We start from the raw sequence: 55574 nt of genomic DNA, 5'->3' as shown, positions 1-55574 counted from the left end.
CGCGCCACGCCGGCACGGTTCTCCGCGATCACCGCGTAACGCCAGGTCAGTCCGTCCGGCGGCGCCCCCGCGTACAGGACGACGCCTTCGCCGCGCGCGGGGTCGAAGGCGATCCGGCCGGTACGCAGCCGCTCCACGGCCTCGCCGAAGCCGAAGGAATACGGCGCGGGGGCCCGCAGCCTGCCCGTCGCCCAGCTCGGCGAACCCGGTCCGGCCCCGACTCCGGCCCCGGCTCTGGTCCCGGCCCCGGCTCTGGTCCCGGCCCCGGCTCCGCTCCCGGCGGTGAGGCGGGCCGCCATGGCGTGCGGGGTGGTCGTGGCCGTACGCCGCACGTTGCTCTCGCCCGCGAAGACCTCGCCGTCGGCCGACACCATCGCGTCGATGGCGAAAGGCCCCGCGTACCCGTGCTCCGCGAGGAAGCGGCCCAGCGCGCACCCCCACGACTCCAGCGTCGCCCCGATCTCCGCCCCGGAGGTCAGGGGCGACAGATAGCCCGTGAAGCAGCCGTCCACGGTCCTCATCTCGCCGCTGAACAGCGGCCTGGTCCCGGCCGGCCCCGTCTCCATCTGGATGCTCACCGACCGCGTCACCTCGATCCGCTCCTCGACCACCCACAGCCCCTCCGTCCCGCCCACCGGGGGAAGGTCGCCGGGGACCCAGGGGGCCGCCGTCGGGAGGAAGAGCAGACCGTGGCCGCCCGCCGACCGGTCGGGTTTGACCACGACCCGTCCGTGCGAGCCGAGCAGTTCCCCGACGGCGGACGCCACCCCGGCACGACGGCTGACGCGGCCGTCCGGCAGCCGCATGCCCAGCGCCCCCGCCACCCGCCGGAACCCGGCCTTCGTGTTGAGCAGCCGGGTCACCTCGAGGGCGGCCGCGGCCGCCTCCGCCGAGGCGTACGGGGCGACGGGGACGCCGAGCCCGCGCGCCAGGCCGACCGCCGCGGTGTCCAGGGCCGTGGGGAGGACCGCGGCCACGGAGCGGCCCGCGGACGCCCCGCGCACCGCCTCGACGGCCGCTCGGTGCGGGCCGCGCGCGCCCGCCGACACGAAGGCCTCCGGCAGGTGGAGCACCGTCACCGACTCCCGGGGGACGCCGGTCAGGGCGCAGGCGTACGCCAGGAACGCCTCACCGACCGGCACCGGTGTCACGAGGACGTCGCCCGGGCGCAGCAGCCACACCTCGCGGGGCGCCTGTTCCGCCCAGGCGCCGAGCACCTCCCGCTCGTCCAGGTCGACGGCGAGGTCGGAGACGAGGTTCGCGTAGAGGACCTGGAGGCCGGAGCGGCCGGTCGCGTCACCCCGCACGCCGGAGTCCACGCACCCGTCCGTCGCCCACGCGGCCCGCCTTGCACCAGGCCACCAGCCACGCCGTCTCCTTGGCCGCGTCCATCAGGTACGTCGCGGGGATCCGCCGGCGCGGTACGTACACCAGGTCGATGGCGAGGAACGTCACCGCCGTGCCGACACCGACACGGCGTGCGTGACGCACGCCCTCGGGGCCCGGTCCGGCCGGCAGCATGCTGATGCCCGCCGAGGCCAGCAGGGCGCCGCTCGTCCTCTGCAGCCAGTCGTCGGTCTTGGGTCCGTAGACCCGTTCGAACGTGCGCAGCGAGACCAGCGGCCACACGCCGCCCACCAGGTTGAACAGTCCCTGCGCTCGCGCCACTGTCGATGGACGGGGCATCGCCGCCTCCTCGGTCCGGTCACGTCCTGCCGTGCGGATGCCCTGGCCACGCCCGTTCATACGGAGGACCGGGTGCGGGAGACCGGCCGGCGGGGACCAGGCGCGCCGGGGGCGAGTCAACCGGCGTCGCCGGGGTAGGCGGCGGGACATGAGTACGGGCCGCATGCGTATGGGCCGCGGGACGTCCCGCGCGCACCTGGATCACCCCCACCCGGGCCACCTCGACCTCCTCGCCTTCCGTACGGCACGGACCGTCGCCCGGCGGCGGGGCGCCCGGCCCGCCCTGCATCCCCACGGGGTGGTGCTGGCCGGCCGCCTCGTCGTGCCCGACCACCGGATCCGCTGGGACGTGCCGTGGCTCGACCGGCCGGGGGCGTACCGGGTGACGGCGCGGTGGTCCCGGGCCGCCGGGCTGCCCCGGCCGCTGCCCGACGGTCTCGGCCTCGCGCTGCGGGTGGAGGACGCCGACGGGCCGGGCCGTGCTCTGGAGCTGCTCCTCACCAGCAGCGGACACGGCCGGTGGACCCGGCACCTGCCGCTGCCGCGCCGGTCCGCCACCGCCGGCCCCTACAGCACGCTCCTGGACTACGTCGTCGGCGACCACCGGGGCGTGGTGGCCGCGTTCCCGGTGCCGGGGACCGCGCGGGTGCCCGCCGACCCCGGCGCGATGGGGGCCGCGCCGGCCGGCCGGTCCGTGGCGTTCGAACTCGGGGTCGGGGCGGCGACCGGCTGGTGGCCCCTGGCCCGGCTCACCCTCCTCCGGGAGGAGGCCTCCCGGAGCGGGCGCGCGTTCGACCCGTACGAGAACTGCCTGCCCGGATTCCGTCCCGTCGACCGCCTCCGTACGCTGCGGGCGGCCGCGTACGCGGGGTCCCGGGCCGGGCGGTCCGGCGGACGTCCTGGCTGAGGACGCCCGAGGACGCCGCCACCCGCCCGGCCGGAGCCGTTCGGACGCTTCGGATTCTTCAGACGCTGATGTGCATCACGCAGATGTCGTCGCGCCGGGTGTCCGGGTCGACGAGTGCGTCGAGGACGTCGTCCAGGAGGCGTTCGTCGCCGCTGTGTCCGGCCGCCGTACGGGCGAGCCGGGCGAGACCCTCGTCGAGGAGCTGCCCCGGCGCCTCGACCAGACCGTCCGTGAAGAACAGCAGCTGGTCCCCGGGCAGCAGACGGATCGTCGACGAGTCGTACCGCGCCGCGGTCGTGGCGCCGAGCAGGACGCCGGTGGGCGAGGTCAGATAGCGGGCCTCGCCCCCGCGCAGCAGCAGGGGCGGCAGATGGCCGGCCTGCACCCAGGTGAGGAGTTCCGTGGCGGGCTCGTAACACGCCATGATCACCGTGGCGGTGTTGAAGGCCCGCTCCGCGCTGTGCCACAGGAGCGTGTTCAGCCGGGCGAGGATCGTGGCGAGCGGCGTTCCGGTGATCGCCATGCCCTTGGCGGTGAAGCGCAGCTGGGCCATCGTGGCCACGGCGTCGAGCCCGTGACCCGCCACGTCGCCGACGACGAGCAGCGCGCTGCCGTCGGGGAGTTCGATGGCGCTGTACCAGTCCCCTCCGACGTTGAGGCCCTCCTGGTGGGGCAGGTAGGCGACGTCGACGGTGAGGCCCGCCAGACACAGCGACTGCTGGGGAAGCGGCAGCAGGGCGTGCTGGAGCCGGGCCGCGAGGGCGCGTTCGGCCGCCAGCCTGCCCTGCTGCGCCAGGACGGTCCGCTCGTGTCCGAGCAGTCGCTCCTCGGCGAGCGCCCAGGCGGTGACGTCCTGGAAGAAGCCGTGGACCTCGATCGGGATGCCGTGGACGTCCGTCTCCGCCTCCGCGACGAGCCGGACGTGCCGGACGTCGCCGCCGTCCGTGGTGACGCGGAAGGTGTGGTCGACGGGCCGTCCGTCCCCGAGGAGGCGCCGGACGCCCGCACCCAGCGCGGCGAGGTCCTCGGCCACGGCGTGGCCGGGCAGCTCGTCCAGTGTCAGCGGGCCGAGGGACGGATCCCGGCCGACGACGCCGTAGGCCTGTTCCGACCAGGAGACGGTGTTCTGCACGAGGTCCCAGTTCGCCCAGCCCATGTCCCCCAGGCGCTGCACGACCTCCAGCCGTCGCTGCTCGCGTTCCTCGCCGCCGAGGCGTACCCAGGAGACGACGAGACCTCCCGGGCAGGCCGCCGCACGGACGGCGAAACGGGAACGGCGAAGGGTTCCGGCGAGCGTCTCCTCGTACTCGAACGGCTCGCCGTCGTAGCGGACTCCGCTCTCCAGGGTTCCGAGGTATCCGCGCCACAGGTCGGTGTCCCGCACGCCCGGATACGTCTCCAGGACGCTGAGTCCCACCAGTTCCGTGCCCCTGCGGCCCTCGACGTCGAGCGCGTCGGGCGAGGCCGCGGCGACCTGGAAGTCCTCGACGGCGCCGTCCGCCCCGACGAGCGGCACGAGGAAGACCGCCGAGCCGGGGAGGCCGTCGAGGATCTCCTGGACCATGGACTGGACCGTGGGCGCCGTGAGGGCGGGGGCTCGCGCTCCTTCGGCCGTCATGGGACGAGCATGCCACGGCTGGACGACGGCCCCGCGGACGGTTCCCCGCGCGTTCACCCGGTCGCCTCCGCGCGGGCCACGACGCGGAGCGTGCGGACGGAGGCGTCGGCCGCGTCCGGGATGGGCATCCCGTGGTCGACGCCGCTGCGCAGGTAGTCCACGACCTCGTCCGTGATGACCTCGCCCGGTGCGATCACGGGCACGCCGGGCGGGTACGGGGTGATCAGCTCGGCCGCGACGCGGCCCCCCGCGCGCTCCGCCGGCACGTGTTCCGCCTCGGCGAAGAACGCGTCGCGCGGCAGCATCGCCTGCTCCAGCACCGGGGCACGTGACCGGTCCATCGTTCCTCCTTGGCCGTACGGCGCGCGTCGGCGGCCGCCCCCCCGGTGGGGAGCGGCCGTTCGGGTCCTCCCCACGTCTTGCCCGTCCCCGCCGCCGGAAACATACGGGCCTCCGCGGGCGGGAACGGGGGCGGCCTCGGCCGGAGCCGGGCGGGAGCGGGCGAGCGCGCGCGGCCTCAGCCGGGCGTGCGCGTCGCAGCGGCCGCCTCCGGCACGGGTTCCGTACGCCCGGGGCCCGTCGCGGCCGGGGCGAGCGGCAGGTGGTAGAGGGCGAACGCCCTGCGGATGACGGGCTGGGCGACGTTCCGGACGCGTACCCCCGCGGCCGTCATGCCGTGTTCCGTGCCCAGGTGGGCGTGGCCGTGCACCGCGAGGTCGGCGCCGGACTCGTCGATGGCCTCCGCGAGGAGGTAGCTGCCGAGGAAGGGGTAGATCTCCACCGGTTCGCCGGCGAGCGTGTCGGGCACGGGCGAGAAGTGGGTGAGGGCGATCCGTGCCCCGCAGCCGTCGGCGGCCAGCTCGGCGAGGGCCCTGCGCAGGCCGTCGGCGCCCCGGCGGGTCGCGAGGACGAAGTCCTTCATCTCGCGTTCGCCGAACTCACCGGCGCTGCGGCCCGCGAACCCGCCGCAGAACCCCTTCGCCCCCGCGATGCCCACGTGTCCCCCGGCCACCGGCAGGACGACGCTCTCGCCCTCCAGGACGGTGACGCCCGCGTCGGTGAGGACGCGGGCGACGTCCGTCTCCTGCTCGGAGTGGTAGTCGTGGTTACCGAGCACGGCGACCACGGGGACGCCCAGGTCGCGTACCTCCTCGGCCACGACCTCCGCCTCGGCGACCGTGCCGTGGCGGGTGAGGTCGCCGGCGAGGAGGAGGACGTCCGCGCACCCGGGCAGGGTCTCGAAGGAGGGACGCAGCAGGCCGTGACAGTCGGGGCCCAGGTGGATGTCACCCACCGCGGCCACCCGGACCACGGCGCCGTTCTGCTTGCCGGGGGAGGTCGGGAAGGTCACAGCAGCTCCTCGGGTCGGTCGGGGGGATCCGCGCAGACGGTCTGGAGGTCCGCGCGGACCGGGATGTCGGCGAGTTCCTCCTCGGCGATCCGCAGGATCTCGTCACGGCGGTCGGCCGTGGGGACGGTGCCCGTCAGGAGGACGACCGCCCCGCGCACCTCGATCCGCACACCGAGCTCGGCCACCTCCTCGCGCGCGAGCCGGTCTCTCAGCCGGGCGATCCGGTACTCGCTCTCTCCGGTGCTCATCGTGTCCCTCCGTCCTTGTCCCGTCGGCGTCCTTGCCCCCGCCGGGGTCTCTCGTCCCCGTGGCGTCCTCGTCCCGTCGGTGTCCTCGCCTCCGCCGGCGGTCATTTCTTGAGGGGGCGGGTGGCCGGGCCCTGGAGCACCGTGCCGTCGTGGGCGAAGCGGGAGCCGTGGCAGGGGCACTCCCACGTCTGCTCCGCGTCGTTGAACCCCAGCTCGCACCCCATGTGCGTACAGCGCCGGCCGGCCCGCAGGCCCGCCACGAAGTGGCGGGCCACGGTGGACTGGTGCCGTGCCACGCCGGGGAGCTCCCGGGCGGGCAGCCTCCGCCGCGGGTCGACGAGCTCCGTCCAGGCCGGACGTGGCGCGCCGGTCAGGTGCGCGGTGAGCAGCCGGCCCGCGGCGACCCCGTTGCTGAGGCCCCATCCGCCGAAGCCTGTGGCGACGTAGACGTGCTCGGTGTCGGGGTGTTCGTGTCCGATGCAGGGCAGCCCGTCGGGGGTGTGGACGTCCTGGGCCGCCCACCGGTGGACCGTCGGCGCCTCGGCGAAGCCGGGCAGGTGCCCGCGCGCCCAGTCCTCGAGACGTGCGTACCGCGCGCGTACGCCCCCGCTGCCCGGTTCGAACCCCTCGCCGGCGACGATCAGCAATCGCCTGCCCTCGCCCAGGGGCGCGGTGCGGACCGACCGGGTGCCGTGCTCCGCTGTCAGGTACATCCCGTACGGGGCGTGGCGTTCCTCGACGGCGGCGGCGACGACGAGTTCGCGTTGCAGGGAGAGCCGCGCCAGCAGGGTGAGGTGGCAGCGGAGCGGGAAGTGGGTGGCGAGGACGACGTCACGGGCGTGGACCGTGATGCCGCCCTTCACGGTGAGACGGCAGTCGGTGCCTTCGTGGAGGCCGGTGACGCGGGTGTTCTCGTGGACGCGCCCGCCGTGGGCGACGAGGTCGTCGGCGAGGCCGAGGAGGAACCTGCGCGGATGGAACTGCAGTTGGTCCTCCACCCGGACGGCGGCCGCCACGGAGTAGGGAAGCCCCGTGTCGGTCACCGTGGTGGCCCGCAGGCCCGCCGCCGAGGCGGCGGCCGCCTCGGCCCTGATCCTGTCCACGTTGTCCTGGTCGAGGGTGTACGTGTACGCGGGGCGGCGTTCGAGCTCCGCGTCGATGCCCAGTTCGTCGCAGAGCCGCACCACGTCGCGCAGGGCGTTCTCCTGGGCGTCGGCGTACAGGGCCGCCGCCTCCGCGCCCTGGCGACCGCGCAGGCTTTCGTAACGCATCCCCTGCAGGGACGTCAGCTTGCCCGTGGTGTGCCCGGTCACCCCGGCGGCGATCCGGCCGGCTTCGAGGACGACCACGTCCCGTCCGGCGCGCGCCAGTTCGCGGGCGGTGCAAAGCCCGGCGATGCCGCCGCCCACCACGACCACGTCGGCGCGGAGGTCACGGTCCAGCGGTGGACGGATGCCCCCGGGTGGTGCCGACTCCATCCAGTACGAGTTCCGGGCTCCGCGCATGATCGCTCCTTTCGGCGGGCTCTCGGGAGTGTCGGCCGGTCGGGCGGTCCGGCGTCTACCCGGAGCCCTCCCGCCCGGTCGTGAACGGGCCGGTGCCGAGGTGGGCGAGGAGGTCGGCCGGGTCGTCGTACACGGCGGCGGCGCCCGCCTCCGTCAGCTCGCCGCGCGGGACTCCGCCGCACAGCAGGCCGACGCCGAGCACCCCGGCGCGGTGTGCGGCCTTCATGTCCCACACGCTGTCGCCGACGAACACGGCACCGTCGGCGTCCCCTTCCACCAGGGAGAGCGCGTGCTCGATCGGGTCCGGGGCCGGCTTTCCCTCGTCGACGTCGTCGGACGTGGCGGTGGCCGTGATGGCGTCGTCCGCGTCCAGGGCCCCGCGCAGCGCGGCGAGTTCCCGGTCCTTGGCGGAGGTCACGAGGACGACCTTCCAGCCGTTCCCGGCCAGTTTCCGCAGCAGGTCCGCCGCGCCGTCGAAGGCGAGGAGCCGTTCGAACCAGGTCCCGTACAGGGCGTCGTGGGCGGCGCTGAGCAGGTCGTCCCGCGAGCGGTCACGGTCGGGGCCGAGCAGGTGCGCGAGGAGGTCCTTCCCCGGCAGGCCGATCGCACGGTGGACGGCGTGCGTGGGGACGCGGTGTCCCTCTTGGCGCAGGGCCTCCCACCAGGCGACGACGTGCAGGGGGTTGGAGTCGACGAGGGTCCCGTCGACGTCGAAGAGGGCGACGCGGTCCATGTCCGGGACATCCCTTCGGGGCCGGGGCCGCCGGCCGGCCGGTCCACCAGCTGGCCGGCCGGTCGGTCAGAGGCGGTCGATGGAGCCGGGCTCGTCCGGCCCTGACGGGAGAGGCCAGGACTCCCGAACGCCTCCCGCGGTCCCGGTCGTTCCGGGGGTTCCTGTCGTACCGGTCGTTCCCGTCGTACCGGGGCCGGCCGTCCCTCCGGGTTCCTGCCGTACCGGTCCGGGGCCCTCGCCCATCGGGCTCCGCCCGGCGTCGGTGGCGGTATCGGCGTCGGCCGGGCGGACACGCCCGCGCCAGCCGCCGGTCTCGTGGCCCCGCTCCTCGATGAAACCCTTGAACCGCTTCAGATCACCCCTGACCCGCCGGTCCAGCAGACCCATCGCGTCGGCGGCCTTCTCCATCACGCCCTCGGTCTCCACGTCCATCGCCAGCCGCACCCGCGTGTGCTCGGCGTCCAGCTGCTGGAAACTCACCGTCCCCACCTGCCGGACGTCGCCCCCGACCGTGCGCCACGTGACCCGCTGGTCGGGCAGCTGGTCGACGATCTCGGTGTCGAACTCGCGCGTCGCCCCCGCCACCTTCGTCCGCCAGTGCAGATGCCGGTCGTCGATCTGACGGACGTCCTCGACACCCTCCATGAAACGCGGGAACTCCTCGAACTGCGTCCACTGGTCGTACACCGTCCGCAGCGGAACGTCCACGTCGATCGTCTCCTCGACCTTGCTCATGGCCCTGCCTCCCGGAAGTCGTCACGGACACTCACGACCGCAACCTCGCGGTCGCCCCGCGCGTACCCGACGACACGCACCTCATGCGCACCCGTCCGGCGGACGGCGGTCGCGGACATGGGCGGACCGCCCGCGTCGCCGGGGACCCGCATGGCGGAGCGGGTCAGGGGTACTCGCGGACCGACCTGAGGAGTGAGGAGACCGAGGATGAGGACAGTGACGACGGACGGCCGGGAAGGGTTCGCGCCGGTGGAAGGGTCTACGCCGGTGGACGACGCGACGCGGATGACGCACGTCCCGAGGATGTGCCGTCTCCCCGGCGTGTACGCGCCCCAGACGGACACCGGCCTGCTCGCGGCACACGTACGACGCGAGCGGCTCCGGCCGGGAGCACGCTCGCTCGACCTGTGTACGGGCACCGGCGCCGTCGCCGTCGTCGCCGCCCGGCACGGCGCCCGGGCCACCGCCGTGGACATCTCGCGGTCCGCGATCACCGTCGCGCGGCTCAACGCCCTGCTGCACCGCTGCTCGATCCGGGTGCTGCGCGGCGACCTGGACGCGCCGGTGCCCCACGAGCGCTTCGACCTGGTCACCGTGAACCCGCCGTACGTGCCGTGCGAGGACGCGGAGGCACCCGCCCGCGGCGCGCGGCGGAGCTGGGACGCCGGGACCGACGGCCGGCTGCTGCTCGACCGGGTCTGCGCCCGCGCCCCGCGGCTCCTGACGCCCTCGGGCGTGCTGCTGCTCGTCCAGTCGTCGCTCTCGGGCGTCGACGCCACTCTGGAGGCGCTCGGGCGGCGCGGGCTCGCGGCCCGTGTCGTGGAGCGTCGTACGGAGACCTTCGGGCCGGTGATGTCGGCCCGTTCCGACTGGTTCGCGGCCCAGGGGCTGATCGCCCCCGGCGCGCGTACCGAGGAGCTGGTGGTGATCCGCGCGTGCCGGCCGTGATTGGGAAGCGGTGCTCCGGGCACTCGCGCGATGTCAGCGAAGTCCATCCGATCGGTGGTGTGTGATGTCTGCTTCCCCGGACGGGAAGGCCCCGAGGGCGGGGACACAGGGCGCGGTGCCCCCCGAGCCGCGACAGGACGGGCGGAACGTCGGCACGGGCCCCGAAAGTGCCGGGGCCCGCACGTCGGCCCCTCGCGTCCAGCTCCTTCCCGAAGGGCCCCTGCTCCTGGAGGGGCCGGCGGACATCGTCATGCCGGACGGGTCGGTGGTCCACTGCGACCGTCCCGTCCTCGCGCTGTGCACCTGTCGGCGGAGCCTGCGGGCGCCGTTCTGCGACACGAGTCACCGCCCGCGCCTCAAGCGCGGTCCCCGCAGGTCCGCGGCACGCGCGCCCCGCCCCCCGGCCGCCGAGGCGGACGGGCGGGCGCCGGGCGACGCGGGCGACCCGGAGCCCGACGGCCCGGCCGAGGAGGCCCGGACGCCATGACCGTCGCCCACCCGCCCACGAAGACCACGTCCGGCGCGCCCGCCTTGCCCGAGGCGCGCGGCGACGTGTCGCACGCCGTACGGAGACGGCTGCTCGGAGGCGGCACCGGGGAGCTGCCGGACGAAGCGGCGATCGCGCGCTCCTCCCCGTACGGGGAGGATCTGCAGCTGGCCCTCCACCTCTGTTACGAGCAGCACTACCAGGGCTACGAGGGGGTGCCGGACACCCTCGAATGGGACGCGGGCCTGCTCGGCGTGCGCGCCCTCCTCGAGCACCGCTTCGAGAGCGCGCTGCGGCACGACTGCCGTGATCACCCCGACGTGGACGAGGCGCTCGCCGTCCTGCTCATGGAACCCGCCGAGGCCACCGGCGTCTCGCACTTCCTGCTCTCCGAGGGGGAGCCGTGGCAGCTGCGCGAGCACGCGGTGCTGCGCTCCGTCACCCAGCTCCGGGAGGCGGACCCGCACCTCTGGGTCGTACCCCGGCTGCGCGGGCGCGCCAAGGCGGCCATGGTGGCGGTCGCCTACGACGAGTACGGCCGCGGGCGGGCGGAACGGATGCACGCCGGGCTCTACGCGGACCTCATGGCCGATCTGGGGCTCGACCCCTCGTACGGGCGCTACGTGGACGCGGCCGGGGCCGAGACGCTCGCGGCCTCGAACCTGATGTCGCTGTTCGGTCTGCACAGGAGGCTGCGCGGGGCGCTCGTGGGGCACTTCGCCGTCCTGGAGATCACCTCGCCGCCGACGGCCTCGCGGCTCGCCACCGCCATGCGCCGGTCCGGGGCGGGGCCGGCCGCGGAGCGGTACTACGACGAACACGTGGAGGCGGACGCCGTCCACGAGCAGGTCGTACGCCGGGACGTCGTGAGCGGTCTCCTCGACGACGAACCGGAACTCGCGCCCGAGGTCTCCTTCGGCATCGCCGCGACCTGTCTCCTCGACGACCGGTTCGACCGGCGCCTGGTCGACGCCTGGTCGCGGGGCGAGAGCGCGCTGCGCGCTCCCTCCCACGGCGAGGGGGACTCCCACGGCGACGGGGAGCGGGTTCTGTACGAGAATTGACCGTTCCGGCCCCCGGCCCCGAGGCCGGACCCGGGTCCGGGGCCGAGGAGGACGGCGGAGCATGGCGGTGGACGAGCTCGACACCCGGATCCTGCGGCTGCTCATCGAGCAGCCGCGGACGAGCGTCCGGGAGTACGCGCGGATCCTGGCGGTGGCGCGGGGCACCGTGCAGGCCAGGATCGACCGGCTGGAACGGGACGGGGTGATCACCTCGACCGGCCCCGTCCTCTCCCCCGCCGCGCTGGGGCATCCGGTGCTCGCCTTCGTGCACGTCGAGGTGACGCAGGGGCACCTGGACGAGGTCGGTGACGCGCTCGCGACCGTGCCGGAGATCGTGGAGGCCTTCTCCATCACCGGCGGCGGCGATCTGCTGACCCGGGTGGTGGCCCGGGACGCCGGGCACCTGGAGGACGTCATCCAGCGGCTGATCCAGGTGCCCGGGGTGGTCCGCACCCGTACCGAGATCGCGCTGCGGGAACGGGTGGCGCACCGGCTGCTGCCGCTGGTCGAGGCGGTGGGGCGGGGGGCGGGCTCGACCTGAGCGCCGTCGCCGCCCCGACGTTCCGCAGCCCCGACGCCCCAGGGGCGCGGGCAGCGGGCAGCGGGCAGCGGGCAGCGGGCGATATTCAGGGGCGGCCGGGGCGGGCCTGTGGCAGGGTGCCGACGCCCTGTCGTCCCCCGCAGAGTTCCGGAGCAGTCCCATGACGGTACCCGCACGGCTCGTCCCCCTCCTCGACCAGTTCGACTTCGCCCGGCGGCGGCTGACCGACCGCATGGCGGGCCCCGTGATGGACAGCGGGAACGGCACGGACGTCGAGGTCGGTCCGATGACCGACGCGGAGCACCTCTGGGAGCCGGGGCCCGGCTGCTGGTCCGTCCGGCGCCGCGCCGACGGTCCGGGGCCCCGCGCCACGCTGCTGACGGGCGTCGGCGACTGGGGCCGGGACACGGCGCCGCCGCCGCACCCCACGCCGCCCCCGTTCACGACGATCGCCTGGCGGCTCAGCCACCTCAGCGAGATGCTCGCGCTGCGCGCCGACCACACGAACGGCGGTCACCGCCTGACCCGCGACGACCACCCGGCCGGCGGAGACGTCGCGAGCGCCCTCACCGCGTTCGACACCGCGGCCGACGCCTGGCGGGCGGCCCTGCTGTCCGCCGACGACACGGCGCTCGACACCGTCGGGTACAGCACGTACCCGCACGGCAGCGACCCGGAGGACCCCTTCGTGGAGATCGTCTGGTGGGTGAACCAGGAGCTCCTGCACCACGGGGCGGAGATCGCCCTGCTCCGGGACCTCTACCGGCTCCAACACCCGGCGGGCTGACTCAGCGGGTGGTACGGGCGAGCAGCATCGCCACGTCGTCCTGCGCGGGTCCCGAGAGGAGCCGCCCCAGGATCTCGTCGCACAGCGTGTCCAGGGGACGGTCGAGGTGCCGGAGCGCCCGGCCGAGCTGGCGCATCCCCTCGTCGAGGTCGCGGTCGCGGGCCTCGATGAGACCGTCCGTGTAGAGCACGAGCAGACCGCCGGGGGGCAGGGACACCTCCTCCGTGCCGAAGTCGTGGGCGCCGGTGCCCAGTGGTGTACCCGGTGGTCCGTCGAGGAAGCTGACGGTGCCGTCCGGGGTCGCGACCGCCGGCGGCAGATGGCCGGCGCGGGCGATGACCCAGCCGCCGGTGGCCGGGTCGTGGACGGCGTACACACAGGTCGCCATCGTGTCCTCGCCGAGGTCGGCCACGACGGCGTCGAGGGAGCTCAGCATCCGCGCCGGCGGGATGTCGTGGCGGGCCAGGGTCCGTACCGCCGTGCGCAACTGCCCCATCACGGCGGCCGCGTGGATGCCGTGTCCCATGACGTCGCCGATGACGAGACCCGTCCTGCCACCCGGCAGGGCGATGGCGTCGAACCAGTCGCCGCCGACGTCATGGGCGCTCGCGGGCAGATAGCGGCCGGTGAGTTCGAGGCCGGTGACGACGGGCAGCGCGCTGTTGGTGAGGCTCCGCTGGAGGGTGAGGGCGGCCTCCCGCTGGGTGGTGTAGAGCCGGGCGTTGTCGATGTTGAGCGCGGCGCGGGCCACGATCTCGTCGATGACGACGCAGTCCTGGGCGTCGAAGGGCTCGCGGGTCCGCAGCCGGGTCACCGTCACCGCGCCGAGCACCTTGCCGCGGGCCACCAGGGGGACGAGCCGTGCCGATCCGATGCGGGTGGCGAAGTACGTGCGGAGCGCCTCGGTGCGCGGATCGGTGAAGAGCTCCGGGATGTCCGACGTGTAGAGGTCGGTGGGACGGCCGCGGGCCACGGCCTGCTCGTACACGGAGTTCAGCGGGATCTGGAAGGTCTGCCCCGGGACGAGCACCGACGTGGGGGCCGTGGGGTCGGGGAAGCGGGCCGCGAGGCGCCGCAGCACCCCTCGCGTGGAGGCCGCCGGGTCGTCCGGCTCGAGGACGGACTCCAGCATCTGCACGTCCGCCGAGTCCGCGAGCTGCGGCACGAGGAAACGTACCGCCTCCTCCGCCGTCTGCTTCAGGTCCAGGGTGGTGCCGATCCGGGCACCGGCCTCCGCGAGCAGCGCGAAGCGGTGCCGGGCCAGCTCGACCTCGCTGTGCGCCTCCTGGCTCTCGGTGATGTCGACGAGGGAGGCGATCAGTCCCAGGGACCGCCGGTCCGTGCGGTCGATCAGCGGGGCGTACGAGCAGGACCAGATGTGGTCGCGTTCGGGGTCGGCGGGGGTACGGCCGACCCGCCGGGCGTCGACGACGGCGTGGCCGCTCTCCAGGACCTGCCGCATCAGGGCTTCGAGCGAGTCGGCGTTGACGCCCGGCACGACCTGGGTGAGACGGCGGCCCACGTGCTCGGCCGCCGCCACCCCGTTCATCCGGGCCAGGGCGTCGTTGACGCGCAGGAACCGCAGGTCGGGGCCGAGGAGGGCGAGGCCGATCGGCGACTGGGTGAAGAGGCTCTCCATCGCCGCCAGGTTCTCCCGCATGCGCAGGACCTCGGAGGTCTCCACCGCGATGAGCATCGCCCCCGGCCGCCCGTCCGGGTCGGCGGCCGGCACGATCCACATCTCCATGGCGACCGTGTGGCCGTCCTTGTGCCGGACGGGAAGCGTGCCGACCATGGTCTCGCCCGCCTGCACCCGGTGGGTGAGCCGCTCGGCGAGTTCGCGGTTGGCGTCCGGGACGAGGAGCGGGGCGGCGAGCCGTCCGAGGACGTGCTCGGGGCGGTGGCCGAGAAGGTCCTGGGCGGCGAGCGACCACTCGACGATGTGACCCCCGGCGTCCTCCCGCCACAGGGCGATCGGCAGCAGCTCACGGAGCACGCCCGCGTCCCCGACGGCCGCCCGGGGCGGCTGCGGAACCCTGCTCGACGACTGGTGAGTCTCCAACGCATCGACCTACGCATCGGCCCGGCCCCGGGGGGCGCATTCCCTATCGAATCACCCTAGCCGAGGACCTGACGGCGGGCGCTGCGCAGTGCGGCCGATCGATATCGAACTGGCCCGCCAGGGCACGTCGACCGACCCGCGCGAGGCCGCCCTGATCGGCCTGGCGCTCCGGATCCTCGCCGAACCCGGCGCACTGTCCGACGAGGACGTCGCCGAGGTACGGGGGCACGGCTGGAGCGACCGGGTGATCGCGGAGGTGGTGGGCGTGGTCGCCCTCAACCTGCTGACGGGCGCCTTCAACCCGCTCGCGGGCATCCAGCCGGTGCGCGAGGACTGAGGGGACGGGGGACACCGCCGCCCCCTCGCCCACCGGCATCGGGCGTCAGTGGCGGGTGTCCCGTCCGCGAAGGATCCGGCTCGCCTCCGCGGCGACCGCCGCATCGGCGTCCGTCACCAGCGCGGAGGCCAGCGCTTCGAGCCGTGCGGCGTCCTCGTCGGACTGGTGACACACGTCGTTGATCGCGCCGGCGAGCCAGTCACCGGTGTTGTCGTCCGCGTCGGCGAACGCCGCGAGGACCGGGCGCAGACCGTGGACGTCCCACCGTTCGAGGAGGGCTTCCGCCGTCTCCCGGGTGACGGCGGTGTCCCGGCCGTCCAGCAGCAGCCGGCGCAGCACCCCGGCCACTCCGGGATCCTCGGCCGCACGTGCCAGCCGGCGCCCCGCCGCCGCCCGCACGACCCAGGAATCCGAGCGGACGTCCTGAAGGGCCGAGCGCAGCTCGCCGGACTCGCCGTCGCCGCCCGAGACCCGGTCGCCGACGACGCCCGGATCACGCCCTCCGTCGAGGGCGGCGCTCGGGTCATGACCCGTGACGGCGCGGGCGTACGACGAGAGGGCCGCGATCACCTCGGCGCGGGTGCGGCGGCCCGCCAGGACCTCCATCTGGTAACCGTCCTCCATCGCCACGAAGTTGGCGGCGATCAGCCGGGGCGGGTCCTGGAGGACGAAGTGCCCCTGGGCCCTGCCCAGGACGAGGATCTCCGCGTAGACGGAGATCTGCCGCTCCGTCAGGGCACTGTCGAGGGCCGCCGCCTTGGCGTCGCGCAGGCACCGGGGCCAGTACTCGAAGAGCAGCCGGGTGAGCGCGTCGTCCGGTCCCGCCGCGACGCCCTTGTCGATGCAGGCCCTGAGCTTGAGGCGGGCGTCGGCGAAGCCGTCCGCGGCGGCTTCGCGGTCCTGGCTGTAGCGGGTGATGGCCTGCTGGTAGGTCTCGTGGACGAGGGCGTCGAGGTCCCCGTAGTAGAGCACCGCGGCCGGGGTGACCCCGGCCTCGTCGGCGACGTCGCGCAGCCGCAGCCCTTCCAGGCCGCGCGTGAGAAGGGCGCGCTGCACCGCCTCCGCGAGCTCGGCCCTGCGGGCCTCCTTCCCGCCGCCGCCCTTCCTCTTCCCCTGTGTGGACTTCGCCGCCACCGTGCCCCTCGCCTCCCTCGTTCCCCTACATAAGAATTCAGAGAATATCCCCCAGGCCTTGACTCACATAGCCCCCGTCTCTTAAATCTGCGTTTAACAAAACTCCCCCTCCCCAGGAGTACGTCATGACGACGCCCCCCGGTGAGACGGACAAGGGACTCCGCAGCGGCTCCCTCGGCCTGCTCTCCTCCGTCGCACTCGGCCTGTCCTCCGTCGCTCCGGCCTACAGCATCACCGTCACCCTCGGCTTCGTCGCCCTGGTCGTCGGCGAGCTCGCCCCGGCCGCGCTCCTCCTCGGCTTCGTGCCGGTCCTGCTCACCGCCTTCGCCTTCCGCGAGCTCAACCGCGAGATGCCCGACTGCGGCACGACCTTCGTCTGGAACACCCGTGCCTTCGGCCCCGGCCCGGGCTGGCTCGCCGGCGGCTGGGTGCCGCAGACCGCCACGCTCATCGCCATGGCCGCCCTCGCGCAGGTGAGCGCCGGCTATCTGCTCGGCTTCCTCGGCCTCGACGGCGCGGCCGACGACACCGCCGCCGTGACCGGCGTCGCCGTCCTGCTCATCGCCACCCTCACCACGGTCGCCCGCCGGGGGCTGCGCGTCGCGGCAGGCGTCCAGTACGTCCTGCTCGGACTCCAGCTGCTCGCCCTCGCCGGCTTCGGGGCCGCCGCCCTCGCCCGCGACGGCGCCGCGCGCCCCTCCCTGAGCTGGCTCGACCCGTTCGCGGTGGACGGGTTCGGCCCCTTCGCGCAGGCCGTCCTGCTCTGCCTCTTCATCTACTGGGGCTGGGACGCCCTGATCACCACCAACGAGGAGACCCGCGACAGCGACCGCGTCCCCGGCCAGGCCGCCGTCATCTCCACCCTGGTCCTGCTGGGCACCTACCTCTTCACCGCGTTCGCCGCCCTCTCCTTCGCCGGGACCGGCACCGGGGGCACCGGGCTCGGCAACCCCGACAACGCCACCGACGTCCTCGCCGCCCTCGCCCCTCCCGTCCTCGGCCCCGCCCTCGCCAAGGTGATGGAACTCGCCGTCTGCGTCTCCGCCGCCTCCGCCCTGCTCACCTGTCTCGTCAGCAGCCCCCGCGGCACCCTCTCCATGGCCACGCACGGCGCACTGCCCGCCGCCTTCGCCCGCGTGCACCCCCGGTACCGCACCCCCGCCTTCGGCACGGTCTTCTTCGGCTCCGCCACGGCGGCCCTGCTCGTGGTGCTCTCCCTCGTCTCCCGCCACTTCCTCGGCGACGCCATCCTCTGCATCGGGCTGCTCATCGCCTGCTACTACGGCACCACCGCCCTCGCCTGCGTCTGGTACTTCCGCAAGCGCCTGCGCGACTCACCGCGCTCCCTGCTGCTCCGCGGCGTCCTGCCGCTCACCGGAGGCCTGCTCATGCTCGCGGCCTTCGCCCGCAGCGCGTACGACATGGTCGACCCCGCGTACGGCAGCACCTCGTTCCACGGTGTCGGTGGTGTCTTCCTGCTCGGCGCCGGCTCGCTCGCCGCCGGATGCCTCGCCGCCCTCACCGCCCGCGCCCGCTTCCCGCACTTCTTCCGCACGGGACGCACGACCGTCACCGCCCGCCTCGTCACCGCCGAGGACTGAGCCCGCCCCGGAGCGAAGCCGCTCGACCGCCCGCCCCACCAAGGACTGGACCCCATGCGTACGCTCGCCATCGCCGCCCTGCAGACCACCCCCGTCCCGTACGACCTCGAAGCGACCTGGCAGCGGTACGCCGACCAGGTCCGCGCCACCCGGTCCCTCTTCCCGCACGTCCGGCTCGTCGTCGTGCCCGAGCTGCTGCTCGCCGCCGAGGGTCCGCTGCTCGGGCCCTCCCCCGAGGGGTGGATGGAGCGGACCGCCGAGCCGATACCGGGCCCCACCACCGACCGGGTGTGCGCGCTCGCCCGGGAGACGGGCCTCTGGCTGATCCCGGGAAGCGTCTTCGAGCGCGCCGGGGACGGCCGGATCTTCAACACCGCGGTGGCCGTCTCCCCCGAGGACGGGATCGTCGCCCGCTACCGCAAGATCTTCCCCTGGCAGCCGTACGAACGGACCGCTCCGGGGCACGAGTTCACCGTCTTCGACATCCCCGGCACCGGCCGGATCGGCCTCGCGATCTGCTACGACGGGTCGTTCCCCGAGACCGTCCGCCAACTCGCCTGGCTCGGTGCCGAGGTCGTGGTGCAGCCGACCCTCACCACGACCCGCGACCGCGAGATGGAGCTGGTGTGCGCCCGCGCCAACGCGTGGACGAACCAGGTGTACGTGGTCAACGTCAACGCGGCCGACCCGGCGGGCGTCGGCGGCAGCGCGCTCGTCGACCCCGAGGGGATCGTCCGCCAGCAGGCCGGCACCGGCGAGGAGATCCTCGTCGACGTCCTCGACCTCGACACGGTGACCCGGGTCCGTGAACACGGCTCCGCCGGACTCAACCGTCCCTGGGCGCAACTCGCCCGGTACGGCGGGGAGATCCACCTCCCCATGTACGGCGGGACCTTCCGCACCCCGGACTGGGCCGGGGAGCGGACCGGGAACCAGGACGGGGAGCGGACCAGTGGTCAGGACGGGGAGCGGACCGGCCAGGACGGCTGAACCCCGCTCCGGAGCGATCCGGCCGCTCGGCCGCTCGCCTGCACGGCCGTCCCCCGAAGGGAAAACCGGTTGCCCGTGGGCGGGACGGGTGGATCCAATGACCGGCATGACCGCCCGGGCGCGCGAGCCGGGCCGGGCGGCCGCGACCGCATCGCCCCAGGGAGACGCCACCCGATGAACATGTCACCATCGCCGTCCGGAGCGCGGCACACGGACGGCTCGCCCGTCCGCGTGGGCGCTCTCGTCCCGCTGACGCGGCCCGGCTGGGTCGGGGCGGGGCGGCACCTGCGCGCAGGACTCGAACTGGCCGTCGACGAGGTCAACGACAGCGGTGGGATCGACGGCAGGCCACTGGAGCTCGTGGTCCGGGACACCGCGGCCGATCCCGAGCGCGCCGCGGCGGCCGTGGACGAACTGGCCGGCCTGGGCGTGACCGCGGTGGCCGGCGAGTACCACAGCGTCGTCGCCCGCGCCGCCGCCGCCCGCGCCGACGCCCTCGGCGTACCGTTCCTCTGCTCGTCCGCGGTGCTCGACGCGCTCACCGAGGAGCCGACGGAGTGGGTCGCGCGCCTGGCGCCGGCGCAGTCGCACGGCTGGCGGGTCTACGGGGACTTCCTCCTCGGCGCGGGCCGGCGCCGGATCGCCGTGGTGACCCAGCCGAGCGTCTACTGGGCGTCCGGGACCCGTGTCCTGCGGGACCACCTCGCTCCCCACGGCGGCACGGTCGTCGAGCTCGACGCGAACGCGCTCACCCCCGGGGCGCTGTGCGACGCGCTCGTCGGTCACGGCGCGACGGCGCTCCTCCTCCTCGTCGGCCATCCGGAGCCGGCGGTACCGATCGTCAGGGCCGTCCGGGGCGACCGACGGCTCACGGAGGTCCTGATCGGCGCTCCGGCCGGACAGCCGGAGTTCGCCGAATGGGCGGCGGCGCTGGGCGAGGAGGGCGCCGGGATCCCGTTCCTGCGCTATCTTCCCGAGCGCCTCGGTCCGCTCGGCGAGCGCGTCGGGCAGGAGCTCCGCGAGCGGCTGGGCGAAGCGCCCTCCTTCGTCGCCTTCGAGGGCTGGGACACGGTCGCCGTCCTCGCGGAGGCGCTGCGTTCGCACGGTACGGACCGGGCGGCCGTCGCCGGGTCGTGGCCGCGCGTGGCGGTCGAGGGCACCCGTGGACCGATCCGGTTCTCCCGCCCGCCGGGCATCGGCGTGTGGCAATGGGCGTGGCCCCCGGTCCGGGTCGTCGACCGGGACCCGGCGGAACCCGGTCGCTTCCGGGTCCTCTCCCACCCGTGACCGTCGCCGTCCGTCTCTCTATCCCCGGGGCGCGGTCACCAGCCTCAGCTCGTACGCCGTGATGACCAGCCGCACCCTGTCCCGTGCGTCCAGTTTCGTCAGCAGCCTGCTCACATGGGCCTTCGCCGTGGCCACGCTGATGTGCAGGTGCGAGGCGATCTCCGCGTTGGACAGGCCGCGGCCGACCAGGGTGAGCACCTCCCGCTCGCGGGCGGTGATCCCCTCCGTCGGTCGCGGCGGCGGGTCGGCGGCGGGGCGGGCCGCGAACTCCGCGATCAGGCGGCGTGTCACGCTCGGCGCGATCAGGGCGTCGCCGGCCGCGACGGTCTCGATCGCAGAGAGGATCCGGTCCATGTCCATGTCCTTGACGAGGAAGCCGCTCGCGCCGGCCCGGAGCGCGCCGTAGACGTACTCGTCGTCGTCGAACGTGGTGAGGACGAGGACCTTCGGCGGTGTGCCGGAGCTCGCGGTGATCCGCCGGGTGGCCTCGACGCCGTCCATGCCGGGCATCCGGATGTCCATCATCACCACGTCCGGCGCCAGCCGCTCCGCGAGCCGTACCGCCTCCTCGCCGTTCGCCGCCTCGCCGACCACCTCGAGGCGGGGGTGGTCGGCGATCAGCACCCGCAGCCCGTGCCGTACCAGCGGCTGGTCGTCGGTGAGCAGCACCCGGGTCATCCGGTCGCCGCCGGCACCGGGAGCCGCGCCGCCACGCGGAAGCCGCCTTCGGCGCGCGGCCCGGCCGTGAACTCGCCGTGCAGCAGGGCCGCTCGCTCCCGCATGCCCGTCAGCCCGTAGCCGGCGGCGCCGGGCAGTCCCGACAGGCCGCGGCCCTCGTCGGTGATCTCGATGGACAGGTCGTCGGCACGGCAGTCGACGGTCACCCGGCAGGCGTCGGCGCCCGAGTGGCGGACCACGTTGGTGAGCGCCTCCTGGATGATGCGGTACGCGGACAGCTCGATCTCCGCGGGCAGGGGCCGCCGTTCGCGCCGCCAGTCGATGTCCACCCGTACGCCCGCGTCCCTGGTCCGTTCCGCCAGACCGTCGAGATCGGCGAGTGCCGGTGCCGGGCCGAGCGGGGCACCGTCGTCCCCCGGGTCCGCCGCCCGCAGCGCGCCGAGCATCCGGCGCAGGCCCGCGAGGGTGTCGCGGCTGGTGTCCTCGATGGCGGCGAGGGAGTTGCGGGCCTCCGACGGCTGGGTGTCGATGACGCGCCGGCCCACCCCGGCCTGGATGGCGATGACGCCGATGCTGTGCGCCACCATGTCGTGCAGTTCCCTGGCGATCCGCAACCGCTCCGCGGTGACGGCCTGTTCGGCGGCCCGGTCCCGCAGCGTGGCCGCGTGCCGGCGGCGCTCGCGGACCGAGTGGCCGAGCGTCCAGGCGGTGACCATCATCAGGGTCAGTGAGGCGGAGGCGGTGAGGAACGGCTCGGCGTAGTAGCCGGCGGCCGCGACCTGCGCTCCGAGCGCCACCAGGGCGGCACCGGCCGCCGTCGGACGCGACCGGGTGGCGGCGATCCGTCCGACGGCGAGGTCGGTGAACACGGCCTGGAGGTAGGCGATCTGCCACGCCTGCGTCCGTGCCGGCGGGATGCCGCCGGCGACCCCCTGCCCCGCGGCCATCATCGAGTCGGTCAGCACGGCCGCCGCGAAGGAGACGGTAAGCAGGAGCACCAGGGCGGCCTGCGGCCGGCGCCGGAACAGGGGCAGCAGCAGGACGACGGACAGCGCGACCGGCAGCAGGCGCGTACCGGTCAGTTCGCGGCCGGTGTTCAGCACGACGACGTACAGCAGGGCGACGTAGGCGATGCCCGCGCACCAGGCCAGGATCTCGGCGAGGAACGGCCGCGCGGCATCCTGCGGGGCTTTCATGCGCCGATCATAGGCAGCCGCCCCGCCCCCGGCATCGGCCCGCGGGCGTACGCCCGCGGGCTACCCCGGGCGCCCCGGTCGTGGCCGGCGGCCCGATGCCGGAGCGGGCGCCGTCCGGGCAGCGTGGTCCCCGTGATCGAAGCAACCGAACTCACCAGACGTTACGGCCGGACCACCGCCGTCGACCGCCTGTCCTTCCGCGTCCGCCCGGGTGTGGTCACCGGGTTCCTCGGCCCGAACGGCGCGGGCAAGTCCACCACGCTGCGGATGGTCCTCGGCCTCAACCGGCCCACGGCCGGCACCGTGACCGTCGACGGGCAGCCGTTCGGCGACCGTCCCCGGGGCCTGCGGCACGTCGGCGCCCTCCTCGACGCCCATGACATGCACGGCGGTTGCACCGCCCGCGCCCATCTGACGGCGCTGGCGGTCGGCAACGGGCTGCCGCGCCGACGGGTCGCGGAGGTGCTGGCGGAGGTCGGCATGGCCGACGCGGCCGGCCGCCGGATCGGCGGGTTCTCCCTGGGGATGAGGCAGCGGCTCGGTATCGCCGCCGCCCTGCTCGGCGATCCGCCGGTGCTGCTCTTCGACGAACCGCTCAACGGCCTCGACCCGGAGGGCGTGCGCTGGGTGCGGAACCTGTTCGGGCGGCTGGCGGGCGAGGGCCGCACCGTGCTCGTCTCCAGCCATCTGATGCGGGAGATGGAGCAGACCGCCGAGGAGTTGATCGTCGTCGGCCGCGGCAGGCTGCTCGCGGCGGAGAGCCTGCGGGACTTCGCGGCCCGTGGCGCACAGCCGCGGGTGAGCGTCCGTACGCCCGACGCGGACGTCCTGTCCGGGGCGCTGGTGAAGGAGGGGGCGGTGGTACGGGCGGAGCCCGACGGGGCGTACACGGTGACCGGTCTGCCCGCCGACCGCGTCGGCGAGCTCGCCTTCGCGCACGGCGTGCGGCTGCACGCGCTCGGCCCCCACACGGCCTCCCTGGAGGAGGCGTTCATGGAACTCACCTCGGAGAGCGTCGAGTACTCCGCGGGAGCCGTCCGATGACCGCCGTGCCCGACGGGACCCCCGCGCGCCTCCCGGTCCTGGTGCCCCACCGGTTCCGGCATCTCCTCGCCGCCGAATGGATCAAATTCTGGTCGCCGCGCTCCACTCCCTGGGTGCTCGGCGTCGGAGCGCCGGCCGTGATCGGCGTCAACGTCAACTCCGCCGCGTCCAACGCGGACCGGCTGGCGCGTCGGACGCCCCGGCCGCCGGACCCGACGGGGGCTCCGCACGACCTTCCGTTCCTGTTCGATCCGCTGCAGACGGCGTTCGTCGATCCCGCCTGGCAGCTGTTCATGATCATCACCGCCACGATGGGGGCACTCGTGGTCTTCGGCGAGTACTCCAGCGGGCTGATCCGCACGACCTTCGCCGCCGTCCCCGACCGGAAGGCGGTGATCGCCGCCAAGGTGACCGTGGTGTCGGCGGTCATGCCGGTGCTCGGCGCGCTCGTCTCCGGCACCTCCTTCGGCGTCACCCAGATGCTGCTGCGCGATCACGGGGGCCTGTCGCTGGGGGACCCGGGCGCGCTGCGCGCCGTGGTCGCGGGCGCGCTGCTCGCACCGCTGTGCGCGCTGGTCGGCATGGCGGTGGGGGCGACCGTCCGGCACGCCGCCGGTTCCGTCGTCGCGGTGATCCTCCTGCTGTTGCTGCTGCCGGCGCTCTTCCAGGGCGAGCGGTACCGCTGGGTCAAGGAGATCGGCAACGCCATGCCGTTCAGCGCCTGGGAACGGCTGGTGACGAACCCGGAGCGGGCGCACGACCCGGGCAAGTACCCGCTGACGGTCACCGAGGCGTGGATCGTGTACGGGGCGTGGGCCGCCGCCGCGGTGGCGATCACGGTGCTCGTGGTACGACGCCGGGACGTGTGAGCGGGACCCGGGATGACGGGAGGTCCTTTTCGTCGGGGGCCTCAGCGGGCGGCGGGCGGGACCGGGGCCGTGAACGTGACGCGGGCGGCGGGCACTGTGGTCTCCGCGTCACCGCCGAGGGCGTACGCCGCGACGCGGGAGACCGTCGCGGCGGGTATCGCCCCGCCGATCCCGGGCGCGGCCGGGACGTCCTGCGTCGCGTGGGCGTCGTACGGCACGACGACGCGGTAGCCGCGCTCCAGGGCCGTACGGGCCGTCGCCTGGACGCACATCTCGGACATGACACCGCAGACGGCGACCGCCCGCACTCCCGCGTCGGCGAGCACGCCGCCGAGCGGGGTGTCCCGGAAGCCGTCGTCGTGGGGCTTGCGGACGACCACTTCCGCGGGTCCTGGCTCGACGGGGTGGTGGAGCTCCCAGCCGGGGGTGTGGGGTTCGTCCTCCGCGCCGGGCGGTCCGTCGTTCTGGAGGTGGACGACGAGCGCCCCGACCCGCCGGGCGCGCGCGATCAGGTCGGTCGTACGGTCGACGAGCCGGGCGGCCCCGGGCACGGCGCCGGCGCCGGTGACGAAGGCCGACTGCACGTCCACCACGATCAGGGCGTCCACGGGCGGTGGGTGCGGGGCGGTCCCGGCGCGCTGGTCCATCCCGCCATCATCACGCCCACGCGCCCCTGCCGCTACGGGATTTCGCCAGGGCCACGGGCATGGGAGCCGGGTCTACGGCGGTACGCTGCGGGCGGGCGCCCGGACGGCGGGTACCGGGTCCGGGCGGAGATTCCGTGGGAGGCCCCGTGACCGACGCGAACGACCTGATGAGTACGGCCGGTGTGTCCGGCGCTCCGCGGGTGGTGATCGTCGACGACCAGGCCCTGGTGCGTACCGGTTTCCGGATGATCCTCGCCGCCGACGGCATCGAGGTGGTCGCGGAGGCCGCCGACGGCGAGGCCGCGGTGGCCGCGGTGCGGCGGACCCGGCCGGACGTCGTCCTGATGGACATCCGGAGCCGGGCACCGACGGCCTGGAGGCCACGCGCCGCATCCTCGCGGACGGTCCGGCGCCGCCCAGGATCGTCGTCCTCACCACCTACGACCTCGACCGGTACGTGTACGCGGCGCCCGACGCGGGCGCGAGCGGCTTCCTGCTCAAGGACGTGACCCCGGAGCACCTGACGGCGGCGGTCCGGCTGGTCCGCTCCGGCGACGCGCTGCTCGCCCCCGCGATCACCCGCCGGCTGGTGGAGCGCTTCGCCGCGGCCGAGGGGCGGCCGGCGGCCTCGCACCGGGAACTGGCCACCCTGACGCCGCGCGAGCTGGAGGTCCTCGAAGCCCTGGCGCGCGGTCACAGCAACGCCGAGCTGGCCGCGCGGTTCCGGTTGATCGAGGCGACGGTGAAGACGCATGTCGCCCGCATCCTGTCGAAGCTCCGGCTGCGCGACCGGCCCAGGCCGTGATCGCCGCCTACGAGCCGGGTCTGATCACGCCGGGATCGGAACGGCGGGGGTCCGTGGGGCCGGGCTGAGGAACGAACCCGTCTCCCGGACCGGGCTGAGGCACGAACCCGCCCCCCGGGCCGGGCCATGGGGTGTGCGCGTCCGTCAGGGCCGGCGGTGGCAGGAGCCCGTCCGGCGGGACGGCCTCGGGGCACAGGAGGTCGCCGAGCTCGGCCAGCCGGATGAGCCGGAGGATCCGGGGCTGGTCGCAGAGGAGTCTCCAGCGCGCCCCGCGCTGCCGGGTGCGCCCGGCGCAGTGGGCGAGGAGGCCGAGTCCGGTGGCGTCGCAGAAGGTGAGGCGCCGGATGTCGAGGGTCAGGTCCTCGGACTCCCGGACGAGGGCGTCGAGCTCGGGCCGCAGATGCCGTACGAGGACGAGGTCGAGCTCGCCCCGAAGGGCGGCGACGGTGGCGCCGCCGGTCGATCGGACGACGAGGTACGGGTCGTGACGGGGGATCAGCTGCATCGGACGCTCCACAGGGCGACTCCATGTGTCGCTTCGAGCGTGGCCGCCCCGCCGCGGGGAGGGACGTTTCGCCTCGGCCGCTGTCACCTGAATCGGTGAATGTGCGGGCCACTCGCTCTCGCCCGTACGCCCGAGACCCCGCCGGACGTACGAGTACGACGGCCTCCCCCTCAGCCCTCGCCCGCCGCGAAGGCCTCGGCCTTGATGCGGTCGAACTGGGCGCCCATGGCGGCGGAGAGGGCCTGCGCGGCGGAGAGCGGCCGGACCATGACGGTGAAGTCGTCGATCTTCCCGTCCTCGTCGAAGTGGAGGAAGTCGCAGCCGTTGATCTCCTTGTCGCCGACCTTCGCGACGAAGACGAGGGCATGGTCCCGGCCGTCCGCGCCGGCGATCTCGCGCACGTAGCGGAAGTCGGTGAAGACGCGGGTGACGCCGCGCAGGATCGCGGCGGTGATGGCCTTGCCGGGGTACGGCCGGAAGGCGACCGGGCTGGTGAAGACGACGTCCTCGGCGAGCATGGCCTCGATGGCGGCGTGGTCGTGGTTCTCCACGGCGGTGCGGAACGGGTGCATCACTCGACTCCATAGGCAATTTGTTGATTAGGTGCAAGCGCAGCTAACCGCATCGCCCGCGCCACGTCCAGGGGCCCGGGCACGCCAGGGGCCCGGACTCGACCGCGAGCCCGGGCCCCACCGCGTGCCGGGCTCAGCCCGCGAAGCGCGCCATCCAGGCCTCGACCTCGGACGAGGAGCGCGGCAGACCCGCCGACAGGTTCTCGTGGCCGTCGTCGGTGACGACGAGGTCGTCCTCGATCCGGACACCGATGCCGCGCCACTCCTCGGGCACGGTCAGGTCGTCGGGCTGGAAGTAGAGCCCCGGCTCGACGGTGAGCACCATGCCCGCTTCGAGGACGCCGTCGACGTGCTCCTCGGTGCGCGAGTGGGCGCAGTCGTGGACGTCGAGGCCGAGCATGTGCCCGGTGCCGGCCATGGTGAAGCGGCGCTGCAGACCGAGGGCGTACGCGCGGTCGACGGGGCCCTCGATGAAGCCCCACTCGACGAGCCGCGCCGCCAGGTGGCGCTGGGACGCCTCGTGGAAGTCGCGGAACGGGGCGCCCGGCTTGACCGCGGCCATGCCGGCCTCCTGGGCCTCGTACACCGCGTCGTACACCTGGCGCTGGACCGGGGTGAAGGTGCCGCCGACGGGGAGGGTGCGGGTGACGTCGGCGGTGTAGAGGGAGCGGGCCTCCACTCCGGCGTCGAGCAGGAGCAGCTCGCCGGGCCTGACCGGGCCGTCGTTGTCCGTCCAGTGCATGATCGTGGCGTGGTCTCCGGCGGCGCAGATGGTGCCGTAGCCGACGGAGTTGCCCTCCAGGCGCGCCCGGCGGAAGAAGGTGCCCTCGATCCACCGCTCGGACGAGGCGATCGCCCGGGAGAGTTCGCCGACGCAGTCGGTGAAGCCGCGCACGGTGGCGTCGACCGCCTTGCGCATCTCCCCGAGTTCCCACTCGTCCTTGACCAGCCGGAGACCGCTCAGCACCTCCTCCAGCTCGTCGTCGCGCTCCTCGTCGGTGGTGACGGCGGCTTCGAGGGCCGGGTCGTGGCCGCGGACGATGCGGGTCGGGACGCCGGAGCCGGCGGCCAGGTCCTCGGCGGCGGTGCGGACGTCCCGGCAGGCCAGTCCGAGGACGACCTCGGCCTCCGCGAGGGAGCGGCGGCGTCCCATCCACAGTTCGGCCGTGTAGCCGATCCAGAACTCGTCGTCGTCCCGGCTGTCGCGGGGCAGCTGGTAGCAGTACGCGTCGTGACCGCCGTCGGCGCGGGGTTCGAGGACGAGCGCGCCGTCGCGTGCCTGGTCGCCGGTCATGTGGACGTAGCCCGAGTACGGGCGGAACGGGTAGGTGTCGTCGTTGGAGCGGGTCTTGAGGTTGCCGGAGGGGATCACGAGGCGCTCGCCGGGGAAGCGGGCGGAGAGCGCGGCGCGGCGGCGGGCCGCGTACGGGGCCTGCTCGTCGGGTTCGAGTCCGTGCCGCTCGGTGTCCGCCCACCCCGTCCTCATCAGCGCGGAGAGTTCCTCGGAGACGCCTCCGTAGAGGCCGTTCTTGCGACCCTTCGCCACGTCCTGCACCTTCTTCCGGGTGGGTTGCTCGTCCGCCGGTGGCCCGGCGGCTCCCGGAACCTACTCCCCCGGAGGCGTCCCGGGTGCCCGGATCGGCCACTGGCACGGATCGGCCACTCCGGAGGGGGCGCGGGACGATAATGCGGTGCATGGCGAACGACAAGCTCAGTGAGGCCCTGCGGGTTCTGGGGATCGACGAGGAGGCCGTACGGGTCTACCTGGCGCTCCTGGAGCAGGCTCCCGCGCCGCTGAGCGCGATCGGTTCGGCGGCCGGTCTCGAGGGAGCGGCGTTCTCGGCGGCGTACGGCCGGCTGATCGACTCGGGTCTGGCGAGCGCCGCCGGGGAGGGCGCGGACCTGGTGGCGCCGGTTCCGCCGGCCGCGGGCCTGGAGATCCTCGGCCGGCACCGGGCCGCCGAGATCGACGAGTCCCGCATCACCGTCGGGGGCGCGTTCGAGTCGTTCCGGCGGCAGCGGCTCGCCGCGTACGACGACCGTCTCGTGGAGGTGGTCACCGGGGAGGCGATCGGTCCCCGGATGCGGCAGGCCTGGGCCAGCGCCCGCGAGCAGATCCGGCAGTTCGACTCGCCGCCGTACTTCCCCCTCGAAGGCGCGACCGACGACGCCCTTGCCACCCTGGCCCGCGGGGTGACCCAGCGGGTCGTGTACTCGCGGGAGTCCCTGGAGCATCCGGGGCAGCTGGAGCACTCCATCGAACCCTGCGTCGAGGCGGGCGAGCAGGCGAGGGTCCTGCCGTCGGTGCCGGTCAAGCTCGTGATCATCGACGACGCGTACGCGCTGGTCTCCCTGTCGATCCGGGAGACGGACGTGTACAACACGATGCTGGTCGTGCAGCCGTGCGGGCTGCTCTCCGCGCTCGTGGCGCTGTTCGAGCAGGCGTGGCAGAACGCGCTGCCGTTCCACGGCCGTTCGCCGCGGCCGGTCGGGCTGCCGCCGGCGGACCGGCGGCTGCTCCGGCTCATGGCGGCCGGCGCCGCCGACGAGGTCATCGCCAGGGAGCTCGGCGTCAGCCGCCGTACGTTCTTCCGCCGGGTGCAGGTCCTGATGGCCCGGCTCGGCGCTACGAGCCGGTTCCAGATGGCGTTGCAGGCCCAGCGTTCGGGCTGGCTGTGACGGTCCCGTCGACGGGACCGGCCGGGGCCGGGACCTCCGCGGCGTCCGCGGCGGGGGCCGCCCCGGCCGGCTGTGCGGTGCGGGAGAGCAGCTGCCACAGGTAGGTGTGCACGAGCGCGCTGTTGTGGGCGGCCTGTTCGTTGTCGCCGGCGCCCGCGTGTCCGCCGCCGGTGTTCTCGTGGAACAGCACCCGGTGGCCGAGTTCCCGCAGCCGCGCCGCGGTCTTCCGGGCGTGGCCGGGATGGACGCGGTCGTCACGGGTCGAGGTCATCAGGAGGACCGGCGGATAGTCCCGGTCCTCCGCGAGCCGGTGGTACGGGGAGATCGCCTCCAGGTGGGGGCGGTCGGCCGGGTCGTCCGGGTCGCCGTACTCGGCGATCCAGGACGCGCCCGCGAGGAGCTTGTGGAAGCGGGTCATGTCGAGGAGCGGCACCTGGGCGACGATCGCGCCGAACAGCTCGGGGTGGCGGGTGAGCATCGCGCCCATGAGGAGTCCGCCGTTGCTGCCGCCCTTCGCGCCCAGCATGGCCGGGGTGGTGACGCCGCGGGCGACGAGGTCCTCGGCGACGGCGGCGAAGTCCTCGAAGGCCCGGGGCCGCTCCGCGCCGAGTGCGGCCTGGTGCCAGTCGGGACCGTACTCGCCGCCGCCCCGGATGTTCGCGATGACGTGGGTGCCGCCGCGCTCCAGCCACGCGCGGCCCGTCACCGCCGCGTAGGACGGGGTGAGGGAGACCTCGAAGCCGCCGTAGCCGTAGAGCAGGGCGGGGCCGGGGCCGGTGGCCGTGCGGTCGGGGCCGATGACGAAGTACGGCACGCGGGTGCCGTCCCGGGAGGTCGCGAAGTGCTGGGCGACCGTGAGCCCGGTGGCGTCGAAGCGGTGCGGGGCCTGCTTGAGCACCTCCGAGCCTCCGCCGATGCGCCCCAGGTGGAGGGTGGAGGGCTGGAGGAAGCCGGACACGTCGAGGACGTACTCGTCGGAGACGTCCGGGTCGGTGTCGACGACGCTGACGGCGGACAGCTCCGGGACCCCGGCGAGCGGCTCGCGGGTCCATCCGCCGTCGCCGGGGGTGAGGACCTCGATCCGGGTGCTGACGTCCCGCATCGTCTCCAGGATCAGGTGGTTGCGGGTCCAGCTGTGCCCGGCGAGGGCGGTCCGCCGGTCCGGTGTGAAGAGCACCTCGGGGGTGCGGTCGCCCGCCATGAAGGCGTCGAAGTCGAAGGCGAGGAGCGAGCCCGACGGCCGGCCGAGCCACGCGGACTTCAGGGTGACGATCAGGTACCGCCGGTGGGCGTAGGCGCGGGCGTCGTCGGGGACGTCGATCCGCGCGCGCGTGCCGTCGGGCCGCAGGAGGTACGTCTCGCTCCGGAAGAAGTCCGGCGAACGCCCGACGAACTCCCGCTCGAAGCCCGGCGTGTGGTCCCGGTACCCCCAGGCCGCCACGTCTCCCCGCTCGGCCTCGAAGACGAGCTCGGCGTCCTCCACCGGTGTCCCGCGCCGCCACCGGCGGACGGTGCGCGGATACCCGGAGTCGGTCAGCGAGCCGGGGCCGAGATCCGTACCGACGAGGACGGTGTCGGCGTCGGCCCAGCCGATCCGCGTCTTCGCCTCAGGCAGCCGGAAGCCGTCCTCGACGAACTCCCGCGTCTCCAGGTCGAACTCACGGACCACGACGGCGTCGCCGCCGTCCCGCGAGAGCCGTACGAGAGCGCGGTCGCACTCCGGCCGCCGGACCCGCGCCCCGTCCCACACCCACTTCTCGCCCTCGGCGTCGCGCCAGAAGTTGTAGAGGTACTCCCCGCGCCGCACGGTGTACGGGATCCGGTCGGAGGCGTCGAGCACCTCCCGCAGGCGCGCCTTCAGCGCCCCGAACCCGGCGTCCCCCGCCACCGCTCGCGCCGTCTCGGCGTTGCGCTCGGCCACCCACGTGAGCGCGGCCTCGCCCGAGATGTCTTCCAGCCACAGGTACGGATCGTCGTCGTTCACCCGCCTATTCTCTCGTAGCCGTCGCCGGAGCTGTTCCCCGTGCTGTCGTCGGAGCTGCTCTCCGTGCTGTCGTCGGAGTCGGTGTCGGAGATGTAGCCGTGGCTCTCGAACCAGTGGGTGTCGAAGTAGCGGGCCGTCGAGAACGGATGCCGCTTGTCGGCGAGGAGGCGGTAGACGAATTCGGCGGTGGTCCCGTCGAAGCGTCTCCACGAGTCGGGGACGTCCTCCTTCGCGAGGATCGGCCATCTGTCGGGGTCCGGTCCCTCGGTGAGCCAGTAGAACTGGTGGGCCTGCTCGGAGTTCGCCCATTCAAGGAGTCCGCCGGGGGCCGGATACACCTCGTACGGCTCCCAGATGCCGCTCCGGTGCGTTCTGGCCCATTCGCCCAGCCACTCCGTGTGCAGGACGAGGTCGTCGCTCACGAAGGCGCCACCGGGGACCTGGAGCCGGAGAAAGCCGTCGAAGGCGCCACGCCCGAACAGCTCGGCGAGTCGCTTGTAGTCGCCGGGCAGCGCGGTCCCGATGCGGGCCTCGACCGCCGCCCAGTCGACCGTACGCGCGCGTGCCGGGTCCCATCCCGTGACGGCGACGACCCCGTCCACCCAGGACGTCACCTCCGCCAGGTCCGCCGCCGGGTCCTCCCGCTCCGCGAGCAGCACCACCGTCCGTACGCCCTCGTCGGAGCGGACGGTGCCGCAGCCGATCCACCGGCCGGCGTGCTCCCAGGCGCGCATCTCCACGATCCGGTCGCCGAAGGGGGCCAGGAGCGGGAGCCCGGTCCAGGCGGTCACGGTCGGATCGGCGTACCCGCCCGTCGCGAGGTTGCGCGGCCGCCCGTACCGCCCGCCAAACACCTCCAGGAGCGCGGGAAAGCCGATGGATCCCTCCACGGGCGTCACGCACAGGTGCCCCGAGTGGTGTCCTGCCTCGTCGCAGTCCAGATCGCCCGTGTCCGGCCAGGACAGGCGGTGCACGGCCGCGAGAAGTTCCTGTTCGCCCATGACCGCCATTGAAGCGGAGGTGACTGACATCGCCGCTCCCCGGGGAGACGCGCGCGTGCTGCCGCCCGTGGCCGGAGGCCTTCGCGCGTCCACGCTCCGAGACGTCATTGACCCGGCGCGCGGCCACCGCTACCTTCGCGCCATGTTGCGTACAGCCCTGCTCACCACGCGCGGTCACATCGACCTGCTGCGGGTGGCCTCCGCCGCGTGTCGTCGCGGTCGCTGACGCCCTTCCCTCCTTCCGACGTCGTACCGAACTCCTGACGTCACGTCTCCTTCCTGACGCGCGTCGCCTTTCCGACGTCACGTCATCTTCCTGACGCCCGGTCTGCCGTGTGCGCGCCCGCCCGCGCCCACGGGCGCCGACGCGCACCCTCACCTCCTCTCTCCCCGGAGTTCCGCCATGACGGTCAGTCATGCCCCACCTCGCCCCGCGCCCGACATCTCGGTCGTACCGGATGTCGAGGCCCTCACCCCGGACCGCACCCCCGGTCGCGGCCCCGCCGTCCCCCGCTGGCTGCGCCGCGCCGTCGGACCGGTCCTTCTCCTCGCCCTGTGGCAGACCCTCAGCTCGACGGGGGTGCTGCCCGCCGACGCGCTCGCCTCGCCCGGGACCATCGCCCGCGCCGCCGGTGAGCTGATCGCCGACGGGACCCTTCCGACCGCGATGGGCGTCTCCCTGCGGCGCGTGGCCGTCGGCCTGCTGATCGGCGGGGTCGTCGGCATCGCGCTGGCCCTGCTGTCCGGGCTCTCCCGGCTCGGGGAGGACCTCGTCGACGCCCCCGTCCAGATGCTGCGGACCGTGCCCTGGGTCGGGCTCATCCCCCTCCTCATCATCTGGCTGGGGATCGGGGAGGCGCCCAAGGTCGCGCTCATCGCCCTCGGCGTCGCCTTCCACCTCTATCTGAACGTGTACGCCGGCATCCGGGGCGTGGACGCCCAACTGGTCGAGGCCGGGCAGTCGCTGGGGCTCGGCCGCTGGGGTCTGGTCCGGCACGTCGTGCTGCCGGGCGCGCTGCCCGGGGCCATGACCGGGCTGCGCTACTCCCTCGCCACGGCCTGGCTGGCGCTGGTCTTCGGCGAGTCCATCAACGCCGACGCCGGCATCGGCTTCCTCATGAACCAGGCGCGGGAGTTCTTCCGCACCGACGTGATCGTCGTCTGCCTGGTCGTCTACGCCTTCCTCGGCCTGCTCGCCGACGCCGTCGTCCGCACTCTCGAAAGGCTGCTGCTGCAATGGCGACCGACCTTCACCGGGCAGTGACCGTCCAGGGTCTCACCCGTTCCTTCGACGGGCGCCCGGTCGTCGACGGGCTCGACCTGACCCTGGCGGCCGGGCAGTTCACGGCGCTGCTCGGCCACAGCGGCTGCGGCAAGTCCACCCTCCTGCGGGTCCTCGCCGGGCTCGACCGGGAGATCTCCGGCACCGTCCTCGTCCCGCGCCGCCGGGCCGTCGCCTTCCAGGCGCCGCGCCTCATGCCGTGGAAGCGGGTCTGGCGCAACGTCCTGCTCGGGCTGCCGGGGAAGCCGGGCCGGCCGGTCGCCGAGCGGGCCCTGGAGGAGGTCGGGCTCGGCCACCGCTCGGGCGCCTGGCCGAAGACCCTCTCCGGAGGTGAGGCGCAACGGGCCTCCCTCGCACGGGCGTTGGTACGGGATCCGGACCTGCTGCTGCTCGACGAACCGTTCGGCGCGCTCGACGCGCTGACCCGGATCAAGGCCCAGCGGCTCGTGGCCGAACTGTGGCAGCGGCGCGGCTGCACGGTCCTGCTCGTCACCCACGACGTGGACGAGGCGCTGCTGCTCGCGGACCGCGCCCTCGTGATGCGGGACGGCGTGATCGCGTACGACACCGCCGTCGACCTCGACCGCCCCCGCTCCCCCGGCGATCCCGCGCTCGCCGCGCTCCGCACCCGTCTGCTCGCCGAACTCGGCGTCGTCGAAGGGGAGTCCGCCGGACAGGCGGCCTGACCGATGACGTTCCTTCCCCCTATGACGTCCCTTCCCCTTGAGGAGAGATACCCGTGAAGTCCTTCCGTCTGTCCACCGCGGCCCTGCTCGTGCCGCTCGCCCTCCTCGCCTCCGCCTGCTCCGGCGCCTCCGCGGCCGGTCAGGGCTCGAACTCCGACGGCAAGGGGTCCCTCGTCCTGAACGTGGGCGACCAGAAGGGCGGCGCCGAAGCCCTCCTGCGGGCCGCCGGCGAACTGGACGACCTCCCCTACCGGATCACCTGGTCGACGTTCACCTCGGGACCACCCCTGCTCGAAGCGGTGAACGCCAAGGCCGTCGACATCGGTTCCGTCGGCAACACCCCACCCGTCTTCGCCGCCGGCGCCGACTCGAGGATCACCGTGGTCTCCGCGACGCACGGCGACTCCGCGGGCGAGGCGATCCTCGTCCCGAAGGACTCGCCCGTGCGTTCCGTGGGCGACCTGAAGGGGCGGAAGGTCGCCGTCGCGCAGGGAAGCTCCGCCCACTTCCAGCTGATCGCCTCACTCGGGAAGGCCGGCCTCAAGCCGAGCGACACCCGGGTGACCCTGCTCCAGCCGGCCGACGCACTGGCCGCCTTCACCAGCGGCAAGGTGGACGCGTGGGCGACCTGGGACCCGTACACCTCGCAGGTGCTGCTGAGCGGCAAGGGACGGGTCCTCACCGACGGGCGCGGGCTCGTCAACGGTCTCGGCTTCCAGGTCGCCGCCCCCTCGGCGCTCGCCGACCCCGCGAAGGAGAAGGCGATCGGCGACTTCGTCGAACGCCTTCGGCGCGCCCAGGGCTGGGTCTTCGACCACCCGGAGGAGTGGGCCGAGGTGTGGGCGAAGGAGACCGGGCTGCCGTACGAGGTGGCCCTCGCCGCGGTGAAGCGCAGCAACGGGACCCGTATCCCGGTCGCCCTCGACGACGCGGCCGTCGCCTCCGAGCAGAAGATCGCCGACACCTTCGCCGCCCTCGGGCTCATCCCCCGCCCGTTCCGCTTCGCCGACTTCGTCGACACCCGCTTCAACAAGGACCTGCCGCCGTCGACCACGCCGGCGCGCAGCTACGGAAAGGCCTCCTGATGACCGTCCACCTGCACTGGTTCCTGCCCACCGGCGGCGACGGCCGGACCCTCGTCGACCGGCACGCCTACACGGACGGCGGCATCACCCGCGACCGGACCGTGTCCGGGGTGCGCGCGCCCGACATCGACTATCTGATCCAGATCGCCAAGGCCGCCGAGCAGTTGGGCTTCGAAGCCGTCCTGACGCCGACGGGGACGTGGTGCGAGGACGCCTGGCTGACGACGGTCGCCCTCTCCCAGCACACCGAGCGGCTCAAGTTCCTGGTGGCGTTCCGGCCCGGTGTGATCTCGCCGGTCCTCGCGGCCCAGATGGCGTCCACGTACCAGCGGATCACCCGGGGCAGGCTCCTCCTCAACGTGGTGACCGGCGGCGACTCCGCCGAGCAGCGCCGCTTCGGCGACCATCTGGACCACGACCGGCGGTACGCGCGCACGGCCGAGTTCCTGTCGGTGGTGCGGGGCGCATGGACCGGCCGGCCGTTCGACCACGAGGGCGAGCACTTCCGGATCGAGGGCGGACTGACCGCGCTTCCGCCGGACCCGCTGCCGGAGATCTTCTTCGGCGGCTCGTCCGGCGCGGCCGGGCCGGTGGCGGCCGAGCACGCGGACGTCTACCTGACCTGGGGCGAGCCGCCGTGGCAGGTGAAGGAGAAGATCGACTGGATCCGGGGGCTCGCGGAGGAACGCGGCCGGACGGTCCGCTTCGGCATCCGGCTGCACACGATCTCCCGCGACTCGGCGCGGGAGGCCTGGGCGACGGCCGACCGGCTGCTCTCCGACCTCGATCCCGAGACGGTCTCGGCCGCGCAGGCGGTCCTCGGCCGGAGCGAGTCGGTCGGCCAGCAGCGGATGCTGGCGCTGCACGGGGGCGGCTCCCTCGGCCGTGACCGGCTGGAGATCTCGCCGAACCTGTGGGCGGGAGTCGGTCTCGTACGGGGCGGGGCGGGCACCGCGCTCGTGGGCAGCCACGCCGAGGTCGCGGACCGGATCGAGGAGTACCACGACCTGGGCGTGGAGCACTTCGTCCTGTCCGGCTACCCGCATCTGGAGGAGGCGTACTGGTTCGGCGAGGGCGTGCGGCCGGAGCTCGCGGCGCGCGGACTGCTGCCCTCGGTCCCGGTCTCCCCGCTGCTCGGTGTCCCGGCGGCGAACGGCCGCCCGGCCTCGGCCCCGGGCGGTGCGCCGCTCCTGGTGGCGGGCGGACGGTAGGAGCACCGGCCGCGACGGGGCGGGGGCACGGGAAGATCCGGGCCCCCACCCCTGTTGGTAGAACCGTGAACGATTTCGTGGTGGAAGAGGGCACGGCCCCGGCAGCCGCCGGGCAGCGGGTCACATCGGTGGACGTCGTCGTCATCGGTGCCGGGCAGGCGGGCCTCTCGGCCGCCTTCCACCTGCGCCGCGTCGGCATGGAACCGGACCGCGACTTCGTCGTCCTCGACCACGCCCCGCGGCCGGGCGGCGCCTGGCAGTTCCGGTGGCCCTCGCTCACGTACGGCAAGGTCCACGGCATGCACGCGCTGCCCGGCATGGAGCTGACCGGCGCCGACCCCTCGCGCCCCTCCTCGGAGGTGATCGGCGCCTACTTCGACGCGTACGAGCGCACCTTCGACCTGCGGATCCACCGCCCGGTCGACGTCACCGGGGTCCGGGAGGGCGACGGCGGACGGCTCCTGGTCGAGACCTCCGAGGGCGGGTACGCCACCCGCGCCCTGATCAACGCCACCGGCACCTGGGACCGGCCCTTCTGGCCGCGCTACCCCGGCCAGGAGACCTTCCGAGGACGCCAACTGCACACCGCCGGCTACCCCGGCCCGGCGGCGTTCGCCGGGAAGCGGGTGCTCGTCGTCGGCGGCGGCGCCTCCGGCACCCAGCACCTCATGGAGATCGCGGACGTCGCCGCCGAGACCTTCTGGGTGACCCGGCGCGAACCCGTCTTCCGCGAGGGCCCCTTCGGCGAGGCGGAGGGGCGGGCGGCCGTCGCGCTCGTGGAGGAGCGGGTGCGGCGCGGGCTGCCCCCGCAGAGCGTCGTCTCGGTCACCGGGCTCCCCCTCAACGACGCCGTTCGCTCGGCACGCGCGCGCGGGATCCTGGACCGGCTGCCGATGTTCGACCGGATCACCCCGACCGGGGTGGCCTGGGACGACGGCCGGACCGTCGATGTGGACGTGATCCTGTGGGCCACGGGCTTCCGGGCGGCGATCGACCATCTGACCCCGCTGCGGCTGCGCGAGCCCGGCGGCGGCATCAGGGTCGAGGGGACGCGCGCCGTACGGGACGAGCGCGTCCACCTCGTCGGCTACGGCCCCTCGGCCTCGACGATCGGCGCCAACCGGGCCGGCCGCGCGGCCGTCTCCGACATCCGCCGCCTCCTGCGCGAGCCCCCCGCGACCGCCCCGGCGGCCGTCACCGCGACCGCCCCGGTGGCCGTCACCGCTCTTTCCGCCTGAGCGGACGCCGGCTCAGCTCTTCCCGGCGCTCCGGAGCGTGTTGAACTCGGCCACGTTGGCCTGGTGGACCGCGTAGTCGGCCGTGAAGCGGGTGTCCCCGGGGGCCACCGTGACGAAGTAGAGCCAGTCGCCGTCGGCCGGACTGATCACCGCGTCCAGGGCCTGGTCCCCCGGGTTGCCGATGGGCGTCGGCGGCAGGCCCTTCCGCTCGTAGGTGTTGTACGGGCTCCTGATCCTGGTGTCCTCGTACGTGGTGTCCACGGTGCTGCGGTCCAGCGCGTAGTTGAGGGTCGAGTCCATCTGGAGCTCCATGTCCCGGGCGAGCCGGTTGTGGACGACCCGGGCGACCTTCGCCATGTCCTCCGGGTTGTCGGCCTCGGCCTGCACGATGCTGGCCGCGACGACCGTCTCGTAGACGCTCAGTCCGTGCGCCCTCGCCCCCTCGGCGACGCGCGCCGTACCGAAGCGCTTGCCCGCGGTGTCCACCATGAAGCGCAGCAGCCCCTCCGGAGTGGTGGCCGAGAGCACCGGATAGGTCGCGGGGAAGAGATAGCCCTCGGGGTTGCCGCCGGCCTCCGCGGGCAGCGGCAGGCCGGTCCCCGGCGCGGTCGCGGTCTTCCGCGTGGTGCCCGCGGGCAGGCCGAGCGCCCGGTCGACGGCCGGGTAGATCTGGGCGGCCCGCCGGCCTTCGGGGACGAGCAGCGTCCGGGGTTGTTCGACGGCGGGTTCGTCACGGGTCAGGAGCAGCGGGACGGCGATCCCGGCGGCCACGACGAGGACCGCTCCGAGGACGAGCGCCGTCCTGCCGCGCCGGGTCAGCCGGGGTCGGCGGGAGGGCCCGGGCGGCCGGGGCAGGGACAGGCGTCGGGGACGACGGCGTGGGGGTGCGTACGGTGAGGGCGGCCGGTACGTCATGGCCGCACGCTAACCCGGCCCCTACCGGAATCCGGGGAGCCCGCGCACACGGCGGCGCCGCCGGCCCCTGGGACGGGGACCGACGGCGCCGGACACTGCGATCGTCAGACGAGCCATCCCAGGAAGTGGAAGACGCCGGCGAGCAGGTCGGTGATGACGTTCATGATGGTGCTTCTCCTCGTACAGGTACATCAGTGGGACTGCTGTGGGACTGCGCGGTCACGGTCTGCAGCCCGCCGATCGCGCACCGCAATCATCCGACGGCGTACGGGAGTTGGGCAACGATTCCCGGAACGATCACACGTTCTGGGGAACAACCGCTCCTACGTTCGCCTGTTCGGTCGGAGCGGTGGCGGCCGTGGCGGTCGCGGCGCCGCGCTCGTCCCGGCGGACCAGGGCCGCGTACCGCCCGTCCCGCGCGAGCAGTTCCTCGTGCGTGCCGCGCTCCGCGATCCGCCCCGCGTCCAGGACGACGATCTGGTCGGCGTCCCTGACGGTGGAGAGCCGATGGGCGATGGTGATCGTGGTGCGGCCCGCCGAGAGGGCGTCGATGGCCTGCTGCACCGCGTGCTCGGTACGGGTGTCGAGGGCGCTGGTCGCCTCGTCGAGGATCAGTACGGGCGGGTCGCGCAGGATGGTGCGGGCGATGGCCAGGCGCTGCTTCTCGCCGCCCGAGAAGCGGTGGCCGCGCTCGCCGACCAGGGTGTCGTACCCCTCGGGGAGCGAGGCGATGTGCTCGTGGATCTGGGCGGCGCGGGCGGCGGCCTCGATCTCCTCGTCGGTGGCGTCCGGCTTGGCGAAGCGGAGGTTGTCGGCGACGGAGGCGTGGAAGAGGTACGTCTCCTGGGAGACGACGCCGACGGCCCGGGCGAGGGTGTCGAAGTCCAGGTCGCGCACGTCGACCCCGTCGAGGGCGACCCGGCCGCCGGTGACGTCGTAGAGGCGCGGCACGAGGTGGCTCAGGGTCGACTTGCCGGAGCCGGTGGGGCCGACGACGGCCAGGCTGCTTCCGGCGGGAACGATCAGGTCGATCGCGTCGAGGGTCGGGCGGCCGGTGCCCTGCGGTTCGTAGCGGAAGGTGACCTTCTCGAAGGCGACCTCGCCGCGGACCTCGGGGAGCCGGACCGGCTCGGCGGGCTCGGTGATGTCCACGGGCAGGTCGAGGTACTCGAAGATGCGCTGGAAGAGCGCGAGGGAGGTCTGCATCTGCACGCCGGTGGAGAGCAGGCTGACGGCGGGCCGGAAGAGGCCCTGCTGGAGCGAGACGAAGGCGACGAGCGTGCCGAGCGAGATCTCGGTCCCGCCCGAGCCCACGGCGACGCCGGCGGCCCAGTAGATCAGGGCGGGCATGGCGGCCATGACGATGCCGATGGTGGACATCCGCCAGCGTCCGGCCATGGAGGAGCGCACTTCGAGGTCGACGAGGCGCTCGGACTCCTCGGCGAAGGACGTGGTCAGCGAGTCGGCGCGGCCCATGGTGCGGCCGAGCAGGATGCCGCTGACGGAGAGGGACTCGGTGACGGTCGCGGCCATGGCGGCCATCTGCTTCTGCCGCTGGGTGGTGATCCGCTTGCGCTCACGGCCGACGCGCCGGCTGATCCAGACGAAGACGGGCAGCAGGAGCAGCGAGACGACGGTGAGGCGCCAGTCGAGGGCGAGCATGGCGATGACCGTCGCGACGACGGCGGTGAGGTTGGAGACGAGGGAGGTGGCCGTCGAGGTCACGGTCGCCTGCATGCCACCGATGTCGTTGGCGATGCGGGACTGGACCTCGCCGGTGCGGGTCCGGGTGAAGAAGGCCAGCGGCATCCGCTGGAGCTGCTCGTAGACCCCGGTGCGCAGGTCGTGCATGACCCGCTGGCCGACGGTGGTGGAGATCAGGGTCTGGAGCACGCCGAAGACGCTGGTCAGCACGGCGGTGGCGATCATGCCGAGGGCGAGCAGGCTGAGCAGCCCGGTGCGGCCCTGCGGGATCGCGGTGTCCAGGATCTCCTTGAGCAGGAAGGGTGAGGCGACCGTGACGAGCGAGGCGGCGCCGACCAGGAGGCCGACGACGACGAGGCGCGCGCGGTAAGGGCGGAAGAGTCCCAGGATGCGCCGCAGCTGCGCGGGCTCCTTCGGCTGGTCGGAGTCGCGGGGCGGGGGCGTCCAGTCGGACTGGTCGTGGGGGCGCATGGGCTCCTTCGAGGGTCGAGGATTCGAGGTCGAAAAGACCCTAGCTCATTGTTACCTATGCTCACAATGAACATGGTCCTGATATTGTTCCCGCATGACCACCTCCGACCCGCTGACCGGCGCCGAACCGCTGATCGGCACCGACGCGCCGACCGGTGCCGACGCGCCGACCGGTGCCGACGCGCCGTCCGGTACCGACGCGCCGACCGGCGCCCGCCCGCCGACCGGTGCCGACGCCGACGGGCTCCTCGCCGAGCAGCTCCTCCGCCTCACCCGGCGGCTGCACCGCATCCAGAAGCGCCATCTGGAGCCGGTCGGCATCACCCCGGCCCAGTCCAGGCTGCTGCGCACGGTCGCGCACTTCGGCGAGCCGCCCCGGATGGCCGACCTCGCCGCCCGCCTCGAGGTCGTCCCGCGCGCCGTGACCAGTCTCGTCGACGGCCTCGAGGCCGTCGACCGGGTGCGCAGGGTGCCCGACCCGAGCAACCGGCGGGTCGTGCGGATCGAGCTCACCGACGCGGGCCGCGCCACGCTGGGAGAGCTGCGCAGCGCGCGCCGGGCGGCCGCAGAGGACATCCTTGCTCCATTGACCGCCGCACAGCGCGAGGTGCTCGGGGGTCTGCTGACCGCCCTGGTCGACCCAGGCCCCGAGGGCGGCTGCTGACTCCTCGGGCGCGGGGACGCGCCGAAGGGGAGCCGTGACATGCCGCTGTTCGAGCCGAACCCGCAGGCCCTTCGCCCCCGTACGAAGCGGACTCCGGCCCCGGACCGCGTCCCGGAGCTCCACTCGCGGGGCACGCCGCGGGGGCTGCGCGAGGAGCTCACCGAACTCCTCGGCGCGGAGAAGGTCCTGTCCACGATCTCCGACCTGGTCCGGTACGCCTCTGACGCCAGCCCGTACCGGTTCGTTCCGCAGGTCGTCGTGGTCGCCGAGGACATCGACGACATCTCCACGATCCTGTCGTACGCGCACGGCAAGGGCCGCGAAGTGGTCTTCCGGGCCGCCGGGACCAGCCTCAACGGGCAGGCGCAGGGCGAGGACATCCTGGTGGACGTGCGCCGCCACTGGGCCGGCGTCGAGGTCCTGGACGGCGGCGCCCGCGCCCGCGCCCGCCCCGGCACCACCGTCGTACGGGCCAATGCCGCGCTCGCCCCGTACGGCCGGGTCCTGGGCCCCGATCCGGCGAGCGCCGTCGCCTGCACGATCGGCGGCGTCGTCGCCAACAACGCCTCCGGCATGACCGCCGGGACGACCCGGAACTCGTACCGGACCGTCTCCTCGCTCACCTTCGTGCTGCCGAGCGGCACCGTGGTCGACACCGCCCACCCGGACGCCGATGAGGAACTGGCGCGCGCCGAGCCGAGGCTGTGCGCGGAACTGCTGGCGATCAAGGCCGAGATCGAGGCGGACGCCGAGCTGACCGCCCGGATCCGGGCCAAGTACACCATCAAGAACACCAACGGCTACCGGCTCGACGCCTTCCTCGACGGCGACACCCCGGTGCGGATCCTGCGGGGTCTCATGGTCGGCTCCGAGGGCACCCTCGGCTTCATCTCGGAGGTCGTCCTCGACACGCTGCCGCTGGACCGCCAGGTGTCCACGGCCCTGCTCTTCTTCCCCTCGCTGCCGGCGGCGGCCGCCGCCGTGCCCCGGTTCACCGAGGCCGGGGCCCTGGCCGTCGAGCTGATGGACGGCAACACGCTGCGGGCCTCGGTCAGCGTGGCGGGCGTGCCCGGGGACTGGGCGGAACTGCCCAGGGAGACGGCGGCGCTGCTGGTCGAGTTCCGGGCGCCGGACGCGGCGGCCCTCGCGGCGTACGAGCGGGCGGCGGCGGAGGTCCTCGCCGGGCTCGGCCCGATGGCCCCGGTGGTCCCGGTGGCTTCCGTGGAGAACGCGTTCACCCGCGACCCCGGGAAGATCTCCGGGTACTGGAAGGCCCGCAAGGCCTTCGTGACGGCCGTCGGCGGCTCGCGCCCCTCCGGGACGACCCTGATCACCGAGGACTTCGCCGTGCCGCCGGTCCGGCTCGCGGAGGCCTGCGCCGCACTGCTCGACCTCCAGTCCCGGCACGGTTTCGACGCGGCCGTGGCCGGTCACGCCGCGCACGGCAACCTCCACTTCCTCCTCGCCTTCGATGCGGCCGACCCCGGCGACGTCGAGCGGTACGCGGGCTTCATGGACGAGTTCTGCAAGCTGACCGTGGAGCGCTTCGACGGCTCCCTGAAGGCGGAGCACGCCACCGGCCGCAACATCGCGCCCTTCCTGGAACTGGAGTGGGGCACGAAGGCGACCGACCTGATGTGGCGGATCAAGGAGGCCGTCGACCCCGACGGGGTGCTCGCCCCGCGGATCGTCCTGGACCGCGACCCGCACGCCCATCTGCGCGGCCTGAAGACGATCCCGTCCGTGGAGCGGATCGCCGATCCCTGCATCGAGTGCGGCTTCTGCGAGCCGACCTGCCCCAGCAAGGACCTGACGACCACTCCGCGCCAGCGGATCGTGCTGCGCCGGGAGATGATGCGGCAGGGCGAGGGCTCCCCGGTCGAGACGCGCCTCCTCGAGGAGTACGGCTACGGCGCCGTCGACACCTGCGCCGGTGACTCCACCTGCAAGCTGGCCTGCCCGGTCGGGATCGACACGGGCGCGCTCATGAAGGAGTTCCGGCACGAGCGCCACTCGCCGCGCGAGGAACGGATCGCCGCCCTGGCCGCGAGGAACTTCCGGGCGGTGGAGGCCTCCGCGCGGCTCGCGGTCGCCGCGGCGGACCGGATCGGCGACCGGGTCCTCGCCTCGGTGACGGGCCTGGCCCGGCGGGCGCTCAGCAGCGACCTGGTGCCGGAGTGGCTGCCGGAGATCCCCGGCGCGGCGGCGCGGCGGCTGCCCCGCACCCATCGCCCGGCGGCGGCCGCCGTCTACTACCCGGCCTGTGTGAACCGGATCTTCGGCGACCCGGAGGGCGGCCCGGACGGCGGCCCCGGGCCCTCGCTCCCCGAGGCCGTGGTCGCGGTGTCGGCGCGGGCGGGGAGACCGGTGTGGATCCCGGACGACGTGGCCGGTACGTGCTGCGCGACGATCTGGCACTCCAAGGGGTACGAGCGGGGCAACGAGGTGATGGCGAACCGGATCGTCGAGGCGGCCTGGGGGTGGACGGCGGGCGGGACGCTGCCGCTGGTGGTGGACGCCTCCTCGTGCACGCTCGGCATCGCGCACGAGGTGGTGCCGTACCTGACGGCGGACAACCGGGCGCTGCACGCGGAGATGACGGTGGTGGACTCGCTGGTGTGGGCGGCGGACGAGCTGCTTCCGCGGCTCGTCGTACGCCGCCGGGTCGGCTCCGCCGTGGTGCATCCGACGTGCTCGATGCGGCACCTCGGCGACGAGGACAGGCTGACGGCGCTCGCCGGGGCCTGCGCGGAGGAGGTCGTCGTCCCCGCCGACGCGGGCTGCTGCGCCTTCGCGGGCGACCGGGGGATGCTGCACCCGGAGCTGACGGCCTCGGCGACCGCCCGCGAGGCGGCCGAGGTGACGGCTCGGTCCTTCGACGCGCATCTCTCGGCCAACCGGATGTGTGAGATCGGGATGGAGCGGGCGACGGGCCGCAGTTACGGGTCGGTGCTCCTCGCCCTGGAACGGGCGACGCGTCCCTGACCGCGTCGGTCGGCCGGGCACGGCGGCCCCTCACCCCGGACGGTGCGGGGCCTTCGTACGTTCGGGTGACGGTGGGTGTTCCGTGCCGCTCGGCGCGAGATCCGGAACAGTACAGTCCGACCATCCGACGGGTCAGCCGTGCACTCGGTCCGGGAGGTTCCATGAACGAGCAGTCGCCGCACGCCCCGAGCCGCCGCCAGGTCCTCGGGACCGCCGCGGCGGCCGGGGCGGGTCTCGGTGTCGGCGCCCTCGGCGGCCCGTCCGCCGCCCAGGCCGCCGGAGCGCCCACCGCCGCGCCCGCCGAAGCCGCGGCCGTGCCGAAGCGCCGTGGTGCCACCATGGCGGCCGTCCCCTTCGAGCGCCGTTCCACGGTCCGCGTCGGCATCGTCGGGTTCGGCAACCGGGGCGCCGCCATGATCGGGCACTTCCTCTCGCTCCCCGGGGTCCGTGTGACGGCCGTCTGCGACCCGGTGCGCGACAAGGCCGAACGGGCCGCCGCGAAGACCGTCGCCGCCGGGCACCCCGCCCCCGCCCTGTACGTGAACGGCGAGAACGACTACGAGAAGCTCTGCGCCCGCTCGGACGTCGACCTCGTGTACGTGGCCACCCCCTGGGAGAGCCACTTCGCCATCGCCAGGGCGGCGATGCTGAACGGCAAGCACGCCGGCGTGGAGTGCCCGGTCGCGATGCGGCTCGACGAGCTGTGGGAACTGGTCGACCTGTCCGAGCAGACCCGTCGGCACTGCATGCAGCTGGAGAACTGCTGCTACGGCCGGAACGAGATGCGGGTGCTGCGGATGGCGCACGCCGGCAAGTTCGGGCAACTCCTGCACGGCGCGGGGGCGTACAACCACGACCTGCGCGGTCTGCTGTTCTCCCCGACGTACTACGAGGGTCCCTGGCGCCGGCTCTGGCACACGCGTCTCAAGGGGGACCTCTACCCCAACCACGGCTTCGGTCCCGTCGCCACCTACATGGACGTCAACCGGGGCGACCGGGCGGTGAGCATCAGCAGCTTCGGGACGCCGGCGCTCGGCCTCGCCGAGTACCGCGAGGAGAACATGCCGCCCGGTGACCCGAGTTGGAAGGAGTCGTACACCGGGAGCGACCGGACGATCAGCATGGTCCGGACGGCCAGGGGCCGGGTGATCCGCCTCGAGCACGACGTCTCCACCCCGCACCCGTACAGCCGGATCAACAGCCTGGGCGGCACGCGGGGCGTCTTCGAGGACTTCCCCGCCCGGATCTACATCGAGCCGGACCACAAGGACGACGAGTGGGGTGACTTCTCGGCGTACGCGGCCGAGTTCGACCACTGGCTCTGGAAGGCCCACGCCAACCCGCCGGGCGCCCACGGCGGCATGGACCACCTCATGGTCTACCGGCTGATGCAGTGCATGCGGCTCGGTCTCGTACCGGACTTCGACGTGTACGACGCCGCCACCTGGACGGCGCCGTTGCCGCTGAGCGACGCCTCGATCAGGGCCGGCGGAGCCCCGCAGGAGATCCCCGACTTCACGCGCGGCGAGTGGACCGCGGCCCGCCCGGGCGTGGACTCGGTGAAGCCGGTCTGAGAGTGCGGTGAGGCCCGTCCGAAGGCGTGGCGCCCGGCCCCGCTCACGGCGGGGGCCGGGCACCGCGGTGCTCAGCAGCGCCGCAGGTCCTCGGTGACGGTGCCCTGGACGGTCGTCAGGCTCCGGTCGTGGCAGCCGTCGGAGCCGTACAGCCGGTAGCGCTCGTTCGTGGTGCCGACCGCGTGCCGCTGGTCGCGCGGGACGCCGGTGGTGTACGTGGCGTCGCCGGTGTACGTGTCGTCGAGCCGCGACCAGGAGAGGCGCCGTCCGTCGCGCACGGCGCTCGTGTCGGCGCGGTCCCCGAGGGTGAGGACCGTCCGCAGCCGGTCGCCCGCCCCGACCGTCGTCTCCCCGTCCATCGTGTACGTCCGGTCGGTCCGGGTGACGGTCCGGCCGGTGGTGACGCTCTCCCGGTCGGTCCAGCGCGCGGTGAACGCGTCCGGGTTCTCCCCCTCGCCCCAGCGGTGGACGGAGGTGTGGGCGACGGAGCGGGTGACGGTGGTGTCGACCCGGCCGTGCGAGGTGTTCAGGTGGCCAGCGACGGTGAGCCGGTGGTCCGCCTCCGTGTCCAGGCGGTGGAGGGAGTCCGCGGAGCCCGCCGTGTACACGGAGGAGTTGCCCGGGGCGGTCTCCTCGTGACGGTCGAGGCCGCCGGTGACGACCCGGCTGCCCTCGTCCTGCCAGAGCAGCACGTTGGTGGGGGTGGACCAGCCCGTCTGCCCGGCCGGGACGCCGGCGACGGTGACCTCGACGCGGTGGGCACGGCCGTCGTTGAGGACGGCGGCGAAGGGCGTCAGGTCGTAGACGACCGGCTGGACGTCGAAGGCGCGCGGCCCGGGGGTGACGTACCAGAGGAAGGGATTGGACCAGCCGCCGGTCCAGACCGTGGGGAAGGGCGCGGCGATGCCGGCGAGGCGTCCGTCGACGGAGACGCGGACCTCCCGATGCGGGCCTTCGGCGGCCCGGCAGGAGTAGGGGGCGGCGTCGGGGACGGAGAGGTACCAGTACTCCTCGCAGCCACCGCCGGAGCCGGTGGCGTACACCTCGGCGAGGACGCGTTCGGTGTTGCGCGGGGTGGTGAGGGTGGCGCCGGTGAGGGGGATCACCCGGTCGGGGGTACCGGCGGCGGGCTTCACACGGCCCTGGGCGGTGTGGAAGGTGAGGGTGACGCGGACGTCGAGGACGCCGGTGTACGTCTCGTTCACGACATTGCCGATGAGCATCTCGACCGGCTGCGGGCGGCTGAGGGTGTCGCGGTACCGGGTGACGTCCTTCTCGACGGACCAGGTGATGCCGTCGGGCGAGGGCTGGGGCGTCGAGGTGCGGAAGATCTCCACGCCGCCGACGGTGAGGTGGCCGAGGCGGTCGTACTGGCGGCCCTTCACGCTGCCTTCGAGGCGGAGGACGATCTTGTTCCAGCGGGTGCCGCACTCCTTGGGCGGGGTGTAACTCCCCTGGTAGGGGGTGAAGTCGCGGAACTGGGCGGCGGCGAGGGTCACTTCGCAGCTGCGGGTGCCGGGGGTCTCGACGGGCGGGGCGGCGGTGACCGGGTCGTGCCAGTCGGTGGTGAACTCGGCCGGGGGCGTCGGGCCGTTCGGACCGTCGGCGGCGGCCGGGTGGGCGGTGAGGAGGGCGCAGGCTGCCAGCGCCAGACCGCTGAGCATGCTCATGATCTTGAGTGATCTCATGGGGCGAGAGTGAAGCGCGGTCAGCTCCGTGCGGTCCAGAGGGCGATGAGCGGACATGGCGCGATCTGTTCCGTCATGGGGAAAATCGATTGCCGCCCGGCGGGGAAAAAGCGAACCTTGCACGGTTTCCATCCCACCCCCGGACACGAGCGGCCGCGTACCCCCGGCGCGCGTTTCCCCCCAGACGAGACCCGGAGACCCTGGGACGCCATGCAGATTCGAGATCTTCCCCACCCCGACCCAGGGGTCCCCGATGTCCGCTCGGGCACCCGGTTCCTCGTCTGGCTCGGCCGTCAACAGCTCGGCGGACAGGTGAAGTCCATGCTCTGGGGACTCCTCCACCACCTGGGCATCGCCGGCCTTCCGTTCGGCGTCGGCGTCGCCGTGCAGGCGGTCGTGGACCGCGACGGCGGGCGGCTCGCGCTCGCCGGAGCGCTGCTCCTGGTCTTCGGAGCCGCGATCACCGTGGGTGACGTGATGCTGCACCGCACCGCCGTCACCAACTGGATCACGGCCTCCGCCCGGGTCCAGCAGCTGCTCTCCCGCAAGACCGCCGAGCTCGGCTCGGTCCTGACCCGGCGGGTCGCCGCGGGCGAGGTCGTCGCCGTCTCCACCGGCGACGTCGAGAAGATCGGCTGGTTCGTCGAGGCCCTGTCACGGTTCGCCGCGGGCGCCGTCGTCCTGGTCCTCGTCTGCACGGGCCTCATCGTCTACGAGCCCTCCCTGGGCGTCGTGGTGGCCGTCGGCGTCCCCCTCCTCGCCCTGTCCGTGCTGCCGCTCCTCCCCCGCGCGACGCGCCGGGCGGACATCCAGCGCGAGAAGGCGGGCAAGGCCACCGAACTGGCCTCGGACACCGTCGCCGGGCTCCGCGTCCTGCGCGGCATCGGCGGCGAGGAGCTGTTCCTCGCCCGCTACCGCGCCGCCTCCCAGGAGGTCCGCGCGGCGGCCGTGCGCAGTGCGCGCATGTGGGCGCTGATCTCCGCGACGCAGGTCGTGCTCCCCGGCATCCTGCTCATCGTCGTGGTGGCGTACGGGGCGCGGCTCGCCCTCGACGGACGGATCACGGTCGGCGCGCTGGTCACCGTGTACAGCGCCGTCGCCCTCACGTACCACCCGCTGCGGAACTTCGAGGAGATCGCCATGGCCTTCTCCTTCTCCCGTCCGTCGGCGAAGCGGGCCGCCCGGGTGCTCGCCCTGGCCCGTACGGTCACCACCACCGCGGGCGACGGGGAGCGCAAGGCGACCGGGGACCTGTACGACCCGCTGACCGGACTGCGCGCACCGGCCGGCCTCTTCACGGCGGTCGTCTGCGGCGACCCGGACGTCGCCGGGCGGCTCGCGGACCGGCTCGGCGGCCACCCGGCCGAACCGGACGCGGACCACACATCGGTCCTGCTCGGCGGGGTCCCGCTCGACGAACTGCCGCTGGGGGCCGCCCGTACGGCCGTCCTCGTCCAGGACAAGGACCCGGTCCTGCTCTCGGGCACGCTCCACGAACTGCTCGACGTGCCGCGCTCCGGCGAGGTGCTCCCCGAGCGGGCACTGGCCGCCGCCCGGTGCGAGGACGTCCTCGACGCGCTGGCGCAGGCCTCCGTGGACACCGACGGCGATCCGATGCGCACCCGGATCACCGAGCGGGGCCGGTCGCTCTCCGGCGGCCAGCGGCAGCGGCTCGCGCTCGCCCGGTCGCTCGTGACCGATCCGGAGGTGCTCGTCCTCGACGAGCCCACCTCGGCGGTCGACGCCCACACCGAGGCCCGGGTCGCGGCCGGTGTCCGCGAGCTGCGCGAGGCCAGGACCACCGTGGTCCTCGCCTCCTCGCCGCTGCTCCTGGACCGCGCCGACCGGGTCGTCCTGGTCCACGAGGGCCAGGCGGTCGCCGTGGGCACCCATCGCGAGCTGCTCGCCCGGGAGCCCCGCTACCGGGCGGTCGTCACCCGCGGGACCGACGAGGAACCACTCGGCCCGGCGGCCCTCCGCCCCGTCGAGACCGAAGCGGACGAGATCGAAGCACTGGAAGGGGAAACGGCATGATCGGCCTGGCGCCTCCGGAGTACGACCCGGCGGCCCCGACGACGGCGACCACGCTGCCCGTCGCCGGCACCGCGACCGTCCGCGCCTACGCGCGTGCGCTGCTGCGCCGCCACCGGCGGGCGTTCGCGCTGCTCATCGGGGTGAACGCGGTCGCCGTGGTCGCCTCGATGGCCGGCCCGTACCTGCTCGGTTCGGTGGTGGACGAACTGGCGTCGGGAGCGCGCGAGCTCCATCTGGAGCGTACGGTCGGGCTGTTCGCGGCCGCCCTGCTCGTCCAGACCTTCTTCGTGCGGCTCGTCCGGCTGCGCGGGGCGATGCTCGGGGAGGAGATGCTGGCCGACCTGCGGGAGGACTTCCTCGTCCGCGCGGTCGGTCTGCCGCCGGGCGTGCTGGAGCGGGCCGGCACCGGTGACCTCCTCTCCCGGATCACCACGGACGTCGACCGGCTCTCCAACGCGATGCGCGAGGCGGTGCCGCAGCTGGCCATCGGCGTCGTGTGGGCGGGGCTGCTGCTCGGCGGCCTCGCGGTGACGGCGCCGCCGCTCGCGCTCGCCGCGCTGCTCGCGGCGCCGCTGCTGATCGTCGGCGGCCGCTGGTACTTCAAGCGGGCGCCCTCGGCGTACCGCTCGGAGTCCGCGGGGTACGCGGCGGTGGCCGCCGCCCTCGCCGAGACGGTCGACGCGGGCCGTACGGTCGAGGCGCACCGCCTCGGCGAGCGCCGGATCGCCCTGTCGGACCGGCGGATCTCGGAGTGGGTCGCGTGGGAGAGGTACACGCTGTTCCTGCGCTCGGTGCTCTTCCCCGTCGTCAACCTGACCCATGTGACGGTGCTCTGTTCCGTGCTCCTGCTCGGCGGGGCGTTCGTGCTCCGGGGCTGGATCGACGTGGGCCAGCTGACGACCGGCGCGCTGCTCGCGCAGATGCTGGTCGACCCGATCGGGATCGTGCTCCGCTGGTACGACGAGCTCCAGGTCGCCCAGGTGTCGCTGGCCCGGCTGGTCGGCGTCCGGGACATCGAGCCGGAGGCGGGCGACGCGGAGGTCCGGCCGGAGGGCCGGACCGTCCTGGCCGACGAGGTGCGGTTCGGTTACCGCGAGGGCGTCGACGTGCTGCACGAGGTGTCCCTCACGGTGGCGCCCGGCACCCGGCTCGCCCTGGTGGGTCCGTCCGGCGCGGGGAAGTCCACCCTCGGCCGGCTGCTCGCGGGCATCTACGCCCCGCGGACCGGCTCGGTCACCCTCGGCGCCGCCGAGCTGGCACGGATGCCCGCCGAGCGGGTCCGTGAGCACGTGGCCCTGGTCAACCAGGAGCACCACGTCTTCGTGGGCACCCTCCGGGACAATCTGCTCCTGGCCAGGACCGGGGCGTCGGACACGGAGCTGTGGGCCGCGCTCACGGCGGTGGACGCGGAGGTCTGGGCCCGGGGTCTCGACGAGGGCCTGGACACCGAGGTCGGCTCGGGCGGCAGGTCCCTGTCCCCGGCGCAGGCCCAGCAGATCGCCCTTGCCCGGCTGGTCCTCGCGGACCCGCACACCCTGGTCCTCGACGAGGCGACCTCGCTGCTCGACCCGCGGGCGGCCCGGCACCTGGAGCGTTCCCTCAGCCGTGTCCTGGACGGGCGTACGGTCGTGGCCATCGCGCACCGGCTGCACACGGCCCACGACGCCGATCTGATCGCGGTGGTCGAGTCCGGGCGGATCAGCGAGCTCGGCAGCCACGCGGAGCTGGTCGCGGCGGACGGGGCGTACGCGGCGCTGTGGCGGTCCTGGCACGGCTGACGGAGGGCGGAAGGGGCCGCACCGGATGTGTCCGGTGCGGCCCCTTCCGCGTACCCGCCGCCGCTGCTAGATGAAGCCGAGCGCCGAGGCTCCGCCCGCCCCGCCCAGGAGCATGAAGGCGGGCATCAGGACCTTCAGCTCGACCCAGCTGCCGGCCCGGAAGCGCATGGCCTTCGGCGGGCCGATCGGGTACCAGCGCTTCCGGCCGACCGGGAGGGGCCACAGGATCGGGCAGCCCGAGACGGTCAGGGCGTCGCCGATGTCGTGGACGAGGGCGCCGAGGACGATCGGGAGGCCGAGCCACAGGTACTCCTGGCCGGGGCCGGTGAAGAACCAGTCCGAGCCGTTGCCGGGCTGGTCGAGGACGCCCGCCAGGATCCAGGCGCTGGTGGCGCCGAGCAGCCACACCAGGACGTCGCTCGACATCCTGGCGGCCCGCCACAGCAGGCCTTCCACGGCGAGGACCAGGTGGACGAAGAGGATGGCGAGGACCGCCCACCGGCCGCCGGTGACCGCCGCGACCGAGGCGCCGCCGCCGATCAGGACGGCCCAGAGCCAGGTGTGGGTGAGGGTCCGGTGGCCGCCGGACCTGCGGGGGTCTGCGGAGGAGCGGGTCGCCTTGTAGACGGCGTACGACAGCTTGTCGACGATCTCGCAGAGGCCCTTGGAGACCGGTCCGAAGGCGCGGGAGATGGTCGCGGACTTGTGGTCGAGGTCGGGGGCGAGGGCGGCGCCCGCGCAGATGAGCGCACCGACGACGAGAACCGGCCAGGGCATCGGCCGGTCGAAGGCCGCCGCGGCCGCTCCGACCCCCAGCCAGGCCGCCGCTCCGGACAGCGAATGCGCCGGTCCCATCATGGTTGGCCCGCCCCGTTTCTCCCCTGCCGGCGCTCAGTTGGCGACCGGTCGACGGACGAGCCTACCGTCCGTGATCATCACGTCCGCTGGCCGGTTCCCTCATCCGAGCGGAAGCCAGGCAAGATGGGGGCGTGACCCTTATCGATCAGCTGCCGCCGACCGCCGACCCCGACGCCCTCTTCGAGGCCTTCTCCTCCTGGGCCGAGGACCGGGGCATCACGCTCTACCCGGCCCAGGAAGAGGCTCTGATCGAGGTCGTCTCCGGGGCCAACGTGATCCTGTCCACCCCCACCGGCTCCGGAAAGTCGCTGGTCGCGGCGGGGGCGCACTTCACCGCGCTCGCCAACGACCAGGTGACGTTCTACACGGCTCCGATCAAGGCGCTGGTGTCGGAGAAGTTCTTCGAACTGTGCAAGATCTTCGGCACCGAGAACGTCGGCATGCTGACCGGCGACGCGTCCGTGAACGCGGACGCCCCGGTGATCTGCTGCACGGCGGAGGTGCTCGCGTCGATCGCGCTGCGGGACGGCAGGTACGCGGACATCGGCCAGGTCGTGATGGACGAGTTCCACTTCTACGCCGAGCAGGACCGCGGCTGGGCCTGGCAGATTCCGCTCCTGGAGCTTCCCCAGGCGCAGTTCGTGCTCATGTCGGCGACGCTCGGCGACATGTCGATGTTCGAGAAGGACCTGACCCGGCGCACGGGCCGGCCGACCTCGGTGGTCCGCTCGGCGACCCGGCCGGTGCCCCTCTCGTACGAGTACCGGCTCACCCCCATCACGGACACCCTGACGGAGCTCCTGGAGACCAGGCAGGCGCCGGTCTACATCGTGCACTTCACGCAGGCGCAGGCCGTGGAGCGCGCGCAGTCGCTGATGAGCATCAACATGTGCACGCGCGAGGAGAAGGACAAGATCGCCGAGCTGATCGGCAGCTTCCGGTTCACCACCAAGTTCGGCCAGAACCTCTCGCGTTACGTCCGGCACGGCATCGGCGTGCACCACGCGGGCATGCTGCCGAAGTACCGGCGGCTCGTCGAGAAGCTGGCCCAGGCCGGCCTGCTCAAGGTGATCTGCGGGACGGACACCCTCGGTGTCGGCGTGAACGTGCCGATCCGCACGGTCCTCTTCACCGCCCTGACGAAGTACGACGGCACCCGGGTGCGCACCCTGCGCGCCCGTGAGTTCCACCAGATCGCGGGCCGGGCCGGCCGGGCCGGCTTCGACACGGCCGGTTACGTGGTCGCCCAGGCCCCCGAGCACGTCATCGAGAACGAGAAGGCGCTCGCGAAGGCCGGCGACGACCCGAAGAAGCGCCGCAAGGTGGTCCGCAAGAAGGCCCCGGAGGGGTTCGTCGCCTGGAGCGACACCACCTTCGAGAAGCTGATCGGCGCCGAGCCGGAGCCGCTGACCTCCCGCTTCAAGGTCACCAACATCATGCTGCTCTCGGTGATCGCCCGGCCCGGCAACGCCTTCGACGCGATGCGCAAGCTGCTCGAGGACAACCACGAGCCGCGCAAGGCGCAGCTGCGGCACATCCGCCGGGCCATCGCCATCTACCGCTCGCTGCTCGACGGCGGGGTCGTGGAGCAGCTGGACAAGCCGGACGCCGAGGGCCGCACGATCCGGCTGACGGTCGACCTCCAGCAGGACTTCGCGCTCAACCAGCCGCTGTCGACGTTCGCGCTCGCCGCCTTCGACCTGCTCGACCCGGAGTCCCCGTCGTACGCCCTGGACATGGTCTCCGTCGTCGAGTCGACGCTCGACGACCCGCGCCAGATCCTCCACGCCATGCAGAACAAGGCGCGCGGCGAGGCCGTCGGTCGGATGAAGGCCGACGGCGTCGAGTACGAGGAGCGGATGGAGCGGCTCCAGGACATCTCGTACCCGAAGCCGCTGGAGGAGCTGCTCTGGCACGCGTACAACGTCTACCGGAAGTCGCACCCGTGGGTCGGCGACCACCCGGTGTCGCCGAAGTCGGTCATCCGTGACATGTACGAACGGGCCCTGACCTTCACCGAGTTCACCTCCTGGTACGAGCTGGCGCGGACCGAGGGCATCGTCCTGCGGTACCTCGCGAGCGCGTACAAGGCGCTCGACCACACCATCCCGGACGACCTGAAGACCGAGGACCTGGAGGACCTGATCGCCTGGCTGGGCGAGATGGTGCGCCAGGTGGACTCCTCGCTGCTCGACGAGTGGGAGCAGCTGGCCAACCCGGAGGTGCAGACGGCCGAGGAGGCCCAGGAGAAGGCCGACCAGGTCAAGCCGGTCACGGCCAACGCCCGCGCCTTCCGGGTCCTGGTGCGCAACGCGATGTTCCGCCGGGTGGAGCTGGCGGCCCTCGACAACCTGACCGCGCTCGGCGAGCTGGACGCCGAGTCCGGCTGGGACGCGGACGCCTGGGGCGACGCGATGGACGCGTACTGGGACGAGTACGACGACCTCGGTACGGGCCCGGACGCGCGCGGCCCGAAGCTGCTGAACATCGAGGAGGACGCGGCGCACGGCCTGTGGCGCGTCCGGCAGACCTTCGCCGACCCGAACGGCGACCATGACTGGGGTATCAGCGCGGAGGTGGATCTCGCGGCCTCCGACGAGGAGGGCCGCGCGGTCGTCCGTGTCACGTCCGTCGGACAGCTGTAGAGGAGTTCGGTTCCGTGGTGACCAATCCCGCCGAGAGGCTCGTCGATCTGCTCGACCTGGAGCGGATCGAGGTCGACATCTTCCGCGGGCGCAGCCCGCAGGAGTCACTGCAACGGGTCTTCGGCGGGCAGGTCGCCGGGCAGGCCCTGGTGGCGGCCGGCCGCACCACCGAGGGCGACCGGCCGGTGCACTCGCTGCACGCCTACTTCCTGCGGCCGGGCCGGCCGGGGGTGCCGATCGTGTACCAGGTGGAGCGGGTGCGGGACGGGCGCTCGTTCACGACCCGCCGGGTCACGGCGATCCAGGAGGGGCGGACGATCTTCAACCTGACGGCCTCCTTCCACAAGCCGGAGGAGGGTGCCTTCGAGCACCAGCTGCCGCCGAGGCACCTGACCGACCCGGAGACCCTGCCGAACCTCGCGGACGAGATCCGCGAACACCTGGGCGCCCTGCCGGAGGCCCTGGAGCGGATGGCCCGCCGCCAGCCCTTCGACATCCGGTACGTGGACCGGCTGCGGTGGACCAAGGAGGAGGTCACCGACGCGGACCCGCGCAGCGCGGTGTGGATGCGGGCCGTCGGTCCGCTGGGCGACGACCCGCTGGTCCACACCTGCGCCCTGACGTACGCCTCGGACATGACGCTCCTGGACGCGGTCCGCATCCCCGTCGAACCGCAGAGGCGGGGTGCCATTCAGTTTCAACTGAAACTGGCTGCCTGACCTGCAAGAACATCCATATCGAGCCCTCGCCATCGG

At 73.6% G+C, this 55574-nt stretch carries 47 protein-coding genes and 3 pseudogenes (1 of these 50 running past the window's edge); 27 read left to right on the top strand and 23 right to left on the bottom strand.

Going from position 1 to position 55574, the window contains the following annotated elements:
* Both ACFWUY_RS29830 and ACFWUY_RS29825 read right to left on the bottom strand, forming a co-directional pair.
* Positions 1–1319 carry the 5' portion of a peptide ligase PGM1-related protein gene (locus ACFWUY_RS29830; protein WP_384116593.1) on the bottom strand. It extends 43 nt beyond the left edge of the window, so the window shows 1319 of its 1362 coding nt (coding positions 1–1319); its start codon is at positions 1317–1319; its stop codon lies off the left edge, out of view.
* The gene (locus tag ACFWUY_RS29825; RefSeq protein ID WP_384116590.1) at positions 1297–1686 is read right to left on the bottom strand and encodes a hypothetical protein; all 390 of its coding nucleotides are present in this window, start codon (positions 1684–1686) and stop codon (positions 1297–1299) included. The genes ACFWUY_RS29830 and ACFWUY_RS29825 overlap by 23 nt, the downstream gene beginning before the upstream one ends.
* 163 nt (positions 1687–1849) lie before the next feature.
* Here ACFWUY_RS29825 and ACFWUY_RS29820 point away from each other — a divergent pair, with 163 nt between their 5' ends.
* Entirely contained in the window at positions 1850–2593 is a 744-nt protein-coding gene (locus ACFWUY_RS29820; RefSeq protein ID WP_384116588.1) for a phosphodiesterase, read from the top strand.
* A 58-nt stretch (positions 2594–2651) separates the two neighbouring features.
* Here ACFWUY_RS29820 and ACFWUY_RS29815 read toward each other — a convergent pair whose 3' ends face one another.
* The 7 genes and pseudogenes from ACFWUY_RS29815 to ACFWUY_RS29785 form a co-directional block, all read right to left on the bottom strand.
* Complete coding sequence (locus ACFWUY_RS29815; protein ID WP_384116585.1) at positions 2652–4211, bottom strand: PP2C family protein-serine/threonine phosphatase; 1560 nt, start codon at positions 4209–4211, stop codon at positions 2652–2654.
* A gap of 53 nt (positions 4212–4264) precedes the next feature.
* Positions 4265–4528: pseudogene (locus ACFWUY_RS29810) on the bottom strand (ornithine decarboxylase); the annotation flags it as partial.
* Positions 4529–4728: 200 nt separating this feature from the next.
* On the bottom strand, positions 4729–5523 hold the full coding sequence (locus tag ACFWUY_RS29805) for a metallophosphoesterase (RefSeq protein WP_384116625.1): 795 nt from the start codon (positions 5521–5523) through the stop codon (positions 4729–4731).
* Positions 5524–5558: 35 nt separating this feature from the next.
* On the bottom strand, positions 5559–5810 hold the full coding sequence (locus ACFWUY_RS29800; protein WP_384116583.1) for a BON domain-containing protein: 252 nt from the start codon (positions 5808–5810) through the stop codon (positions 5559–5561).
* A 101-nt stretch (positions 5811–5911) separates the two neighbouring features.
* Positions 5912–7315 (bottom strand): FAD-dependent oxidoreductase, encoded by a 1404-nt coding sequence (locus ACFWUY_RS29795; RefSeq protein ID WP_384116581.1) that lies wholly within the window; start codon positions 7313–7315, stop codon positions 5912–5914.
* A gap of 55 nt (positions 7316–7370) precedes the next feature.
* Positions 7371–8048: an HAD family hydrolase gene (locus ACFWUY_RS29790; protein WP_384116578.1), complete on the bottom strand. Its 678-nt coding sequence runs from the start codon at positions 8046–8048 to the stop codon at positions 7371–7373.
* A 66-nt stretch (positions 8049–8114) separates the two neighbouring features.
* Positions 8115–8783, bottom strand: a complete 669-nt coding sequence (locus ACFWUY_RS29785) for an SRPBCC family protein (protein WP_384116576.1) — start codon at positions 8781–8783, stop codon at positions 8115–8117.
* Between the two features lie 207 nt (positions 8784–8990).
* On the opposite strand from ACFWUY_RS29785, the gene ACFWUY_RS29780 reads away from it, so the two are divergent.
* The 5 genes from ACFWUY_RS29780 to ACFWUY_RS29760 all read left to right on the top strand — a co-directional run bounded on the left by ACFWUY_RS29780 (position 8991) and on the right by ACFWUY_RS29760 (position 12610).
* Positions 8991–9731, top strand: a complete 741-nt coding sequence (locus ACFWUY_RS29780) for a HemK2/MTQ2 family protein methyltransferase (protein ID WP_384116573.1) — start codon at positions 8991–8993, stop codon at positions 9729–9731.
* Between the two features lie 115 nt (positions 9732–9846).
* Complete coding sequence (locus tag ACFWUY_RS29775; protein WP_384116571.1) at positions 9847–10218, top strand: CDGSH iron-sulfur domain-containing protein; 372 nt, start codon at positions 9847–9849, stop codon at positions 10216–10218.
* Positions 10215–11282 (top strand): iron-containing redox enzyme family protein, encoded by a 1068-nt coding sequence (locus ACFWUY_RS29770; RefSeq protein WP_384116568.1) that lies wholly within the window; start codon positions 10215–10217, stop codon positions 11280–11282. Before ACFWUY_RS29775 ends, ACFWUY_RS29770 begins: the two co-directional genes overlap by 4 nt.
* Before the next feature lie 61 nt (positions 11283–11343).
* Positions 11344–11823, top strand: a complete 480-nt coding sequence (locus tag ACFWUY_RS29765) for an Lrp/AsnC family transcriptional regulator (RefSeq protein ID WP_384116565.1) — start codon at positions 11344–11346, stop codon at positions 11821–11823.
* A gap of 160 nt (positions 11824–11983) precedes the next feature.
* Positions 11984–12610, top strand: coding sequence for a DinB family protein (locus ACFWUY_RS29760; protein ID WP_384116562.1), 627 nt, complete (start codon positions 11984–11986; stop codon positions 12608–12610).
* Position 12611: 1 nt separating this feature from the next.
* On the opposite strand, the gene ACFWUY_RS29755 is transcribed toward ACFWUY_RS29760, so the two are convergent.
* Positions 12612–14672 (bottom strand): SpoIIE family protein phosphatase, encoded by a 2061-nt coding sequence (locus ACFWUY_RS29755; RefSeq protein WP_384116560.1) that lies wholly within the window; start codon positions 14670–14672, stop codon positions 12612–12614.
* Positions 14673–14760: 88 nt separating this feature from the next.
* Here ACFWUY_RS29755 and ACFWUY_RS29750 point away from each other — a divergent pair, with 88 nt between their 5' ends.
* Positions 14761–15009 (top strand): hypothetical protein, encoded by a 249-nt coding sequence (locus ACFWUY_RS29750; protein WP_384116557.1) that lies wholly within the window; start codon positions 14761–14763, stop codon positions 15007–15009.
* Positions 15010–15054: 45 nt separating this feature from the next.
* Here ACFWUY_RS29750 and ACFWUY_RS29745 read toward each other — a convergent pair whose 3' ends face one another.
* Positions 15055–16143 carry a TetR/AcrR family transcriptional regulator gene (locus ACFWUY_RS29745; RefSeq protein ID WP_384116554.1) on the bottom strand — a complete coding sequence of 363 codons (1089 nt, stop codon included), beginning with the start codon at positions 16141–16143 and terminating at the stop codon, positions 15055–15057.
* A 125-nt stretch (positions 16144–16268) separates the two neighbouring features.
* Here ACFWUY_RS29745 and ACFWUY_RS29740 point away from each other — a divergent pair, with 125 nt between their 5' ends.
* The 3 genes from ACFWUY_RS29740 (at position 16269) to ACFWUY_RS29730 (ending at position 20021) form a co-directional block, all read left to right on the top strand.
* The gene (locus tag ACFWUY_RS29740; RefSeq protein ID WP_384116551.1) at positions 16269–17744 is read left to right on the top strand and encodes an APC family permease; all 1476 of its coding nucleotides are present in this window, start codon (positions 16269–16271) and stop codon (positions 17742–17744) included.
* Positions 17745–17798: 54 nt separating this feature from the next.
* Entirely contained in the window at positions 17799–18734 is a 936-nt protein-coding gene (locus ACFWUY_RS29735) for a carbon-nitrogen hydrolase family protein (RefSeq protein ID WP_384116548.1), read from the top strand.
* A gap of 174 nt (positions 18735–18908) precedes the next feature.
* On the top strand, positions 18909–20021 hold the full coding sequence (locus tag ACFWUY_RS29730; RefSeq protein WP_384116545.1) for an ABC transporter substrate-binding protein: 1113 nt from the start codon (positions 18909–18911) through the stop codon (positions 20019–20021).
* Between the two features lie 18 nt (positions 20022–20039).
* Here the strand turns inward: ACFWUY_RS29730 and ACFWUY_RS29725 are convergent, their stop codons facing one another.
* Both ACFWUY_RS29725 and ACFWUY_RS29720 read right to left on the bottom strand, forming a co-directional pair.
* Positions 20040–20699 carry a response regulator gene (locus tag ACFWUY_RS29725; RefSeq protein WP_384116542.1) on the bottom strand — a complete coding sequence of 220 codons (660 nt, stop codon included), beginning with the start codon at positions 20697–20699 and terminating at the stop codon, positions 20040–20042.
* Positions 20696–21895, bottom strand: a complete 1200-nt coding sequence (locus ACFWUY_RS29720; protein WP_384116540.1) for a sensor histidine kinase — start codon at positions 21893–21895, stop codon at positions 20696–20698. Before ACFWUY_RS29720 ends, ACFWUY_RS29725 begins: the two co-directional genes overlap by 4 nt.
* Positions 21896–22027: 132 nt before the next feature.
* On the opposite strand from ACFWUY_RS29720, the gene ACFWUY_RS29715 reads away from it, so the two are divergent.
* Positions 22028–22939 carry an ATP-binding cassette domain-containing protein gene (locus ACFWUY_RS29715; RefSeq protein ID WP_384116537.1) on the top strand — a complete coding sequence of 304 codons (912 nt, stop codon included), beginning with the start codon at positions 22028–22030 and terminating at the stop codon, positions 22937–22939.
* Positions 22936–23808: an ABC transporter permease gene (locus ACFWUY_RS29710; protein ID WP_384116534.1), complete on the top strand. Its 873-nt coding sequence runs from the start codon at positions 22936–22938 to the stop codon at positions 23806–23808. The genes ACFWUY_RS29715 and ACFWUY_RS29710 overlap by 4 nt, the downstream gene beginning before the upstream one ends.
* 41 nt (positions 23809–23849) lie before the next feature.
* On the opposite strand, the gene ACFWUY_RS29705 is transcribed toward ACFWUY_RS29710, so the two are convergent.
* A complete protein-coding gene (locus tag ACFWUY_RS29705; protein WP_384116531.1) occupies positions 23850–24455 on the bottom strand; it encodes an isochorismatase family protein in 606 nt (201 codons plus the stop codon).
* Positions 24456–24622: 167 nt separating this feature from the next.
* Here ACFWUY_RS29705 and ACFWUY_RS29700 point away from each other — a divergent pair.
* Positions 24623–25328: pseudogene (locus ACFWUY_RS29700) on the top strand (response regulator).
* Here the strand turns inward: ACFWUY_RS29700 and ACFWUY_RS29695 are convergent.
* The 3 genes from ACFWUY_RS29695 to ACFWUY_RS29685 all read right to left on the bottom strand — a co-directional run bounded on the left by ACFWUY_RS29695 (position 25268) and on the right by ACFWUY_RS29685 (position 27883).
* Positions 25268–25765, bottom strand: coding sequence for an STAS domain-containing protein (locus ACFWUY_RS29695; protein ID WP_384116529.1), 498 nt, complete (start codon positions 25763–25765; stop codon positions 25268–25270). The pseudogene ACFWUY_RS29700 and the gene ACFWUY_RS29695 overlap by 61 nt on opposite strands.
* Positions 25766–25935: 170 nt before the next feature.
* Positions 25936–26337 (bottom strand): nuclear transport factor 2 family protein, encoded by a 402-nt coding sequence (locus tag ACFWUY_RS29690; RefSeq protein WP_384116526.1) that lies wholly within the window; start codon positions 26335–26337, stop codon positions 25936–25938.
* Positions 26338–26470: 133 nt separating this feature from the next.
* Positions 26471–27883 carry an aminopeptidase P family protein gene (locus ACFWUY_RS29685; RefSeq protein WP_384116523.1) on the bottom strand — a complete coding sequence of 471 codons (1413 nt, stop codon included), beginning with the start codon at positions 27881–27883 and terminating at the stop codon, positions 26471–26473.
* Between the two features lie 149 nt (positions 27884–28032).
* Between ACFWUY_RS29685 and ACFWUY_RS29680 the strand changes: the two genes are divergently transcribed.
* Entirely contained in the window at positions 28033–29016 is a 984-nt protein-coding gene (locus ACFWUY_RS29680) for a LuxR family transcriptional regulator (protein ID WP_384116520.1), read from the top strand.
* Here ACFWUY_RS29680 and ACFWUY_RS29675 read toward each other — a convergent pair.
* Together ACFWUY_RS29675 and ACFWUY_RS29670 are read right to left on the bottom strand one after the other, a co-directional pair.
* Positions 28964–31000 carry a prolyl oligopeptidase family protein gene (locus ACFWUY_RS29675; protein WP_384116517.1) on the bottom strand — a complete coding sequence of 679 codons (2037 nt, stop codon included), beginning with the start codon at positions 30998–31000 and terminating at the stop codon, positions 28964–28966. The two genes, ACFWUY_RS29680 and ACFWUY_RS29675, sit on opposite strands and share 53 nt — an antisense overlap.
* Positions 30997–32001, bottom strand: coding sequence for a hypothetical protein (locus tag ACFWUY_RS29670; protein WP_384116514.1), 1005 nt, complete (start codon positions 31999–32001; stop codon positions 30997–30999). Before ACFWUY_RS29670 ends, ACFWUY_RS29675 begins: the two co-directional genes overlap by 4 nt.
* On the opposite strand from ACFWUY_RS29670, the gene ACFWUY_RS29665 reads away from it, so the two are divergent.
* The 6 genes from ACFWUY_RS29665 (at position 32000) to ACFWUY_RS29640 (ending at position 37503) form a co-directional block, all read left to right on the top strand.
* A complete protein-coding gene (locus tag ACFWUY_RS29665) occupies positions 32000–32227 on the top strand; it encodes a putative leader peptide (protein ID WP_384116513.1) in 228 nt (75 codons plus the stop codon). The two genes, ACFWUY_RS29670 and ACFWUY_RS29665, sit on opposite strands and share 2 nt — an antisense overlap.
* Before the next feature lie 177 nt (positions 32228–32404).
* Entirely contained in the window at positions 32405–33265 is an 861-nt protein-coding gene (locus tag ACFWUY_RS29660) for an ABC transporter permease (RefSeq protein WP_384116510.1), read from the top strand.
* Positions 33238–33969 carry an ABC transporter ATP-binding protein gene (locus ACFWUY_RS29655; protein ID WP_384116507.1) on the top strand — a complete coding sequence of 244 codons (732 nt, stop codon included), beginning with the start codon at positions 33238–33240 and terminating at the stop codon, positions 33967–33969. Before ACFWUY_RS29660 ends, ACFWUY_RS29655 begins: the two co-directional genes overlap by 28 nt.
* A gap of 53 nt (positions 33970–34022) precedes the next feature.
* Positions 34023–35054, top strand: a complete 1032-nt coding sequence (locus ACFWUY_RS29650; protein ID WP_384116504.1) for an ABC transporter substrate-binding protein — start codon at positions 34023–34025, stop codon at positions 35052–35054.
* Positions 35054–36265 (top strand): LLM class flavin-dependent oxidoreductase, encoded by a 1212-nt coding sequence (locus ACFWUY_RS29645; RefSeq protein ID WP_384116499.1) that lies wholly within the window; start codon positions 35054–35056, stop codon positions 36263–36265. The genes ACFWUY_RS29650 and ACFWUY_RS29645 overlap by 1 nt, the downstream gene beginning before the upstream one ends.
* 128 nt (positions 36266–36393) lie before the next feature.
* Positions 36394–37503 (top strand): NAD(P)-binding domain-containing protein, encoded by a 1110-nt coding sequence (locus ACFWUY_RS29640; RefSeq protein WP_384116622.1) that lies wholly within the window; start codon positions 36394–36396, stop codon positions 37501–37503.
* Between the two features lie 12 nt (positions 37504–37515).
* Here ACFWUY_RS29640 and mltG read toward each other — a convergent pair whose 3' ends face one another.
* Positions 37516–38418 carry an endolytic transglycosylase MltG gene (gene mltG, locus ACFWUY_RS29635; RefSeq protein ID WP_384116496.1) on the bottom strand — a complete coding sequence of 301 codons (903 nt, stop codon included), beginning with the start codon at positions 38416–38418 and terminating at the stop codon, positions 37516–37518.
* A gap of 297 nt (positions 38419–38715) precedes the next feature.
* Complete coding sequence (locus tag ACFWUY_RS29630) at positions 38716–40593, bottom strand: ABC transporter ATP-binding protein (protein WP_384116493.1); 1878 nt, start codon at positions 40591–40593, stop codon at positions 38716–38718.
* Between the two features lie 94 nt (positions 40594–40687).
* On the opposite strand from ACFWUY_RS29630, the gene ACFWUY_RS29625 reads away from it, so the two are divergent.
* The 3 genes from ACFWUY_RS29625 to ACFWUY_RS29615 all read left to right on the top strand — a co-directional run bounded on the left by ACFWUY_RS29625 (position 40688) and on the right by ACFWUY_RS29615 (position 45816).
* Complete coding sequence (locus tag ACFWUY_RS29625; protein ID WP_384116490.1) at positions 40688–41257, top strand: MarR family winged helix-turn-helix transcriptional regulator; 570 nt, start codon at positions 40688–40690, stop codon at positions 41255–41257.
* 39 nt (positions 41258–41296) lie between these two features.
* The gene (locus ACFWUY_RS29620) at positions 41297–44242 is read left to right on the top strand and encodes an FAD-binding and (Fe-S)-binding domain-containing protein (RefSeq protein ID WP_384116487.1); all 2946 of its coding nucleotides are present in this window, start codon (positions 41297–41299) and stop codon (positions 44240–44242) included.
* Between the two features lie 161 nt (positions 44243–44403).
* Complete coding sequence (locus tag ACFWUY_RS29615; protein WP_384116484.1) at positions 44404–45816, top strand: Gfo/Idh/MocA family protein; 1413 nt, start codon at positions 44404–44406, stop codon at positions 45814–45816.
* Positions 45817–45887: 71 nt separating this feature from the next.
* On the opposite strand, the gene ACFWUY_RS29610 is transcribed toward ACFWUY_RS29615, so the two are convergent.
* Positions 45888–47504 carry a peptide-N4-asparagine amidase gene (locus tag ACFWUY_RS29610; RefSeq protein ID WP_384116480.1) on the bottom strand — a complete coding sequence of 539 codons (1617 nt, stop codon included), beginning with the start codon at positions 47502–47504 and terminating at the stop codon, positions 45888–45890.
* A 210-nt stretch (positions 47505–47714) separates the two neighbouring features.
* Between ACFWUY_RS29610 and ACFWUY_RS29605 the strand changes: the two genes are divergently transcribed.
* Positions 47715–49538: an ABC transporter transmembrane domain-containing protein gene (locus ACFWUY_RS29605; RefSeq protein WP_384116478.1), complete on the top strand. Its 1824-nt coding sequence runs from the start codon at positions 47715–47717 to the stop codon at positions 49536–49538.
* Positions 49535–51316: an ABC transporter ATP-binding protein gene (locus ACFWUY_RS29600; RefSeq protein ID WP_384116475.1), complete on the top strand. Its 1782-nt coding sequence runs from the start codon at positions 49535–49537 to the stop codon at positions 51314–51316. The genes ACFWUY_RS29605 and ACFWUY_RS29600 overlap by 4 nt, the downstream gene beginning before the upstream one ends.
* Before the next feature lie 66 nt (positions 51317–51382).
* Here the strand turns inward: ACFWUY_RS29600 and ACFWUY_RS29595 are convergent, their stop codons facing one another.
* Positions 51383–52174, bottom strand: coding sequence for a metal-dependent hydrolase (locus tag ACFWUY_RS29595; protein ID WP_384116472.1), 792 nt, complete (start codon positions 52172–52174; stop codon positions 51383–51385).
* Between the two features lie 131 nt (positions 52175–52305).
* Here ACFWUY_RS29595 and ACFWUY_RS29590 point away from each other — a divergent pair, with 131 nt between their 5' ends.
* The gene (locus tag ACFWUY_RS29590; RefSeq protein ID WP_384116469.1) at positions 52306–54819 is read left to right on the top strand and encodes a DEAD/DEAH box helicase; all 2514 of its coding nucleotides are present in this window, start codon (positions 52306–52308) and stop codon (positions 54817–54819) included.
* A 17-nt stretch (positions 54820–54836) separates the two neighbouring features.
* Positions 54837–55493: pseudogene (locus ACFWUY_RS29585) on the top strand (acyl-CoA thioesterase); the annotation flags it as partial.
* Between the last annotated feature and the right edge of the window lie 81 nt (positions 55494–55574).

Source organism: Streptomyces sp. NPDC058664, from assembly GCF_042716635.1.
Classification (GTDB): domain Bacteria; phylum Actinomycetota; class Actinomycetes; order Streptomycetales; family Streptomycetaceae; genus Streptomyces.
The sequence above is the reverse complement of the archived record's forward strand: the minus strand, read 5'-3'. Positions and strand labels throughout refer to the sequence as shown.

What these genes read in the sequence shown, in the direction of transcription:
- ACFWUY_RS29825 (WP_384116590.1), bottom strand. Translation starts at nt 1,686, where the DNA reads ATGCCCCGTCCATCGACAGTGGCGCGAGCGCAGGGACTGTTCAACCTG.
- ACFWUY_RS29785 (WP_384116576.1), bottom strand. Translation starts at nt 8,783, where the DNA reads ATGAGCAAGGTCGAGGAGACGATCGACGTGGACGTTCCGCTGCGGACG.
- ACFWUY_RS29760 (WP_384116562.1), top strand. Translation starts at nt 11,984, where the DNA reads ATGACGGTACCCGCACGGCTCGTCCCCCTCCTCGACCAGTTCGACTTC.
- ACFWUY_RS29795 (WP_384116581.1), bottom strand. Translation starts at nt 7,315, where the DNA reads ATGCGCGGAGCCCGGAACTCGTACTGGATGGAGTCGGCACCACCCGGG.
- ACFWUY_RS29660 (WP_384116510.1), top strand. Translation starts at nt 32,405, where the DNA reads ATGACGGTCAGTCATGCCCCACCTCGCCCCGCGCCCGACATCTCGGTC.
- ACFWUY_RS29655 (WP_384116507.1), top strand. Translation starts at nt 33,238, where the DNA reads ATGGCGACCGACCTTCACCGGGCAGTGACCGTCCAGGGTCTCACCCGT.
- ACFWUY_RS29680 (WP_384116520.1), top strand. Translation starts at nt 28,033, where the DNA reads ATGGCGAACGACAAGCTCAGTGAGGCCCTGCGGGTTCTGGGGATCGAC.
- ACFWUY_RS29665 (WP_384116513.1), top strand. Translation starts at nt 32,000, where the DNA reads ATGACCGCCATTGAAGCGGAGGTGACTGACATCGCCGCTCCCCGGGGA.
- ACFWUY_RS29725 (WP_384116542.1), bottom strand. Translation starts at nt 20,699, where the DNA reads ATGACCCGGGTGCTGCTCACCGACGACCAGCCGCTGGTACGGCACGGG.
- ACFWUY_RS29600 (WP_384116475.1), top strand. Translation starts at nt 49,535, where the DNA reads ATGATCGGCCTGGCGCCTCCGGAGTACGACCCGGCGGCCCCGACGACG.
- ACFWUY_RS29800 (WP_384116583.1), bottom strand. Translation starts at nt 5,810, where the DNA reads ATGAGCACCGGAGAGAGCGAGTACCGGATCGCCCGGCTGAGAGACCGG.
- ACFWUY_RS29695 (WP_384116529.1), bottom strand. Translation starts at nt 25,765, where the DNA reads ATGCAGCTGATCCCCCGTCACGACCCGTACCTCGTCGTCCGATCGACC.
- ACFWUY_RS29720 (WP_384116540.1), bottom strand. Translation starts at nt 21,895, where the DNA reads ATGAAAGCCCCGCAGGATGCCGCGCGGCCGTTCCTCGCCGAGATCCTG.
- ACFWUY_RS29630 (WP_384116493.1), bottom strand. Translation starts at nt 40,593, where the DNA reads ATGCGCCCCCACGACCAGTCCGACTGGACGCCCCCGCCCCGCGACTCC.
- ACFWUY_RS29765 (WP_384116565.1), top strand. Translation starts at nt 11,344, where the DNA reads ATGGCGGTGGACGAGCTCGACACCCGGATCCTGCGGCTGCTCATCGAG.
- ACFWUY_RS29780 (WP_384116573.1), top strand. Translation starts at nt 8,991, where the DNA reads ATGAGGACAGTGACGACGGACGGCCGGGAAGGGTTCGCGCCGGTGGAA.
- ACFWUY_RS29615 (WP_384116484.1), top strand. Translation starts at nt 44,404, where the DNA reads ATGAACGAGCAGTCGCCGCACGCCCCGAGCCGCCGCCAGGTCCTCGGG.
- ACFWUY_RS29645 (WP_384116499.1), top strand. Translation starts at nt 35,054, where the DNA reads ATGACCGTCCACCTGCACTGGTTCCTGCCCACCGGCGGCGACGGCCGG.
- ACFWUY_RS29710 (WP_384116534.1), top strand. Translation starts at nt 22,936, where the DNA reads ATGACCGCCGTGCCCGACGGGACCCCCGCGCGCCTCCCGGTCCTGGTG.
- ACFWUY_RS29625 (WP_384116490.1), top strand. Translation starts at nt 40,688, where the DNA reads ATGACCACCTCCGACCCGCTGACCGGCGCCGAACCGCTGATCGGCACC.
- ACFWUY_RS29610 (WP_384116480.1), bottom strand. Translation starts at nt 47,504, where the DNA reads ATGAGATCACTCAAGATCATGAGCATGCTCAGCGGTCTGGCGCTGGCA.
- ACFWUY_RS29605 (WP_384116478.1), top strand. Translation starts at nt 47,715, where the DNA reads ATGCAGATTCGAGATCTTCCCCACCCCGACCCAGGGGTCCCCGATGTC.
- ACFWUY_RS29770 (WP_384116568.1), top strand. Translation starts at nt 10,215, where the DNA reads ATGACCGTCGCCCACCCGCCCACGAAGACCACGTCCGGCGCGCCCGCC.
- ACFWUY_RS29670 (WP_384116514.1), bottom strand. Translation starts at nt 32,001, where the DNA reads ATGGGCGAACAGGAACTTCTCGCGGCCGTGCACCGCCTGTCCTGGCCG.
- ACFWUY_RS29730 (WP_384116545.1), top strand. Translation starts at nt 18,909, where the DNA reads ATGAACATGTCACCATCGCCGTCCGGAGCGCGGCACACGGACGGCTCG.
- ACFWUY_RS29820 (WP_384116588.1), top strand. Translation starts at nt 1,850, where the DNA reads ATGCGTATGGGCCGCGGGACGTCCCGCGCGCACCTGGATCACCCCCAC.
- ACFWUY_RS29815 (WP_384116585.1), bottom strand. Translation starts at nt 4,211, where the DNA reads ATGACGGCCGAAGGAGCGCGAGCCCCCGCCCTCACGGCGCCCACGGTC.
- ACFWUY_RS29740 (WP_384116551.1), top strand. Translation starts at nt 16,269, where the DNA reads ATGACGACGCCCCCCGGTGAGACGGACAAGGGACTCCGCAGCGGCTCC.
- ACFWUY_RS29690 (WP_384116526.1), bottom strand. Translation starts at nt 26,337, where the DNA reads ATGCACCCGTTCCGCACCGCCGTGGAGAACCACGACCACGCCGCCATC.
- ACFWUY_RS29735 (WP_384116548.1), top strand. Translation starts at nt 17,799, where the DNA reads ATGCGTACGCTCGCCATCGCCGCCCTGCAGACCACCCCCGTCCCGTAC.
- mltG (WP_384116496.1), bottom strand. Translation starts at nt 38,418, where the DNA reads ATGACGTACCGGCCGCCCTCACCGTACGCACCCCCACGCCGTCGTCCC.
- ACFWUY_RS29705 (WP_384116531.1), bottom strand. Translation starts at nt 24,455, where the DNA reads ATGGACCAGCGCGCCGGGACCGCCCCGCACCCACCGCCCGTGGACGCC.
- ACFWUY_RS29790 (WP_384116578.1), bottom strand. Translation starts at nt 8,048, where the DNA reads ATGGACCGCGTCGCCCTCTTCGACGTCGACGGGACCCTCGTCGACTCC.
- ACFWUY_RS29620 (WP_384116487.1), top strand. Translation starts at nt 41,297, where the DNA reads ATGCCGCTGTTCGAGCCGAACCCGCAGGCCCTTCGCCCCCGTACGAAG.
- ACFWUY_RS29595 (WP_384116472.1), bottom strand. Translation starts at nt 52,174, where the DNA reads ATGATGGGACCGGCGCATTCGCTGTCCGGAGCGGCGGCCTGGCTGGGG.